The organism is Paenibacillus tritici (assembly GCF_013204885.1).
GTDB lineage: Bacteria > Bacillota > Bacilli > Paenibacillales > Paenibacillaceae > Paenibacillus_AQ > Paenibacillus_AQ tritici.
In genome coordinates this window covers 1-57671 of record NZ_JABMKX010000009.1, presented here as the reverse complement: position 1 = coordinate 57671, position 57671 = coordinate 1, and the positions used below count along the sequence as shown (strand labels likewise).

Below are 57671 nucleotides of genomic sequence, written 5' to 3'. Positions count from 1 at the left end.
CTGACATCTCAGACCACTCCTCCGCTGATTTCTGCCTGGGCCGGGCGGGGAGCTTCGGCCTCGAAGCGCTTGCGGTGCAGGTATTTGCCCTTGCCTGCGGCACCGACGAACACCTTGTCGCGGATGACAAATTCACCCCGGCTCAGTACAGAGACCGGTTCCCCCTTGACCTCCATTCCCTCGAACGCATTATAATCCACTTTCATATGATGGGTCTCTGCGGACAGGATTCTCACTGCGGCCGGGTCGAAGATCACGAGATCGGCGTCGCTGCCTATAGCGATGGTGCCTTTCTGCGGGAACAGGCCGAACAGCCTGGCGCTTGCGGTTGCGATAATATCCACGAACTTGTTCAGCGTAATACGGCCCTTCTCCACCCCCTCAGAATAGAGGATACTGAACCGGTCCTCGATGGTGGGCCCGCCGTTCGGAATCTTCGAGAAATCGCCCAGTCCCAGCTCCTTCTGCCCCTTGAAGTTGAACGAGCACTGGTCGGAGCCGATGGTCTGCAGCGTGCCGCTCCAGAGGGCATCCCACAGTACCTCCTGGTTCCACTGCTCGCGCAGCGGAGGAGACCAGACATACTTGGCGCCTTCGAAGTCCGGCTTCTCAAGCGCCGACTGGTCCAGCGCCAGATACTGCGGGCAGGTCTCGCCGTAGACGCGCAGCCCTTTCTTGCGGGCTTCGGCAATCTTCCAGGCCGCTTCGGCGCAGGTTACGTGTACCACATAGAGCTGAGAATCCGTCAGCCCGGTCAAATACGCTGCCCGGCCGGTAGCCTCCCCCTCCAGCTCAGGCGGACGGGTCAGGGCGTGATAGACCGGGTCGGTATGCCCTGCGGCCAGCGCCTGGTCCACCAGATATTCGATCACATCGCCATTCTCGGCATGTACCATTACAAGCGCCCCTTCGCGCTTCGCCGCCTGCAGTGTCTTGTACAGCACGCCGTCATCGGCCTGGAACGTGTTCTTGTAGGCCATGAACACCTTCAGGGAGGTGATGCCCTCCTGCTCAATAATCTGCGGCAGCTCTTCTAGCACCTTGTCATTCAGTTCTGATACCATCAGGTGGAAGCTGTAGTCGATGACCGCCCGGTCCTGCGATTTATGATGCCAGGTATCCACGGCCTGCTGGAGCGGCTGGCCCTTGGCCGTCAGGCAGAAATCAATCACCGTTGTGGTTCCGCCATAAGCGGCGGCAATCGTGCCGCTCTCGAAGTCGTCGGCGGTGACCGTACCGCCAAAAGGCATATCCAGATGGGTATGCGGGTCAATGCCGCCCGGAAAGACATAACAGCCGGAAGCGTCAATGATCTCCGCTCCCGGCGCTTCCAGCTTCAGGCCGATTCCGCTGATGATTCCGTCTTCAATCAGGATATCCCCGGTATACGTGTCCGCCGCTGTGACGATAGTTCCGTTCTTGATGATCTTCTTCATCCTACACCACCTCCGCTTCCGAATAAGAACCGTTGACTCCGCTAATGATCCGGCTGCGCTGATTCCAGCTCATCGGGGCCAGCCCGCTGTCCAGGGCAACCATATCAATGGCACCATCTGCCGGGCAGACAATCGAACACAGATTGCAGCCTACACAATCCTCCTCGCGTACTTGCAGAATGGCCTTGCCCTCCGCATTCGTCAGCATGTCGATACATTGATGCGAGGCGTCCTCACAGGCAATATGGCACTTATTGCAGTTGATGCAGTTCTCCTCGTTGATCCGTGCAACCACCTTATAGTTGAGGTCAAGATCGCCCCAGTTAGAATACCTGGGCACCGATTGGCCGATCAGCTCTGTGACCGAAGCCAGCCCCTTCCCGTCCAGGTAATGGTTCAGCCCGTCGATCATCTCTTCCACAATTCTGAAGCCATGATGCATAACGGCTGTACAGACCTGAATCCCTGTCGAGCCCATCAGCATGAATTCTACGACATCCTGCCAGGTGGAGATGCCGCCAATGCCGGAGATCGGCACACCGACTTCACGGTCACGGGCACATTCGGCCACCATGCTGAGGGCAATCGGCTTGACCGCCGGGCCACAATAGCCGCCGTGCGCCCCCTGGCCGCCGACATTCGGAATCGTGTTCCAGCTATGGATATCCACTCCGGCCAGGCTGTTGATCGTGTTGATCAGGCTGATCGCATCCGCGCCGCCCTTGACGGCATGACGGGCCACGACGGTAATGTCGGTGATATTCGGCGTGAGCTTCACGATGACCGGCGTGGTGGCCACTTCCTTCACCCAGGCTGTCTGCGCCAGCACCAGATCAGGCTGCTGGCCGGAAGCCGCGCCCATTCCGCGCTCGGCCATGCCGTGCGGACAGCCGAAGTTCAGCTCCAGGCCGTCTACGCCGATAGCCTCGACACGCTTGACAATCTCATGCCACTTCTCCCGCTTCGGCTCCACCATCAGGGAGGCGATAATCGTGTGGTCCGGGAATCTTCGCTTCGTCTCATAGATCTCCTTCAGGTTGACCTCCAGCGGACGGTCGGTAATCAGCTCGATATTGTTGAACCCCGCTACACGCTGTCCGCCGAAATGAACGGCGGCAAACCGCGCAGAGGTATTGATGACCGGCTCGCCCAGCGTCTTCCACACCGCGCCTCCCCAGCCTGCTTCGAACGCACGCTGCACCTGATAACCGGTATTGGTAGGCGGCGCAGAGGCCAGCCAGAACGGATTCGGTGACTTGATGCCTGCAAAATCAATACTGAGATCTGCCATGGATATTCCCTCCCTGTCCTATGAAATCCGCTCTATACAGCTGAGCCAACCACGCTGTCCGGATAGCCGGACCACTTCTTCATAATCGCCCGGGCGACATCCTTGCCCTGTCGGGCTGCGGACACCACCATAGCCTCCCCGCCCGAGCCTGCGCCGAAGACAATATCCCCGGCGGCATAGATCTGCGGATCAGAGGTGCGGCCGGTCTGCGCATCAATCTTCACCACACCCCGGTCATGCTCAAGTCCCAGCGCTTCAATGAGTCCCACCCGCCGCTTCTGTCCGATGGCCACTACTACAGCGTCCACCGGCAGCAGGAATTCCGAGCCCTCTACCGGCATTGGAGCAAGGCGCCCATCCGGCCCGGTCTCGCCGGTAAGCTTCATCTGCACACATTCCAGGGCCGTGACATTCCCCAGCTCATCGCCGATGATCCGCTTCGGCAAGGTCAGCCAGTTGAATTCTACGCCCTCCTGCTTGGCGAATTCATATTCAAAATCATACGCCGTCATCTCCCCGCGGGTACGGCGGTACACCATCTTCACATTCGCAGCGCCGAGCCGTACCGAGCAGGTAGCGGCATCAATCGCCGTATTGCCTGCCCCGATGACAGCCACACGCCGGCCCATCAGCTCCAGGGCAGGAATCCCGGTCTTCGTGGTCTCCACCAGCTCGATCGCATCATAGACACCGGACAGCCTCTCGCCTTCGATGCCCAGCGGAGGGACATAACCCATTCCGGCGGCCAGCACAATGGCATCATACCCGGCCTTCAGCTCCTCCACCGAGACATCCACACCCACCTTCATTCCCGTGCGGATCTCTACGCCCAGCTTCTCCACCTGCTCCACTTCCCAGAGGGAGATGGCCTGCGGCAGCCGGAAGGATACGATTCCGTGGGTATCAAGGCCGCCAGCCAGCGGCTTCGCTTCATAGATCACCACCCGGAAGCCTTCCCGTGCCAGCTCTCTGGCAGCAGACAGACCTGCCGGTCCGCCGCCGATTACGGCAACGCTCACACCGTTAGGCTCCCCCGCCCGGAAGAGCTGAACCCCGCTGTGCATCGCCCAGTCCGTGGCATAGCGCTGGAGCAGGCCAATCTGAATCGGCTCCGATACATCATTCAGCACGCAGGCCCCCTCGCACAGCTCCTCCGTCGGACAGACCCGGGCGCAGCTCGCACCGACAGGATTGGAGTCCATGATCGTCTGGGCCGAACCTCTCAGATTGTCCGTAGCGATTCTTCGGATGAAGGAAGGGATGTTGATGCTGGTGGGGCAGGCCTTGATACATGGCGCATCATAACAATACAGACAGCGGTTGGATTCCTCGATTGCCCCCTTGCGGGTAAGCCCCGGCTCTGCCTCGGCAAAGTTACGCATGAACATGTCAGGAGTGAATGTCGTTAACGGTGAAGTACGCTCCATCGGGTATCCCTCCTTTTGTATGAGTAGCTTCCACTTTCGAACCAACTTTGTGTTATATAATATAACATTATTACGATGATCGCCTTAATATTTTACTTACTTGTCAGGATTATTGTAGTAAAATGAACTTCAGTCCAATAAAATCTTAATCACACTCCATTTAAAGTCATGTTTACTGACACATCATATTCAAACTATAGTCAATTCGTTTTTTCGTTACACTAGACAGATTGTCTAATTTCAAAAGCCTATTTTTTACCTGTGAGAAGGGTCTGAGAACGGAGAGACTGGCAGAACACGCAGCTATAGAACTATGTTAACGAGGGGGAAGCTTATGGATTGGGAACTTGTATTTACGATCCGCGATGCGCTGAAGCGGCCGCTCTTCACAGATGCCGAGCTGATCGGGGGAAGCAACGGCCTGAACCGGACCGTCCGCTGGGTGCATGTGCTGGAGAGCGCTAGCCTGGAGAGCCTGATTCACGGGGAAGAGATGATTCTGACCACCGGAATGAGCGCAAGCACGGACCTGTCCGCCGCCTTGTCCTTCCTGCAGAATCTGATCAACAAGAATGCCGCCTGCCTGTGTATTGAGCTGGGAGAATGGTTCAGCGAAATTCCGCAGGAGATGATGGAGCTCGCCGACCTGCACGACTTTCCGCTGATCCAGTTCACCCGCACCGTACGTTTCGTAGACATTACGCTCGACCTGCATTCCCTCATCATCAACCGCCATCACCGTATGCTGCAGGAGCTGGAGAGCATCTCCCGGGAATTCCACCGGCTGACGCTGACCTCGCAAGGAACCGTTAAGGTCCTGCAATTATTATGCAAAAGCACCCGCACACAGCTCCTCTATATGCAGTTGCAGGGCAAACCGCTGTTCTTCCCGGCGCTGGCGCCCGAGGAGCAGCAGCCGCTGCTGGACTTCTTCGAGACCTTCCGGGAAGAGATGGAGGGCGCCCAGCCCGATGCCGCCCCTAAGCTCCGCGAATACGGCCAGAAGACCATTGCCGTGAAGCCGGTCGGGGCGCTGGACCAGACCTGGGCCTATATCCTGATGGTAAGCCAGCATAAGCCGCAGGAATTCGACTGTCTGCTGCTGGATTCCGCCTCCCTGTCCATCGCCCAGGAGCTGCTGCGCACGCGGTATATGGAGGAACGGAAGCTTTTCTCGGAGAATCTGTGGGTGGATGAGCTGGTCGGGGGACGTTACCCGGATGAGCACCGGCTGAAGGGACTGATCGGGCCCGACTTCAACCTGGTCAATGAGCTGCCCTACAGGGTGTGCCTGATCGAGATTGAGAATCCCCGTGACGTCAGATGGAACAGCTCGGAGAATGACTGGGAATCCATTACCTTTCACCTCTCGCTCGTTCTGCGCTCTATCTTCGAGAAGTATTCCCTCCGGCCGCTGATTACCCTGAAGAACAACCGGCTGACCGTCATTGCGCTGGATCTCCAGTCCAAGCTGCCCGGGAAGCTGCGCCTGCAGCAGGCACTGGATGCCCTGCAGCATATCCGTGCAGATGAGAAGCTGAAGGACCTGCAGCTCGTCACCGGAGTCAGCAAGTCCCACAGAGGTCTGAAGCATGCCCATGCCGGATACCAGGAAGCCGTACAAGCGCTGTCTCTCTATTCTTGTTACCAGAAGCCGGTCCTCATGTATGAGGAATTGGGCGTCTTCCAGCTGCTGCTGAGCCTGAACGACGGCAAGACGCTGGAGAGCTTCATCCGCAGCTATCTCGGCCCGCTGATTGATCACGACGAGGCGAAGGGCAGCGAGCTGCTGCTGACCCTGCGCGTCTATCTCGACCACGACGGCTCGAAGCAGATCGCCGCCCGCAGCCTGTTCATCGTACGGCAATCGCTCTACTACCGGCTGGACAAAATCACCGAGCTGCTCGGCGAGGACTTCATGCTCCCGGAGAACCGGATCTCCATTCAGGTTGCCCTGCGGGCTTACCAGTTCCTGTACCCGGAGAAGTTCACTCTGCCCAGCTCCCGTTCAGCACAGCTGTGAAGGTATTGATAATGAACTGTATATCTTCATCTGTCGAGGATAACGGAGGAGCGAAGGTGAGGACGTTGTTGAAGCCCGCCACCGTATCCCCGTTCTTGCCGATGATCAGCCCTTTGGATTTACATTCCGCGATAATCCCCTTGACGATGCCAAGGTCAGCGGGCTGCTTGGTGGCCTTATCCGCCACCAGCTCGATGCCGATCACCAGGCCGAAGCTGCGGATATCGCCTACCAGCCTGTGATCCCGCAGGCTGGCGAACTCATCTGTCAGCCTGCGGCCCAGAAGCTCCGCGCGTTCGACCAGCTTCTCCTGCTCCAGTATCTCCAGGTTGCGCAGCGCGAGCGCGCAGGCAGCCGGATTGCCGCCGAAGGTGTTCACATGACGGAAGTGTCCGTAATCATCGCTGTTGTCCTTGAAGGCCTCATAGATCTCCTTGCGCACAGCGGTGGCCGACAAGGGCAGATAGGCACTCGTCAGGCCCTTCGCCATCGTCACAATATCGGGCTTCATCCCGAAGTTGTGGTGTCCGAACCTGCGGCCGGACCGCCCGAAGCCGCAGATCACCTCGTCGATAATCAGCAGCACGCCGTGGGTACGGCAGATCTGCTGGACCCGGTCCATATAGACCTGATGCGGCACAATTACACCGCCTCCGGTAATCACCGGCTCCATAATGACCGCCGCCACAGACTCTGCACCTTCCCAGACGATCATATCTTCAATCGCCTGCGCACACTGGAGGTTGAACGCTTCTTCCGTCATCCCGTCCGGACGGCGGTAGCTGTCGGGGGGCGCCACATGCAGGAAGCCGCCGCTGAGCGGCTCATATTTGTATTTGCGCTGGGCCTGCCCGGTTGCCGCCAGGGAACCGAGCGAGCTTCCGTGATAACCCCGGTAGCGGGCAATGAATTTATGGCGGTGAGGCTGGCCGGTCTGCTGCTGGTACTGGCGGGCGATTTTGAAGGCTGCTTCATTGGCCTCCGAACCGCTGTTGGAGAAGAAGATGACATACTCCTCCCCCAGCCATTCATTCAGCTTCTCGGCTAAGGCAATCGCCGGCATATGGCTCTGGGTCAGCGGGAAATAAGGCAGGGCCAGCAGCTGGTTGTACGCCGCCTCCGCCAGCTCCTTGCGCCCGTACCCCACATTTACGCACCACAGCCCGGACATCCCGTCCAGATAAGAATTGCCGTCAATATCGGTAACCCAGGAGCCGCTGGCGGAGGCCGCAATCATCGGCGGATTCTGTTCACTGTAAGGGGTCATGCTATGCCACAAATACTGCTGATCCTTCTTAACCGCCTGCCCGCTGTCCTTGCCCAGACTCTGCACGGCACTCACTCCTCTCGGCATTCCTATCCTTTAGTAACGTGCGGTGACCATTTTCTTGCGGGTATAGAATTCAACGCCGTCACGGCCGCCCACATGCAGATCCCCATAGAATGACTTCTTGTACCCCGAGAAGGGGAAGAACGCCATCGGCGCAGGCACGCCCAGATTAACGCCCAGCATTCCGGCATCGGTCTCTTCACGGAACTCACGGACCGCCTTGGCGCTGTCGGTATAGATGCAGGCTCCATTGGCAAAAGAGGACTCATTCGTCACCGCTATCGCCTCCGCCAGGTCCTTCACGCGCACCACCGCCAGCAGCGGTGCGAAAATCTCGTCACGCCAGATCGCCATGCCCGGCTGCACATGGTCGAAGATCGTCGGGCCGAGGAAGTAGCCGCTGCCGGAGGCTGCAGCATCCTTCCGTCCGTCCCGGACCAATTCCGCCTGCTCGGCCAGCCCCGTCTCAATGTAGGCCATGGTGCGGTCTTTATTCGATTGCCGGATGACCGGCCCCAGGAACACACCGTCTTCCTTGCCGTCCCCAATCTTCAGCCCGTCGGCTGCGGCAACAATCCGGCTCACCAGCTCATCGGCTATCTCCTCCTGCACAACAACCACGGAACAGGCCATGCAACGTTCACCCGCCGAGCCGAAGGCTGCGGAGATGATGTTCTTCACCGCATGGTCCAGATCGGCATCCGGCAGCACAATCGAATGATTCTTGGCTCCGGCCAGCGCCTGAACCCGTTTGCCATGCGCCGTCCCTTCCTTATATACATACTCGGCCACCGGCTGCGAGCCGACGAAGGTAATTGCCTTCACCGCTTCATGCGCAAGCAGGCCATTCACCACCTCATGCGCCCCATGCACCACATTCAGCACCCCCGGCGGGAAGCCCGCCTCGGCGAACAGCTCCGCCAGCCGGTTCACCAGCAGCGGCGTCCGCTCAGAGGGCTTAAGTACAAAAGTATTGCCGCAGGCCACCGCCAGCGGGAACATCCAGCAGGGCACCATCATCGGGAAGTTGAACGGCGCGATGCCGCCCACAACTCCCAGGGGATAACGGAACATGCCGGACTCTACGCCTGTCGCGATATCCGGGAGCTGACTGCCCATCATCAGCGTAGGAATGCCGGCGGCGAATTCCACGCATTCAATGCCGCGCTGCACCTCACCCAGCGCTTCCTCCAGGCTTTTGCCGTTCTCCAGTGTAATCAGCTCTGCCAGCTCCCTCCAGTGCTGCACCAGCAGCTGCTGGTACTGGAAGAAGTAGCGGGCCCGGCGCGGGACGGCCACTCTTTTCCATGAGCTATAGGCTTCGGAAGCCGCCTGCACTGCTGCATCCAGCTCCTCGCGGCTGGAGATCGGCACATAGGCGATCACTTCACCCGTTGCCGGATTGAACACTTCTTCCTGCTGCCCGGACGAGGACTCCACCCAAGCCCCGTTGACATAGTTCTTCACTGTACCGGCCTGCCCGATAAGCAGAGACATGGTCTGCACCTCTTTCCCTGTTTATTTGGCCGCCATTTCCACAATTTCGTTCGTATATGCCGTATTCATATCGGCCGCTGTCTTGATGACACCGAATTTAAGCGCAATATCGGCGGTCTGCTGGAACGCGGCCGCATCTGTATAACCCAGCTTGGAAGCATCGAAGCCCTCCGGCTGGATCAGCTTGGCAACCTCCGTCATCATTGTGAGCTGATGCTCCCTGGTCGTACTGCCCTCCTCCGCAAGCTTCATCACACTATCCACCGCCGCTTCCGGGTCCGCTATCGCATCCGCCCAGCCCTTCAGGGAGGCACGGACGAACTTGGCGGCCGTCTCCTTGTTGGCTTCCAGCCATTCCTTATTGGCGAACAGATTATCTTCAAGCATCGCCACACCCTCATCATTCATGTCGATCACGCTTAGCACCTCGGCCTTGATGCCCGACTCCAGCACCACCTGGTATTCGTTATAAGTCATAGCCGAAGCAGCATCAAGCTCACCGCCGAGGAACTGGTCCATCGTGAAGCCCTGCTTGGTGAAGTTCAGATCCTTGCCCGAATCCAGCTTATATTTATCAAAAAGCGCCAGGATCTCAAACTCATTCCCGCCCATCCAGTTGCCAACCTTCTTGCCCTTCAGGTCAGCTGGTGTAGTAATGCCCGCTTCCTTCTTGGATACCAGCACCAGCCCGCTCTTCTGGAAGATCTGGGCGATCTGCACCAGTGGCATCTCCTGCTCCTGGCTGGTCAGCAGGCTCGCTACCCAGTCCACACCGATGTCGGCTGAACCGCCGGCCACCTGCTGCTCAGGCACGATATCCGGACCGCCCGGCAGAATCTCAACCTTCAGTCCCTCTGCGGCATAATAACCTTTGTCCTGCGCCAGGAAGTAGCCTGCGAACTGGGCCTGCGGCACCCATTTGAGCTGAAGCTTCACGGTTACCGGCTCCGCTCCCGGTTCTGCGGATGCTGCCGGTTCCGGCGCGCTTGCCGCATTCCCTCCCGTGGCTTCCGCCGCCGGAGTATTGGCGGCATTATTGCCGCCGCAGCCCGCAAGTAACGCCATCAGCATGAGGAACGATGCCACCCATAACCCGCCACGTAATTTGCCCTGTTGACCTCTCATCATAGCAACTCCCCCACCAATCAAGTTTTGGTATTCCTGCCTAACACAGCACGGTTACACTCTTGTTGCTCTATACACACGCTCATGCGGTGACGGCTTCTCTCTATTCCGTCAGTGCACAAGCTGGATGTAACAGGTACACGGTTACCGGCATTACGCACGCCGGGAGGGGTGCCACTTGATGAATACTCTCTCCAGCCGTTCAACCACCAGGTAAAAGATAACTCCCGCTATGGCCGCAAGCACGATGCAGGACCAGCCCAGCGGCATCTTCGCCACCTTGATCGAGTTCGAGAGCAGATAACCCAGCCCCCGCGAGGAGAAGAAGAACTCCCCCACAATCGCTCCAATCATACTGGCCGTGGTATTGATCTTCAGAGCAGTGAACACATATGGCAGACTGTTCTGAATCCGCAGATGGCGGAATACCGCAGGTTTGCCTGCCGCATAGGAATGCATCAGATCCAGCGCCAGCGGGTCAACAGCGGCCATGCCCTTGTAGGCATTGATCGCCATCGCCGCCATCGTGGTCGCGGTAACAATCGCAGCCCTTGAGCCGATGCCGTCTCCGAACCACAGGTTCATGATGGGCGCGAGCGCCACAATCGGCACGGCATTCAGCGCAGCTACCATGCTCAGGCTGCCTCCGCCCCAGCGGGGCCAGGCCGTTGCCGCCAGGGCAATCAGAAAGCCGCAGCCCGAGCCGATCAGCATACCAAGGACAGCTTCAGCGAGGGTATATCCGGTGTAGGAGAGCAGCAGACTGAGATTGTCCCGCATCGCTTCAGCAATGGCGGAAGGCAGCGGCAGCTGATACTTCTTCAGATCGAAGAGGCGGTGGAACACCTGAACCTCCCACAGCACCAGGAATATCACCCCGGCCAGGAGGGGAAGAAGGATTCCGGGATTCAGTAGCTGCAAGGGACGGCGGGGATTCTTTTGTCTCCCCGGTTCCGATGAAATCCGGTTGTTAGATGCAGGGTTTGGAGCAGCATCCGCTTCAGTGCCGGCAGAAGTAATGAATGGGATATCCCGTACAGAATTGCTTGCCATCAGCGGCTCCCTCCTTGGGGACGGAACTCCGGCTGCCAGGGGGCTACCAGACGTTCTACCAGACTCATCAGCCCGTAGCTTGCCATGCCGAGCAGGGCGCCGACCAGGACCGTGGACCAGAACATGTAGGTATGGGAGGGGCCGTAGTAGAGATTACGGAGCATAAGGACGCCGATTCCGTGCTGCGCACCCATCAGCTCAACGAGAATAGCACCCGTTACAGCCAGCGGCGCAGCAATCTTCAGCCCGCTGAACAATCCGGGCAGCGCGGCCGGGAACCGCAGCTTCCAGTAGACAGCCCATGGCTTGGCGGCATAGGAATGCATCAGCTCCAGTGCAGAGAGGTCCACACTCCGCAGGCCGCGCAGCATGTTAAGCGCCACCGGGAAGAAGGTGATATAGCCGGAGATGAGAATCCGCGATACCTGTTCATCCCGCACAATGCCGTAAATAATCGGCGCAAGGCCCAGAATAGGAATCATCTGGGAAGCAACTGCATAGGGGAAGGCCAGCTGCTCTATCGTCCGGGACAGGCTCATCAGCACGGCCAGCAGCACTCCTGAGAGCGCTCCGATCAGGAAGCCCACCCCGGCGTTGCCGAAGGTGGCTCCCCCTTCCCGGAGAAGTGTAACACTGTACTTCCACAAGGCGGACGCCACCTCATGGACATAAGGCAGCTTGGACTGGGCCAGCGGCGTCTTCGCTATACTCAGCAGCCACCAGGAGACCGCCTCCCACAGAACCAGCAGGCCGGAGATCCAGACGAACAGCGGCAGCACACGCCCCCGCATAAATGCACGGTTCAGCTTCATGCCTACACCCCTTCGAAGCTGCCGCGGATACGCGCGATCAGTTCAAAGAATTCCGGGGCGTTCCTCATCTCCGCCGTACGCGGACGCGGCAGCGGAATGTCTACAACCGCCGAGAGTCTTCCCGGATGCGGAGATAACACGAATACTCTGTCCGACAGGAAAATGGATTCGGGAATGCTATGGGTCACGAAGACGATGGTGCTCTGTACCTTGCTCCAGACGGCGAGCAGCTCTTCATTCAGCCGCTCCCGCGTGAATTCATCCAGCGCCGAGAAGGGTTCATCCATGAGCAGAATTTCCGGCTCCATCGACAGTGCCCTGGCTATGGCTACGCGCTGCTGCATCCCCCCGCTGAGCTGCCAGGGATACTTGTCTGCGAATCCCTGCAGGCCGACGAGATCAAGCAGCTCCAGCGCTTTATCCTCACGGACGGATTTCTTGACCCCAAGCAGCTCCAGCGGCAGCGTGATATTGTGCCTGACCTTCCGCCAGTCATACAGCACGGGACTTTGAAAGACAATCCCGTATTTCTGGGCCAGCCTGGCCTCTCTGGCACTTTTACCGGCTACTCGAATCCGGCCCGCCGTTGGTGTTATAAGATCTGCCATCAGCCTCAGCAGGGTAGTCTTTCCGCAGCCCGAGGGACCCAGCAGGGAGACGAATTCCCCTTTGGCAATATCGAGACTCACCTGATGCAAGGCCAGCACATCCGCCGTATCCGTCCGGTAACGCATTTCAACATGATCCAGCTGGATCTCAGGAATTTCTGTTGCTATTAATGACATCTCCCGTTCCCCCTCCACGCCTGAATCTATTTAATGTCAAATAACCTATCTCAACAACCTTATTCATCGTGTATTTCCCTGATTCATGTAGGATTAATTAACATGTTACACTTTGCGCTCCATTCCCACATTAGACAAAGCGTAACATTGAGGCTGTGAAATTCCGTCACTTTGTCTAGGGGCCGCTGGCAGTGTAAATAATAGAGCATTGTGCCGATAAAAATAGTAACCATTTACCACCCGTAAACACCCGGCGCACCCCGCTGTTCCAGACCGGCCATCCCATGTCATCTATGCGGATGTGTGATATCATTTAACTGCATCTATAGTACTGTATCTAATCCTTTGTTCAGGAGACCATCACAATGTCCAATGCTCATCCCAACACATGGAGGCGCGCCCCATGGAATCCATGATTTCCAATTACATCATCATCGTCTCCATCTCCGGTGTGCTGAGCGCATTGCTCGCCCTGTTTGCTTTTTACAGGAAGACCGATTTCACGGGACTTAACGCCTTCATCATCAGCTCCGCTGCTTCGGCGGTATATACCTTCGCCTTCGCTCTTGAACTCTCTGGAAGCTCGATGGAAGAAATTAAGTTCTGGATCAAGCTGGAGTATCTCGGAATGCCCTATATCGCCCCTTCCAGCCTGCTGATGATTATGCACTTCGTAGGTCTGGAGCGGCTAGTCTCCAAAAAACTGCTGGTCCTCCTATACTCGGTCCCCCTGGTCTCCAGCGTGCTTGTCTGGACCAACGACGCCCATCACCTGTTCTATCAGTCCATCTATTTCCGGGAAGGCGCGCCTACGCCGCTGGTGGACATAGTAATGGGCCCCTGGTATATCGTGCAAGGCAGTCTGACCTTCGGGTGTATGCTCGCCGGGATGTGTCTGATTCTCTGGCGCTGGGGCCGGATGAGACGGGCTTATCTGCGGCAGATGCTGATCATTTTCGTCGGGCAGTTCCTTCCCGCCCTCGGAGCTTTCCTCTACCTGATGGACCTGACCCCGTATGGAATGGACCCTGTGCCAGTGGTGATGAGCGTAACCTCGGCTCTCTATATATGGGCCATTCTCTCCCGGGGGATGCTGACCGCCGCACCGATTGCCCGCGAGAATCTGTTCGAGAGCATGCGTGACGGCGTACTGGTCACCGACCTCTCCGACAAGCTTGTAGACTATAACCGGGCGGCTGCCGAGATGCTGCAGGATCTGGATGCCTCGGCCATCGGCCGCCCGCTGGCCCAGCTGTTCCTGCCTGCGGGCAAGGAGGCTGTCGATTATGTGATGAATTCCAATCCGCAGGACAGTGACGAGCAGGAGATTGTCTGGCATATCGGCACAGAGATCCGTTACTATCAGATCCGTTCCTCTCCGGTGCAGAAGCAAGGCGGGCATCTGGCCGGGCGGATGATCATGCTGATTGATGTGACAGAACGCACCTTACTCCAGGAAAAGCTGCTGCAGCTGGCCACCATCGACAGCCTGACCGGCATCTACAACCGGACTCACTTCATGGAGCTGAGCCGGCAGCGGCTGAAGGAAGCCGCCGAAGCGGCCGCCCCCTTCTCGATCATCCTGCTGGATATTGACTTCTTCAAGAGCATTAATGACCGCTATGGGCATCAGATTGGAGATATGGCATTGCAGCATGTAGTAGGGGTATGCCGCCTTCATGTGCGGGAGGAGGATGTCTTCGGACGGTATGGAGGCGAGGAATTCGTCTTGAGCCTGCCGGGAACGGCCTTGAAGCAAGCCGCCCTGATCTCCGAGCAGATGCGCAGGGATATCGAACAGAGCACCTTCTCCACGCTGACCGGAGCGATCCGTGTCACGGCAAGCTTCGGTGTGGCCGAGGCCTTCCGCCACCCTATATCGCTCGAAGAGCTGCTCTCCGAAGCCGACCACGCGCTCTACTCCTCCAAGGGGAACGGCCGCAATACCGTCCACCTGTCCAGCGGCTCCTCCATCACCAGGTTCAAGCCTATGTGATGGAGGCTGCTTCTGAACCTGGCGTCCCCTGGGCACCTCCCTCCCCATTTCTGCATAAGGTAACAGAATAAAAGACATTCCGCCGGGTATATCTGCCTGCTCTTTTGGTGATAACAGCACCCATAGCAGCCTTTTTACTCACGGCACTGGTATCCAATCCTTTCCTTATGCCACTCTAATATCCGCCGTGCAGCTCTTGCGATTGTTTGCCTTGTGGGGTTTTCAGTTTAATAAGAGTTAGCCGATCCGCTCGGCCGAAATTCAGGCATATGTGAAACGGAGGGGGTACTATGATTAAGATTGGGCTAACCGGCTTCGGAGACCACGAGGAGCTGTACGGCAAAATCAAACCTGCCGACCGCCTGCCCGCCTACAGCGCCTATTTTCCCATCGTAGAAATTGACAGCTCCTTCTATGCGGTTCAACCGGTCAAAAATTACGAAAAGTGGGTCAATCAGACGCCAGATACATTCAAATTCATTGTGAAGGCCTATCAGGGTATGACCGGACATCTCCGGGGCAAAAAAAATTACTATGATACACCGGAGGAGATGTACCAGGCTTTCCATACCTCCATCGCCCCGGTCCGTTCCGCGGGGAAGCTGGCTATGGCCCTGTTTCAATTCCCGCCCTGGTTCGACTGCACCAAGGACAATGTGGATTTCCTGCGTGAAGCGAAGGAGCGGCTGCTGGATGTGCCCGCCGCCATCGAATTCCGCAATGATTCCTGGTACAGCCCTGACATGCGCGCCAGAACACTCCAATTCCTGGAGCAGGAGGGCTGGGTTCATACGATAGCCGATGAACCGCAGGCCGGTTCAGGCTCGATCCCGATTGTGCCTGTTGCCACCCGGCCGGATCTAACCTATGTAAGACTGCACGGCCGCAACACTTCAGGCTGGAACCAGAGCAGCCACCCGGATTGGCGTAAGCTGCGCTATCTGTACCGCTACAGCACCGCAGAGCTGACGGAATGGCGTGACCGGCTGCTGGAGCTGGAGCAGACCTGTAAGGATATTTATGTGGTTTTCAATAATAATTCTGCCGGGGATGCCACTCCCAATGCCCTGGAGCTGCAATCGCTGCTCGGCATCGACGGCGGATTGGCTCCGCGCCAGCTGGACTTGTTCACCTGATGTACAGAGGTCTACATATATCTCTCATACTCCTTGCTGAGGTTCCAGAACTGCCGGATCAGATCACTGTCAGAGTCGTCTTATAATTGTAAAGGAGGCCTACCCGTATGAAGAGAAATCATACAATGATGCAATTTTTTGAATGGCATGTTGCCGCGGACGGAGAACACTGGAAGCGCCTTGCCCAGATGGCCCCGGAACTGAAGGCGGCGGGAATTGATTCTGTATGGGTTCCCCCGGTTACCAAAGCGGTCTCCCCCGAAGATACCGGTTATGGGGTCTACGATCTCTATGACCTCGGTGAATTCGATCAAAAAGGCGGGGTACGTACCAAATACGGGACTAAGCAGGAGCTGATCGACGCCATTGCCGAGTGCCTGAAGAACGGTATCGCGGTCTACGTAGATCTGGTCATGAACCATAAAGCCGGAGCGGATGAGACAGAGGTCTTCGAGGTTATTGAGGTGGACCCCAACGACCGCACTAAGGATATCTCCCAGCCGTTCGAGATCGAAGGCTGGACCAAATTTGATTTCCCGGGGCGCGGGGATGAATACTCCAGCTTCAAATGGAACCATACCCACTTCAACGGTACCGATTTCGATGCCAAGGCGAACCGGAACGGCGTGTTCCGGATTGACGGGCTGAATAGAAGCTGGAATCAGAATGTGGATGACGAATTCGGCAACTACGACTATCTGATGTTCGCCAACATTGACTATAGCAATGACGATGTGCGGAAAGAGATGCTGAACTGGGGCAAGTGGCTGGTCGATACGCTGCAATGCAGCGGGTACCGCCTGGATGCGATCAAGCATATCAACCACGAGTTCATCAAGGAATTCGCCATGGAGATGAAAAAGAAACGCGGCGAGGACTTCTACATCGTCGGCGAATTCTGGAACTCCAATCTGGAGGCCTGCCGCGAATTCCTGAACACCGTCGATTACCAGATCGACCTGTTCGATGTTTCGCTTCATTACAAGCTCTACTCTGCTGCGCTGGCAGGAAGAGATTTCGATCTGCGGCATATTTTCGATGATACGCTGGTCCAGACGCATCCCGCCAACGCCGTCACCTTCGTTGACAACCACGATTCCCAGCCGCATGAAGCCCTGGAATCCTGGGTTGGCGACTGGTTCAAGCCCAGCGCCTACGCCCTGATTCTGCTGCGGCGCGACGGATATCCCGTGGTCTTCTACGGGGATTATTACGGCATCGGCGGACCTGCTCCGATGGATGGCAAGAAGGATGCCATTGATCCTCTGCTCTGTGCCCGCTATACCAAGGCTTACGGCGAGCAGGATGATTACTTCGATCATCCTAACACCATCGGCTGGGTGCGGCGCGGGGTCGAGGAGATCGAAGGCTCCGGCTGTGCCGTAGTTATCTCGAACGGGGACAACGGAGAGAAGCGGATGTTCGTCGGCGAAGCGCGCAGCGGAGAAGTCTGGGAGGATTTCACCCATAACCGCGAGGAGTCCATCACCATCGGCGAAGACGGCTGGGCGGTATTCCCGGTGAACGGCGGCAGCGTCTCCGTCTGGGCGCTGCCTGAGCCGAAGCCCGCAGATTCCTGTGCTGAGGAATAAGGTAGCGGGCTGCGGGCAATGTAACTTCTACAAACAAACGATGCCGTCCCTTGTGTTATGGGGACGGCATTGTTTATCTACATTTGCTGAAATCAGGTGCACTTGTGCTCTTCATTGCCACACTTTAAATTCTCTATTTTCCTGGCGATTTCAGTTCTCCGAGCACCATCCCTCCCATTTTATCCACAAATTATCCACATAAGTAAATATTACTATTCATTGAGTGGGGATAAGCCCATTTTACAGTTAATTCGAGACACAACTCACGCAACTCGGCAACCTCAACCGCATCTGGCCAACTTTTGGCTCAATCAGTGGGATTTATCCCTCTCATCTCAGCATCTAGCCAACCTTTGGCCCGATCAGTGGGATTTATCCCTCTGATTTCCGCATCCCGCCTACTTTTGGCCCAATCAGTAGGATTTATCCCTCTCATCTCAGCATCCCGCCAACCTTTAGCCTGATCAGTGGGATTTATACCTCTGATTTCCGCATCCCGCCTACCTTTGGCCCGATCAGTGGGATTTATCCCTCTGATCTCAGCATCCCGCCTACCTTTGACCCAATTAGTGGTATTTATCCCTCTCATCTCAGCACCCGGCCTACTGTCAGCGTATGCGCGCAGTCTCGGTGTAGAAACAAATTAGTCTTTCGTAGGATTCAGCTCCAAAGCTACTTATCCACAACTTTATCCACATTTTGTGCACAACGGACTGAATATCAGATGAGGAGCTGTCTAGTAAACTGTTAAACAACGCAAAATAGGCGATTCCAAGCCGCAGTGGCTAGGGAATCGCCTATTCGAGCAGAGCAGGTGTGCCTTACAGTGAGCTCCTCACGGGTAACACCTTACGTTCAGCACCTTAAAGTTAGCGACCTACAGTTAACATCTTACGTTCAGCGCCTTAACGTTAGCGGCTAACGGTCGGGTTCTCCCCGTCTGCCCAGGCACCGGTGTCACGGTTCAGAATACGTTCAATCGGATATACCTTCCATACAGCGGTTACTACCGCCGAACAGAGAACTGATTTGAGCAGGTCACCGGGGATAAACGGCCACATGCCTGCTGTTAATGCCTTGGCGAGCGAATCTATCCCTGTTGAATAGGCCAGCCAGCCCACGCCGCCCGGGTAGACCAGCAGCGCGCCGAAGATAAAGTTGGCTGCAAGCAGCTTCACGAACGTATATTTGTCCTGCTTGATCCGCTCGGCGAAGAAGCCGATCAGCCAGGCTACGAACGGCCAGGAGAAGATATACCCTGCTGTTGGTCCAACCAGCACTGCGAGTCCGCCGCTTCCGCCCATTACCTGGAATCCGGCAGCGGTAAGTCCGATCACAATCAGCACCGCGAGCGCCCCGTAGCGGGAACCGAGGATAGAACCGGCCAGCATTACAGCCAAGGTCTGCGTGGTAATCGGCACCGTGGAGAAGGGCAGCGAGATTTTCAAATAACTCAGGGCTATCATAACTGCAGCGAATAAGGCACTGAATATCAGGCCGCGGGTTGTCCATTTTTTCATGGCCGGGAGTAGCCCCCTTTTTTTAGGATCACTATAACACCCGCCTCCAGATACATCAATCCCATAATCTTTGTTATAATGGGTAGCAATTGTTGACAAGAGCATTATGGAAAGCAGGCATGAGGATGATCAGGGCGCATAATTTAACCTTGTCTGTACGGGAAGGGCAGCACAGCCGTTCGGTACTGCAAGGGATTGATTTTCATATAGAGCGGGGGGAGTGGGTGGCGCTCACGGGGGCCAACGGCTGCGGCAAAACCTCGCTAATCCGCTGCTTCAACGGATTGAATACCCCGTCAGCAGGCAGTCTGACGGTAGCCGGACTGGACATGCGTCCGGCTCACAACCGCGCAGCGGTGAAGCAGCGGGTCCAGCTCGTATTTCAGAATCCCGAAGCGCAGACGGTAGGCTCCACACCTTTTGAGGATATCGCCTTCGGACTGGAAAACAGAGGCCTTGCACGGGACCTTATGATTGCGCGAATCGGTGAGATTCTACAGCAGGTGGGGCTGGCCCACAAGACAGAAGCAGAGGTGTCCACGCTGTCCGGCGGGGAACGCCAGCGACTGGCTGTGGGCTGCTGCCTGGCACTGGACGCCGATATGATTATTTTCGATGAAGCCACCTCGATGCTGGACCCTGAGGGAAGGCTGGATATCCTGGAGCTGGCCCAAGGGTTATGGCAGGCGGGTACCACGATTCTCTGGGTGACACAGCGAATGGAGGAGCTGGCAGTTAGCCCGCGCATCGCCGTTCTGGGCGGGGGGCAATTACTCTATGACGGCAGCCCGCGCAGCCTGTTCTATGCCTCCGCGCTGCCGGATGCACTCGGCTGGACTCCCTCTCCGGCCGTCCGTGTCGGCAAGCTGCTCCAGAGGCAGGGCTGGCCGGTTCACCTGCTGCCGCTGACCGGGCAGGAACTGGAGGAGATTCTATGAGAATTCAGGCAGAGCAGCTCTCCTTCCGGTACGAAGACGGCAGACAGGCCATTCAGGATATCTCCCTGGATATCCCTTCAGGTACGCTGACCGTCCTCTGCGGGGTGAACGGGAGCGGCAAGTCTACGCTGCTTCGCCTGCTCGCGGGGCTTGCGCAGCCAACGTCCGGGCGGATTCTCCACGGAGACGGGAAGAAGGCGGATCACCGGGCCGCAGAAGCGGTATCCATGGTTTTTCAGCAGCCGGAGACCCAGCTGTTCGCGGGCACGGTGCACAAGGACATCGAGTATGGCCTGACGCAGCGCGGTGTACCACAGGCTGAGCGGACGGAGATCATCGCCAGCGCACTAAGGAAGACCGGGCTGGCTTACGATGAATTCGCCGGGCGCTCGCCCTTCCTGCTTAGCGGCGGCGAGAAACGCCGGGTATGTATTGCCGGTGCCCTGGCCGCTCAGCCCGGACTCCTGATTCTGGATGAGCCGACGGCCGGGCTGGACCCGCAGGCGGCGCAGTCGCTGCTCGGGCTGGTGCAGGAGCTGCGCCGGAGCGGCTTGACCCTGATCATCGGCACACATGATCTGGACAGCTTCCTGCCGCTTGCCGACAAGGTGATCGTGATGAAGCAGGGCGCTGTTCATTATGATGGTCCCGCTCCGGCGTTGACCGCCGATCCCGTACTGCTTGCGGACGCCGGTCTTACAGCTCCGGCCTATGCTTCCATAGGCCGGAGAGCGGTACAGCTTGGCCTGCTCGAAGGAGTGCCGGGCAGTCTGGAGGAGCTGCTCGCGGAACTGGAGAAGCACCCGCTGCCTGTACCGGAGGCGGCTAGCCTTCCGGCAGGCTCTTGTGCCCCTGCGCGTGTCATATCACCCGATGGCCAGAGCGGCCTTCCCAGGGAACACAGCGCCAACTACAGCGATGACGGCATCCAAAGCCAAGCGGTCCACGCTTCAGCCGTTGCCACTTCAACCGTTGCCGCTTCAACCGCTGTCCCTTCAGCCGCTGTCCCTTCAGCCGTTGCCGCTTCAACCGCTGTCCCTTCAGCCGCTCCACCTTCAGCCGAAGCGGAAACCGCCCACGCAGCGACCACGCCCGGCGCCCCGCAGCCAGGACCGCCCGCCCGCCGGTCTGGCTGGCAGCAGCTTGACCCCAGGGTCAAATGGCTGGGGATGATCCTCGGCTCGCTGGTCCTGTTAGGGATGGATGCCCTTCTTCCGCTGCTGCTTACCGCAGGCCTGCTTGCCGGACTCGCAGCTTCGGCACGGATCTCCTGGCGCAGAGCACTCCGATTCTTCCGGCCTTTCCTCCTGATGTTCCTGTTCCTCTGGCTGCTGTCCGGGCTAAGCTGGAGTTCTCCCGACTTCGCCATCGGGCCGCTCAGCTTCAGCTATGCAGGAATGCTGCGCGGGGGGATCAGCGTGCTGCGCTTCCTGCTGCTGATTGCCCTGGGCTTCCTGTTCACCGAGACTACAACCGGCGCCCCCTTGCGGGAGGGGCTGGAGTGGGGCATCGCTCCGCTGCGGAGACTGGGCATCCGGACCCGCAACTGGTCGCTTGCCGTATCGGTGACCCTGCAGTTTGTGCCGTGGATTCTCGGCAAGCTGGCACAGCTGCAGCTCGCGCTGGGCTCACGCGGAAGACGCGCCCGCGGGCTGGCGCGCTGGTCCCCGCGGCAGATCGCCCTGCTCATCGTCCCTCTGCTGATCCTGGTCCTCGGCATGGGCGACGAGCTGGCGACAGCGGTAGAATCACGGGGGTATGATCCCGCCAAGCAGCGGACCCCCGTCTATCAGCTGCGCTGGAGCAAGCGGGATACACTGGCCGCCCTGGGTATCCTGACGGTTGCGGCATTGCTGTGGTGGACAGCCCGGATTAGCTAAGCGTGTAACTGAGCATATATTCTGTATGCTGACTATCCGCCGCTATTCCCGGGTCCTCTATGCCCCAGGTTCCGGCAATGCCCAGCTCCCGGCAGGTCAGCCCGAAGTTGCAGGCGGCAATCCCGATATCAATCCGCTGCATCTGGAACCCAAGCTTGTTGCCGCTATAGTTGGGGGTATGCTGAAGATAGAAGTGCATCTTCTTCCGGTCCGGGGACAGGACCAGCCTCCAGGGCTGTTTGTTGGAGGCCGACGGGCCGATCCGCACCATCTCGACAGGCACAGCCAGCCTCCCGGCCGCTTCCGGGGTTAAGCGGCTGCCAAATGAACCGTCGTAGAAAAGCTCCGCCCACGGCTTCTTATTGTCGGCCTTGACCACATAACGCATCGTGGCATCCAGCAGCCGCTGCTTCTCCCGTGCATATCCAAGCGGAGTAATGCAGGGAATAATCTCCCCTTCCGCAAGCTCAAGCTCGCGGGCAAACGACTTGCGGTTGAACGTTCCGCCAATCCAGCACGTGCCCAGACCCAGTCCGGTAGCGAACAGAATCAGCTTCTGGAACGTATAGCCGAACTCCAGCAGAGCCAGCTTGTCATTGCGCACGGAGCCTGCCAGATAAGCCTGCGGATTCACAATGATCCCGTAAGCCCCCAGCTTCATGCCCTTGCCTTCACTGCCTCCGCCTTTGACCCATATCCATTCTACCCCGGTTCTCCCGCCGAAGGGCCCGCGCAGATTCTCTTCCTCAGCCAGATACTCCATGATGGCAGCATGAGCCGCCGCATCAATCGGTGTAGTCTCATAGGTGCGTACAGATTTCCGTTTCTCCATCATTTCCATTACTGCTTTTCCCATCCCGATCTTCCCCCTTGTCATGTGAAAAAGGAGGACTCCGCAACAAACAGGAGCCCTCCTAAATAATATGGATCTACAGACGCCCCTTCCGGGGCCGGCAACTGGTAAAAATAGTATCTCCCATTTCCGCAGAAACGTCCAGCGCCTATTCCTGCTCCTCCGGATGGCGGGAGACCAGCCTCACCAGATCCAGCGTCAGAAGCGGGATAGTCACAGATGCGGGGTAGGAGAGGTATCTCGGCTCCCACGCCGGGCCGAACTTCTCCTTGTACATCCGCAGACCGGTGAAGCCGTAACCGTGGCCTCCGCGTTCAAAGACCAGGCGGGCCAGCTTCTCCTCCTGCAGCGCCCCGGAATGGCAGGAGGCACTGAACAGCGGGGCATAGCCGAGATTGAAGCTTCCGTAGCCCCGCAATTTCGCCCACTCCATCAGACACAGGAACAGGTAATCCATAGCCCCGTCCGGCGTATCCTTACGATGGCGCACCAGGTCAACAGACACCGTCTTCTTCCTGTCATAACCCGGGGCTATGGAGGCGAAGGCCAGCAGAATGCCGCCCGGTCCGCGCAGCAGCGCCAGCGGGGATTGCTGGAGATACCGCTCGCTGAACCAGCCCAGCGCATAGCCTTTCTCCATACGCCCGGCCAGCCATTCCTCCGACAGCAGGCGAAGCTCGCGCAGCAGCTCCGCAGAGTGCAGTGCTTCCGTGATCTCAAAGACATAACCCTCACGTTCAAACCGGCTTCTCACACTACGCAGACTGGCGTTCCGGAGCCCGCCAGCATCGAAGTCCGCCAGCGGCACGAGAGCCTCTTCCCCCAGTTTGAGGAACCGGTAGCCTTGGCTCTGATACGCCGGGAGATAGGCCGGAGTCGCCAGATAGAACACCACCGATAGCCCGTACAAGTCCGCAGCCTGCCTGAACTCACTGATCCCGTTACGCAGCAGGCTCATGGGTCCCAGCGGGTCGCCCAGCACCACCAGCTTATCCCGGACTCTGGCAAAAGCGAACAGCACTCTGCCCTCCTGGGCCCAGAAGAAGCTTTTGTCGCCAAGAAACAGCTTATGGCTTAAGGCATTGCCCCAGCCCTCTGCCAGAAAACGCTCCAGCCGCAACATATCCTTATCCGCGGCAAGCGTATCCGCCTTGCGCTGCGGCCGGAGGGCCGCAAGCAGGATCAGCAGCAGCCAGGAGAAGATCAATCCGCCAATAGCTGTAACGGCCACATTGCTATGCTGCCGCAGCCATTCCGGCCGGATTCCGGGCGGGAGATGCTTCAGGAAGCCGTGATGGGTATAGCTCCCCAGCCAATAATAGCCGAGCGCCACAGCCGAAGTCAGGAGCAGCCACCCTAAGATGCTTTTGCTGCTCAGGGGCACACTGATCCGGTAGAACCGGGTCCGGGAGATCCAGAGGATCAGCGCTACCAGCAGCAGGAACAGCGCCTCCTCATAATCGAATCCCTTCGTCACGGCAAAGACCGCTCCGCCGCACAGCAGCAGACTTGTCCAGATATACGCCCGATGGACACGCAGGGAGATTCCCCGCGACAGCAGGATCAGCATAAAGCCGATCAGCACGGACAGATGGTGGGAGATCCGCATAACAGGCAGCGACAACAGCTCCTCCGTCACCTTCAGCCGGTAGACCAGCTCAGGCGTAGCAGCAGACAACAGCAGAAGCAGACCGCTTGCCAGTACCAGCTTGCCGAGCGCCCATACACCAAGGTCACCAAGGAAGGTATATTGACCGGGCGAGCCCCATATTTTCTGCCATAGCGTCAGGGGCGCTTCAACCTTGTCCCCGCTGCGTTCAGCGCCTTTTTTGCCCGGCAGCCCGAACTCCAGCGCGGCCAGCACCAGTCCGATCAGCCAGGGGATAATGTAATAGAATAATCTGTAGATGACCAGGACGGCCAGCGCATGATCGCTTTTGAAACCCAGTTGGGTCAGTCCAAGCAGCGCAATCAGGTCGAAGGCGCCGATGCCGCCGGGAGCCATGCTTAGAATCCCCGCAATGGCGGCAACCACATATATACTGAAGATTGTAACTGGCGGCACGCTTCCGAGCAGCTCACCGGCAATGAACCAGAAGGTCAGCCCGGCGAACACCCACTCCAGAAGGGAAGCACCTACCGAAGCGCCCACGGTAAGCCAGGCGGTTCTCCCCTCCCCCCGGTTAATCCATTTGGCGAAGAGGGAGGAGCGTTGAAGCAGCACAAACAACGGCAAATACAGCGCCATTCCCCAGACCGCAAATACCAGCCAGTGATGCGCCTGCATCAGCCTGTCCGCCGGAAGAAGTCCGCTAATCGTACCCCAGCCGAGCAGCGATAGCCCCGTAATCATCAGCGGCGACAGAAACACAATGGCCGGTGCCAGCACAGACGTAGGCACATTGCTCCTTTTATACAGCAGCGTTCTAAGACCCGCGCCGGCCAGACCGGCGAATCCGATCATATTATTGAACGTATTGGCAATCCAGGCGTAGCGGAAAGTCCGAAACCAGCCAAGCTGCAGACGAAAATGCCTGCGGATCAGATAATCATAAGTACTCATGACCGCCACCGACAGCAGCGAAATCCCCAGCATCAGCAGAATGGAAGACACGGGAACGGATTTCAGATCATGTATAATTTTGCCCAAATGAATCTGCTTCAGCTCATGCTGCCCCTCCAGATAGACCAGCCCGATGATCAGCAGCGGAACAAGCGCCCGTACCGCCTTCATCCGGTAGATGGAGATCAGCAGCCGCACGAATCTGAAGCGTTCCAATTTTTTTTTGATTACCGTATGCATCATAACTTCACCTGACCTTACTGCCGAACACTCTTGTTGCCTGAGCAATATTCAGCTCTCCATGCGACCTATTATAACAAGCTCATCCGTAGAAGACCCGTATAATGGTCACATGTGCACAAGAGTTAGACGGCGGGCGAAGGCTTAGTCCCTGCAAAAGCCTCTGTACTCATCGGGTGATCGCCCGAAACTCAGTCTTCCTGAATATCCGCCGCTTCCGGCTTACGGACCCTCCGGTTCACCAGCATGACGCTCAGCAGAATAATGACCAGTCCGGCAATGGTGTTGGCATAGACCTGCTCCTGCAGGAAAATCACACCCCAGATCAGGCCGAATACAGGCACGAGGAACGTGACGCTGACGGTCTTGACCGGACCGATACTGGCAATCAGCCGGAAATACAGCAGATAAGCCACCGAGGTACAGATCAGCGACAGGCCCAGCACAGAGTATACAGCAGCGGCGGAGGGCAGATGATCCGGGGCAAAAATAACCGCCAGCGGCAGCAGCACTACGCTTGCTCCGAGCTGTTGTCCGGCAGCCAGCGCCAGCGGAGAGAGCCCGGCCCCCACCCGTGACGCGTATAAACCTCCCAGCGCATAGCAGAGCGCTGCGCCAAGCGAATAGCCTACGGACACAAGAACCGTGCCTGTGAGCGGAAGCGGGCTCCAGCCGACCAGAACGCCCACACCCGCAAGGCCCATAATCAGCCCGGCAGATTTGGCTGCGCCCGGCTTCTCCTGCCGGGTGCCCCAGGCCGCCAGTGCCGCGAACATCGGGGTCGTCGCATTGAGAATCGCCGCCAGAGAAGCGCTGAGATGCAGCTCAGCCATACAGATCAGGGTGAACGGAAGGGCCGCATTGACCGCACCCAGCAGCAGGAACGCTCTCCAGTGCTTCAGGATACCCAGCTTGCGCCGGGTGAGCAGGGCATAGAGCAGCAGAGCGGCTCCGGCAAGGGTAACACGCAGTTCTGTCGTGAAGACCGGACCCAGTTCAGGAGAAGCGATCCGCATGAACAGGAACGAAGCTCCCCAGGTAAAAGCAAGCAGCAGCAGAATAGAGAAGTCCTTGCGGCTCATGACCGGACCTCCCTTCTGCAGAGCAGGACATAGGACAGAATAGACAGGAGGCCTGCTCCTGCGATGACCAGCGCCATCGGCACAGCCGAGCCGCTGCCGCCAAGTCCGACGAGCGGTGCCGCGCAGCTGCCCAGCAGCAGGGGAAGCAGACCCAGAAGCGCAGAAGCGCTGCCTGCGGTCTCTCCCTGATCCTGCATCGCGAGCGAGAAGCTGGTTGTACTCACAAGTCCTACACTTGCGACCACGGCGAACAAGCAGACCAGAATCGGCAGCAGCCCGCCTCCGGCGAGAAGGGTCAACAGCAGCAGAACACCGCCGGAGGTACTAAGCAGCAAGCCGCAGATGAGCAGCTTGCGCTCGCCCACTCTTGCCGCCGTCCGCCCGGCAATCTGTCCGGTCAGAATAATGCCGAAGCCGTTCACGGCGAAGATCAGGCTGTACATCTGGGGGGATACTCCATAAATCATCTGCAATACAAAGGATGATCCTGAAATATAAGCGAACATGCCTGCGGTAACAAAGCCCTGGGAGAGGGCGTAGCCCATGAACCTGGCATTGCCGAGCAGGATACGGAAGGTGAGCAGGGTTCCCTTCAGCCCGCTTTGTATACGCCGTTCCTTGGGCAGAGTCTCCGGCAGCCGCAGCAAAATGACCGCTGCAAAGAGCAGTCCGCATACAAACAAGACCACAAACACGCCCTGCCAGGTCGTCACTCTCAGCAGTTGCCCCCCGATGACGGGAGCTGCGATCGGGCCCAGCCCGTTGACAATCATCAGCAGTGAGAAGAACCGCGTTAATTCAGAGCCGCTATACATATCGCGGACTGCCGCCCGGGAGATAACCACGCCCACAGATCCGGCCAAGCCCTGGATGAAGCGCAGCAGGATCAGCAGTCCAACCGACGGGCTGAACGCGCACAGCAGCGAGGATACCGCGTAGATGACCATCCCGATCAAGAGCGGGGTGCGGCGTCCGTACACATCACTGAGCGGTCCGGCCACGAGCTGGCCTGAGGCCAGTCCCAGCAGGAAGAAGGTCAGAGTAAGCTGAATCATGGCCGGGCTGGTACCGAAATGGATACCCAGCGCAGGTAAGGCCGGCAGATACATATCAATCGACAGAGGGCCAATCGTAGCGATCGCCCCCAGAATGACCGCAAGCTGCAGCCGCTGTCTCCGGGACGGCCCGCCCTCTGCAAGGCTTGTTATCGGGTTATGTTTAATCATATGTAGTTATGCAACCTTTCTCTTGGCACCTCTTTAAAAGACAGCAACTCCGTTATTGCCCAGGTCCGTTTTTTTATTCTTCATACTACCTGATTACGAGCGGATTGTTCAATGCTTTTATGGCCGCTTGTGGATTGCCCTGTACACAAATAACCGCCTGCGGCCGGCCGGTCATTCTCTGATCAGCAGCCCCTGCAGGCGGTTCCCTGTATAGTTATATCATTCTCCTGAAGCTGTAAGTCCGGCCAGCCAAGCTCTCGCCGCTTCAGCTTCGGCGGCGCTCAGGCGGTGTCCCTGATTGCCCCAATGCGAGGTAACCTCAGCTCCTGCACCGCTTAGAAGAGCCTCCAGCTCACGGGTCTCCTCGGAACGGATGATCGGATCATTGGTCCCTGCCCCGATGAAGACCGGAACCCCCTGCAAGGAAGGTATGGCAAGGCCGCGCAGCGGAACCATCGGATGCAGCAGCACGGCTGCGCGGAAGATGTCTCCGTAATGGAAGAGCAGACTGCCTGCGATGTTCGCACCGTTGGAGTAGCCGACGGCTACCAGATTACCGGCATCGAAGCCATACTTCGCTGCCGCTTCCTCCAGGAACTGCTTCACCTCACGGGTGCGGAAGATCAGGTCCTCCTCATCGAAAATCCCCTCAGCCAGCCGCCGGAAGAAGCGCGGCATCCCATTCTCCAGTACGTTGCCGCGGATACCGAGCACCGAGGCTCCGGGAGCCAGCAGCTCAGCCAGCGGCAGCAGATCACGCTCATTGCCGCCTGTGCCGTGGAACAAGACCAGTGTAGGCTGTGTTACGTCCGTACCTTGCTCGAATACATGAATCATACTCATACCTGCTTCACCTCGATTTCACGGATTTCAAACACACTCAGATTCTCTTCAATCGCTGCACGCTGCGGCTCAAACCACGCCGGAAGCATCAGCTTCTGCCCCAGTGCATCCGCTGGCTCATCACGGGCAAAGCCGGGAGGATCGGTTGCAATCTCGAACAGGATTCCGCCTTCTTCACGGAAGTAGATGGCATTGAAGTACTGGCGGTCCTGCACCGGAGTCGGCTGGTAGCCGTGGCTCTGTACCCGGCGGCCCCATTCCAGGTGCTCCGCATCATCTGCGGCGCGCCAGGCGATGTGGTGGACCGTTCCTGTACCTCCGCCTCCCTGCGGAACCGGGGCAGCCTTCAGATCAATAATGTTGCCGATCTCGCCGGAGGCTCTGTACCGGATGTAGCCGTCACCTTCAGCGATACGCTCCATTCCCAAGGTACGGGAGAGGGTATCTGCTGTCCGGTCCGGGGCAGTGCTGTAGAGCACGGCACCTCCGAAGCCTTTGACTGCATGTTCTACAGGTACTCCGCCGAAGGACCAGGTGCTGGGTGCACCATCTTCGCGTTCCACCAGCTCAATCCGCAGTCCGTCAAAATCCGCGAAGGAGAGATACGACTCGCCGATCCGGGTTACCCGGTTCACGGGAATCTGGTAAGCGGCAAGCCGCTGCTCCCAGAATCCGAAGGAGCCTGCCGGTACCGCGTACGTGGTCACTCCCACCTGGCCGCCGCCGATTCTGCCTTTGCGGCCATGGGCCCAAGGGAAGAAGGTGATGATCGTACCCGGAGCGCCCTGCTCGTTGCCGAAGTAGAGGTGATAGACCTCCGGGGCATCGAAGTTAATAGTCTTTTTAACCAGCCGCAGTCCAAGAATTCCGGCATAGAAATCAGCGTTGCGCTGAGCGTCCCCTACAAAAGCGGTGATATGGTGAATTCCTGCAGTTTGCATAGTCATAATAATTACCTCCTGAAATTGGGTGTGTTGTACCATCTGTTTTTTTGTAAAATAGAATGCTATCTTAACGTCCGCCCTGGGCAGCCGCCCGCTGTCTGTGGAGCAGGCTGCCTGGCGTACCGGCTATTATTTAAAGAAAAGTGCATCAAGTGAAATCGAACCCGGACCCGCCAGCGCTACACCTACGGCAACCACCAGCACCGTCAAAGGAAACTCAATCCCGTTCGCCGTAGACCAGAATCCGTTAGGAGCATGGACTTTGACAATCGCGCCAAGCATGGTTGCGGCAATCAGCACAGCAGCTACCGGGGTCAACAGACCAAGTGTGAACAACAGCCCTCCGACCAGCTCCATCAGACCTGCCAGCACCGCCATCCGTACGCCGGGCTTAATGCCGATCGACTCCATCCAGCCGCCTGTTCCTTTGGGGCCGTAGCCGCCGAACCAGCCGAACAGCTTCTGTGCACCATGCCCGATGAACGCTACACCAATTACCAATCTCATCAATAATAATCCTACACTAACCATTTTAAACACGCTCCATTCTCTCGGTTTTAAGTATCTTAACGTTAAGATATTGATTAAAAAAAATTTGGTCTAACTATGGCTATTTATATAAGGCTATTTATATAAGACACACTTAAGATTTGAACTTAGGTCGTCATTGCAGATATTTGGAATTCCGGCCGCTGGCCGAGTTCTATGAACTAATCCGCTGTTCGCGTGACTATTGAGGCTGCCGAAGTGAGCTTGTCATACGGGAAACTATCAGGCGGGAAGCCTTCTGGCGATTGCTGCCGCTCCTATACGCCCTTGCCCAGCTTCTTCAGCAGCAGTGTGGCCTGCGCCTTCTCTTCGCTGTCCAGCCCGCCCATCAGATTGTGTATAGAATGGACATGCTGCGGAAAAATATCATCGAACAGCTCACGCCCCGCCTCAGTAATCTCGGCATACGTAACGCGGCGGTCGTCCTCGCATGGAACGCGCTTCAGCAGTCCCCGCTTCTCCAGCTTGTCGATATTGTAAGTGATGCTGCCGCTGGTGACCAGAATCTTCCCGCCAATCTGCTGTAGCGGAATCCGGTTTCTATGATACAGAACCTCCAGCACCATGAACTCGGCCGATGCCAGTCCGTGGCTCTTCATATCCTTCACCGCCTGATCCATCAGGCTCTTGTAAGCCTTGGACAGAACGACGAACAATTTCAGCGATGCCGCCTGCTCCTGCTCCGTCTGACGGTCAGCTGCTGCGCCTGTTGTTGTGTCATTATTGCTGCTCATGGGATGCACCTCCTGTCAGTTTTGCGTTTGCCTTTAAGTTAATTATCTTTAAGTTAAGATAAATATATATGATCCTGAGCGTCCTGTCAACTGTCTTATAGAGATTGAATTAATAAACCTGCGAGAGAGTGGCTGGAGCGTAGCTTAACCCTCATATATTTCTTATATAATGGAGTAACGTATGCACTGGACAGCTCCGGTTGGCAGATACCGCAAACAATAGGGGAAAACCGAAGACTCCCCCACTCCTTGCAACAAGCAAGTGGAATAACGTAGCTTAATTTACTGATTTCCGGGACTTTTACGGAAGCAGGTGGATAATCTACAACTATTGGGAGCCTTATTCACTGCTTTGAGTGAACTATGCTTATTTAAGTGCTGTTTATCCAATTGCTGTCTTGGAAGGGTTCATTTGTTCATCAGCAAGTGGATTATTTCCAACTCCCCTCCGCTCCCCATCAGCAGATTTGACCTGTTCTCCAAAACGGCGTAGACTTTCAAAAGGTGAGTAAATACCAGGGGAATTGTCCCCTTAAGCAGGCCTGATTACAAAAGGAGGCTGATTATGGAAGCAAAGGTTGAGTTGAATTCGCAGAGCGCCGCGGGCACAGAAGCGGCGGACGGGACCCGGGCGCAGCGCGTCCTGATCGTGACGGCAGTCGCGGCCGAGCGCGAAGCGGTCCTGCGCGGCCTGCGCGGCAGCAGCAGGTTCGACGTCATCGCTGCGGGCGCCGGCCCCGCAGCGGCAGCGGCGGGCACCGCCGCCGCTCTGGCAGCCGGCTCCTACGGCTGCGTCGTCAGCGCCGGGATCGGCGGCGGCTTCCCGGGCCGGGCTCCCGTAGGCTCGCTGGTCGTCGCCAGCGAGATGCTGGAAGCGGCCCTCGGCGCAGAGACGCCGGAGGGCTTCCGCAGCGCTGCCGAGCTTGGCTTCGGCAGCGTGTCCGTGCCTGCGCCGGGCGGCACGGTCCAGGCCCTTGCGGCCGCGCTGGCAGCGGCCGGCCTCACGGTAAGCACGGGCCCCGTGCTTACCGTGTCCACCGCGACCGGCACCGCCGGGACGGCCGCGGCCCTTGCCGCGCGCCACCCGGAGGCGGCGGCGGAAGCGATGGAAGGCCACGGGGTTGCCGTGGCCGCCCATGCCCTGGGGATCGCGGCGCTGGAGCTGCGCGCGATCTCGAACGCGGTCGGCCCGCGTGACCGGGCCGCGTGGAAGATCAATGAAGCCCTGGACGCCCTCACGGCGGCTGCGGCTATTTTACTGGAGGTGTTGTAATGACCACCGAGCTTCACATTGCCTATTCCCCTTGTCCCAATGATACCTTTGTCTTTCATGCCTGGGCGCACGGCCTGATTCCCGGCGCACCCAAGCTGGATGTGACTTTTGCCGATATTGATATCACTAACGGACTTGCAGCAGACGGTACCGGGCCTGAAGTGCTCAAGATTTCCTACGCCGCCCTTCCCTGGGTACTGGACAAGTACAAGCTGCTGCCTTGCGGCGGTGCATTGGGCAGGGGCTGCGGTCCGCTAGTGCTGACACGCAAAGGCGCAGGCGCCATCAAACATCCGCGTGAGTTGTCCGGCCGCCGGATTGCCGTGCCGAGCGAACGTTCCACCGCTTACCTGCTCTTCCGGCTGTGGGCAGCGCAGCAGGTGCCGGACGGTCCGGCTGAGATCGTCGTTATGCCTTTCGATGAGATCATGCCTGCCGTGCAGAAGGGGGAGATTGATGCCGGACTCGTCATCCATGAAGCCCGCTTCACTTATCCGTCCTACAACCTCAATCTGCTGACCGACCTCGGAAGCTGGTGGGAGAGCGACACCGGCCTGCCGATTCCGCTGGGTGCGATTATTGCCCGCCGTGATCTGGACCATGAGGCCATTACCGGCTACGTGCGCAGCTCCCTTCAGTATGCCTGGGACCATCCCCTGGACTGCCAGGAATATGTACTGAGCCATGCCCAGGAGCTCTCACCAGAAGTGGCAAAATCGCATATTGACCTCTACGTCAACGAATTCACAATGAATCTGGGCGAGGACGGCTACGCGGCAATCTCTGCCCTGCTGACCCGCGCCGCTGCGGAGGGTCTCGTTCCTGCTATTGATCCGTCACTTCTGCGCTAGCAGGAGGCCGCGTCCCTTAACAACCCGGCTCGTACTCGTTCCTGCTATTAATCCGTCACTTTTGCGCTAGTAAGCGAACCGGCTGCGGGCTTTTTCCAGGCACATGCCTACAGGCAAGAAAATCATCTATTCATAAGGAGGCCGTTCTTATGATTCCTTCAGGCAACAGCAAAGCGAACATTGACCGGTTCCTGGGATACCAGGACGAATACGACCGTTACCGGCCCGAAGCCCCGCCGCTGGTAATTGAACTGCTGAGTAATTACCTGGGCCGCCGCCCCTCCCTGGTCGCTGATATTGGCTGCGGCACCGGCCTGTCCACGTTCCTGTGGAAGGACGCCGCTGAAGCGGTAACCGGAGTAGAGCCTAATCTGGATATGCTTAGCAAGGCCCAGGAAAAGCTGCGCCTTTTGGATGCCGGAGCGGAGGTTGTGTCTTTTGTGCAGGGGTACTCCAACCAGCTTCCCTTCGAGACAGAGAGTGTGGACATCATCACCTGCTCGCAGTCGTTCCACTGGATGGATCCAGGCAGCACCCTTCAGGAGATTGCGCGTTGCCTGCGGCCCGGCGGAGTATTCGCCGCCTATGACTGTGACTGGCCGCTGGTGCTGTGGCCTGCCATCGAAGCCCGTTACAACCGGCTGATCGCGACTTCGGATGCCCTGCTTGCGGAGCTTCAGCCCGGTGCCGATCAGGCCAGGAAATGGGACAAAGAAGGACATCTGGGCCGGATCAAAGCCAGCGGATTATTTAGCTTTGCCAGAGAGGTTGTTTTTCACAACACCGAATCATGTGATGCACAGCGCTATATCGGACTGGCCCTCAGCCAGGGCGGAATCCAATCCCTTTTGAAGCTCAGCCCGGCCTCTCTGGAGCAGGACATTGCCGAGTTCTCGGCAGAGGTTAAGAATTATTTCCGGGGACGGACACTGCAGGTGCTCATAAGCTACCGGATGCGGATCGGCGTGAAGTGAAATTTTTACCCGCTCTCTTTCTAGCCATAATTAAGCTTTTAACCTATACTTAATAACAGCGAGACGAAGAACGTCCCGGTTGCCCTCAAGCGAGGGTGCCGGGGCGTTTTCTATTTTCCGGGGAGGCTTGAGAATGATGACATTTGAAGAAGCACATCTGCAATTTATTAACGGGCATCTGGGCAGCAGAGCTGAGGGAGAACGCCGGGCAAGATTGGAACGGGGGCATCGCCATGCTGAGATTCTGTTCCTGAAGAACATCTGGTGGCCTCTGCGGGGCCAGTTTGACAATCTTCATCCGGAATATGAGGTGATGGACTGGCGGGGAAGATCCTATTTTGCAGACTTCGCCTGGTTACCGGGGTACGTGAAGCTGCTGATCGAGATCAAAGGCTATGCCTCGCATGTACGCGATATGGACCGGACCAAATACTGCGGCGAGCTAAACCGCGAAACGTTCCTGTACGCTATGGGTTATCATGTAGTTTCGTTCGCGTATGATGATGTCGAGCAGAGGCCTGAGCTATGCATGACTTTACTCCGGCTATTGCTGGGCAGATACCAGCCCGCCGAAGCGCCAGTCTCACGTGTGCAGCTAATGGAGCAGGAGGTGATCCGGCTGAGCATCCATCTGGCCCGGCCCATTCGCCCACAGGATGTGAAGGAGCATTTCTCTGTTGATTACAGAACCGCAGTCCGGACGTTACACAGTCTGTCTGACAAAGGCTGGCTCCTTCCGGTCCCCACCACCCATCAGGAACGAACCGCCCGCTATGAGCTGAAGCGCAGTGCGCTTGAATATTTCAATTAGTCTGCAACAGGAGCAATACATTTGCCGTTCCGCAGCAGATCCATATGATGCGGTCAGTTCCGAGATGCAGGTAGTTGCGGGCCATTGACTGTAGGTAGATGAACAGCTACAGCGTCTGCGGAACACCACCACAATACTTCGTCTGATCGACGTTTGCCCAGTAACATTATCTGTATAGGAAAAGTTCCGTCCAGCTTCAGCAGAACCGTCGGCGGCTTGCAGATGCTTCTGCGGGCTGCTGGTTGCTCTGGTTGTTGGTTGTTGGTTGTTGGTTGTTGGTTGTTGGTTGTTGGTTGTTGGTTGTTGGCTATCGTCTGGCGGTTGCTGACTGCTGGTTGCTGTCTAGTCTCTGCTAGCTACCGTCTGCCAGCTGTCTGCTACTGGCTGCCGGCTACTGTCTGCTGGCTATCGCACTGGGAACCAGAGATTCCTGCAAGCAAATGGAAAAATGTATCTTAATTTCTCGATTAAGGCGGATTATAGGCAAGCAAGTGGAAAAACAGCATCTACTACCGGAGGTTCCAGCTACTTTGGGTGAAATGAGCTAATTTAAGTGCTGTTTATCCATCTGCTGTTGCGGCAGTGGCCATTCGCTCATAAGCAAGTGGATAAAATCCAACTGCTGTTGCCAGGCTGGTCCTGTTCTTGGTCCTGCCCTTGGTACTGTCCCTGGTCCCGCCCCGTCACCATACCAGTCTCCATAGCATCCGAACTGTTGTCTGCTGCTACCGTATGTCTGCTACTGGTTGCTGGCTATCGCGCTGGGAACGGAGTGGTTCCTGCAAGCAAATGGAAAAGTGTATCTTAATTTCTCGATTCCGGCGGATTATAGGCAAGCAAGTGGAAAAACAGCATCTACTACCGGAGGTCCAGCTACTTTGGGTGAAATGAGCTAATTTAAGTGCTGTTTATCCACCTGCTGTTGCAGCAGTGGTCATTCGACCATCAGCAAGTGGATAAAATCCAACTGCTGTCCCCGGTCTGGTCCTCGTCCTATCCCCATCCAAGTCCCCGTCCCGATCCTCGTCCTCATCCCTGCCCTTACCCCTCATCCCTGTCCCTCGTCCTCTGTCCCCGTCCCTGCCCCATCCCTACCCCATCCCTACCCCTCGTTCCCGTCCCCGATCCTCTGTCCCCGATCCCCACCCCACTCCCCACAGCATCCGAGCGGCCTCCCCACGGCAGACAAAAATACCCGCACGCGAAACCACGCGTGCGGGCACTTCAAAACCCGATGCCTACTTCTTATTCATCTTGAACTTCAGGAACAGCTCATTATAGTGGGCGAGCATCCGCTTGCCGAGGTTGTCGTAGACCTCCAGCCGGTCTGTGATCCCGGCGGGCGGGTAGAAGCGCTCGTCGCCGGAGATGTCCTCCGGCAGCAGCTCAAGGGCAGGAACATTCGGCGTGGAATAGCCGACGTATTCCGTATTCTGGGCCGCCACATCCGGGCGGAGCATGAAGTTGATGAACTTATGCGCCCCTTCGATATTGGCGGCTCCGCGCGGAATCACCATGTTGTCGAACCATATGTTCGAGCCTTCCTCCGGCACCACATAATCCAGCTTGTCGTTCTCATCCATAATCTCGGAAGCATCGCCGGACCAGACGATTCCGACAGCCGCCTCTTCGTTCGCCAGCAGCATCTTGATCTCGTCGCCAACGATCGCCTTCACATTCGGTGACAGCTTGTTCAGCTTGGTCAGCGCCTCCTGCAGATGTTCTTCGTCCCTGTCATTGACGGAATAATGCAGACTGTTCAGCGCCATGCCCATCACCTCGCGGGCTCCGTCCACCAGGAAGATATCATTATTCAGCCTCTTGTCCCACAACGAATTCCAGCTGCTGAAGTCGATGCCCTTGGTCATATCGGGGTTGAAGATAATCCCTACAGTTCCCCAGAAGTAAGGCACCGAATACAGGTTGCCGGGATCAAAGGACAGATCCATGAATTTGGAACCGATGTTGGCCAGATTCGGAAGCTTGCTGTGATCCAGCGGCAACAGCAGCTTCTCCTCCCGCATTTTGGCAATGGCATAGTCGGAAGGCACCACGACATCGAAGACCGTGCCGCCCTGTTCGACCTTGGTCAACATCGCTTCGTTGGAATCAAAGGTCTGGTAGATAACCGTAATGCCGGTCTCCTCCTGGAATTGCTTCAGCAAGTCGGGATCAATATAGTCGCCCCAGTTGTAGATCGTCAGCGTATTGCCGCCGCTATAGCCTTGGGCCGAGTTCAGCCGGGACGCCAGGAACATCAGGCCGAACGCGACGATCAGAATCGCCAGGAACGTATTCACAAGCTGCTTCATCTTGGCACCCCCGCTTCGGCAACCGGCTCTGCAATATGGACAGGCTGACGGCTCTTCCGCTGGTTAAGGTAGTAGTAACCTATTACAAGCAGAATAGTGAATAAGAAAATCAGCGTCGACAGCGCGTTAATCGACAGCGAGACCCCTTGCCGGGCCCGGGAGTAAATCTCTACCGACAGGGTCGAATATCCGTTGCCTGTGACGAAGAAGGTAACTGCGAAATCATCCAGGGAATAGGTCAGGGCCATGAAGAATCCGCTGAAGATTCCCGGCTTGATGATCGGCAGAATCACCTTCGTCAGCACATCGCGGCGCGTGGCCCCGAGATCCCGGGCGGCGTCAGTCAGTGTCGGGCTCATCTCCTGCAGATGCGGCAGGATCATGATGACAGCAATAGGGATGCTGAACGCCACATGCGAGAGCAGCACGGAGGTGAAGCCCAGCTTGATCCCGACAATCGTGAACAGGATCAGGAAGGAGGCTCCGATAATGACATCCGGGCTGACGATCAGCACATTATTCAGCGAGAGCAGTGTATTCTTGGCCCGGCGGCTGCGGACATGCTGGATGGCCAGCGCTCCGATGACCGCAATCACGGTCGCAATCGCCGACGACAAGAGGGCAATGACCAGTGTGTTAATTACAATAATCATCAGCCGGGTGTCAGCAAGCACTTCACGGTAATAATCCAGCGTGAAGCCCTCGAATTCATGCATCGTCCCGCCGCTGTTGAACGAATAGTACATCAGATAGAAGATCGGCGCGTACAGAACCAGGAAGACCAGCACCAGGTAGATATTCGCAATGCCGTTTTTGTTTTTGATTTTGCGTTTGTTCTTCAACCGCCGCGCACCCCTTTCCGCGAGCTGCCCGTAAGAATCATGAACAGCGCCATAATGGCGATCAGGAATACCGCAACCGTGGAGCCCATGCCCCAATCCTGTGTGACCAGGAAATGCTGCTCAATCGCGGTGCCGAGTGTAATCACCCGGTTGCCGGCAATCAGCCGCGTAATCATGAACAGCGACAGCGCCGGAATGAACACTGCCATGCAGCCGGAGCGCACGCCTGAGATCGTCAGCGGGAAGACCACCCGCCGGAACGTCGTCCAGCCGGATGCCCCCAGATCGCGCGCAGCATCCACCAGTGACAGATTCATCTCATCCAGTGCACTGAAGATCGGCAGAATCATGAATGGAATGAAAATATACACCGATACAAACACAAAGCTGAAGCCCGTGAACAGGATCTGCTGCTCGCCCAGCCCGAGAAGATCAAAGAAGTTATTGACCGGGCCAAAGGTGCCGAAGATCCCGATGAAGGCATATGTTTTGAGCAGCAGATTGATCCAGGTCGGCAGAATAATCAGCAGCAGCCATAGCTGCTTGTGCTTGGTTCGCGTCAGCAGATAAGCAGCCGGATAGGCCACCAGGAGCGAGAACAGCGTGATTAGAAAAGCATACCAGAAAGAATTCAGCATCATCCTCATATAGACCGGCGTGAAGAAATTGACGTAGTTATTCAGCGTCAGCTTCCCGTCCAGATCGAACAGGGAATAGTAAACCACCAGCAGCACCGGTGCGATGACAAACAGCGCGATCCACAGGTAGTACGGGATGAGGTAATACGACTTGCCCTTACTGTTCATGGCTCTCCACCTCGCCGTACGCCTCCAGACGCTTGTCGAACTCTTCCTCCGTTTCACCGAACCGCATCACATGGATCGCTTCCGGATCAAAATACAGGCCGATCTCGGAGCCAACCTCTGCCTTGCGGGTAGAATGGACCAGCCATTCATGGCCTGAGCCGTCATAGCAGCTGATCTCGTAGTGAACTCCGCGGAACAGCTGGGAATCCACACGTACCTTCAGCTTACCGGCTTCCACGGCGGCAATCTCCAGATCCTCCGGGCGGATGACAACCTCCACCGCTTCATTCGGCTTCAGACCGGCATCGACACATTCGAACCGGTGGCCATTGAATTCAACCACATAGTCCTCAATCATCACACCGGGCACAATGTTCGATTCGCCGATGAAGTCGGCCACGAAGCGGTTAATCGGCTCATCGTAGATATCGTTGGGCGTCCCGCTCTGTTCGATCCTGCCGCCGTTCATGACGAAGATCCAGTCCGACATCGCCAGCGCCTCTTCCTGGTCATGGGTAACGAAGATGAAGGTGATGCCCAGCCGCTGCTGCATCTCCCGCAGAATATACTGCATCTCTGTGCGCAGCTTCAGGTCCAGCGCCGACAAAGGCTCGTCCAGCAGCAGCACCTGCGGCTCGTTGACAATGGCCCGCGCAATAGCGACACGCTGCCTCTGTCCCCCGGACATTTCATTAATCGCCCGCTGGTCATAGCCCACCAGATTAACGAAGCGCAGCGCCTCCTGCACCTTTTGCTGAATGACATCCTTCTTAAGCTTCTTGATCCGCAGTCCGAAAGCCACATTCTCAAATACGTTCAGGTGCGGAAACAGCGCATAGTCCTGAAATACCGTATTGACCTGCCGCTCGTTGGCGGGAATGTGGTTGATAATTTTGCCGTTCAGATAAATAGAACCTTCAGTCGGCTCCGCGAAGCCGGCGATCAGACGCAGAATGGTCGTTTTCCCGCAGCCCGAGGGACCCAGCAGAGTATAGAATTTACCGCGCTCAATTTCAAAGCTCACGCCTTTGAGTACAGCCTCTTCGTCGTCATATTGCTTAATTACCTGGTCAAAAGAAATAATAGTGCCTTCCGGGGTAGCTATAGCTAACAACCTCCTTACCTTATGTAGTACAACCTATTTTACCCGCTTCTTGTTAGGGACAATCCGCCAAGATATATATTCAGCGATGATTAGCGACAAATCCTCCCCTTGTTCGACAGGCCCAATATATAGCATATAGGAATCATTCGATATATGCGATAGCTTACATTGTGAAAACCTGCACAAAAACTTAACAAGTTCGTAAAAACTTGGCCGCGTCCGGCCTGTTTTGAGGTGTTATAATGAAAACGGCTGAAAATTCATAAAATTTTACTTATTTTCACGAAAGAAGATGACAACATGGACGAGGGGTTACAGGACCGCCTTGAGAAATTTGGATTATCCCTATATATGATACGGATTACGCTTGCTGCTTCACTCTCCTGGCTGGCGGTACACAGCATTTATGGAGACGGATATCTGTACTTCGCGCCGCTTGCGGCGATTCTGATCACCCAGAGCAGTGTCAAAGCCTCTCTCGAAAAAGGGGTCTACCGCCTGCTCGGCATTGTCCTCGGCGGAATCGTCAGCCTGGTTGTGGGCCAGTTCTTCGATGTAGGCGCGCTCTCCATCCTGCTGATGCTGCTGATCGGCATAGGAGTGGCCACGGCCTGCCGGATTAATATTCAGGCGGTCTCACAGGTCGGCGTAACTTCGGTTCTCGCTCTCACCTTCTATCATGACCAATATATCGTCTGGAGAGTCGCAGAGACGCTGATCGGTGTGCTGATTGCCCTGATCATCAATATGATTATCGTTCCGCCCAAGGGGTTCGTCAAGGTCAAGAGCTTGGCGCTGAAGGGCAGCCTGACCTTGTCCGATGCCTTAACCGGCCTCGCCGCAGGCGGCCGGGAGGCCGCGCAGGCATTGGCCGCGCTGAAGTCTTCCGGCGAACTGCTGAAGAAGAGCGACCGGCTGCAGAAGGAGATGCACTACACTGTGTCACACTACCAGTGCCGCAAGGAGCTTGGCACGCTGTCACAGGCTACCTCTCATCTCCTTAAGGTGCATGTCTACGTGAAGGGCATTGCCGAAGAGATCTCCCTGCTGCCGGCCCATTATGCGGCTTCCGACTGGATGCTGGAGGTTGTAACGGCGACGGCAGACTGCATTGCCCTCTACGGCACCCGGACGTTATCGGATGCCGACTGCGGCGGGCGTTCACTCCCCGAGAGTCTGCGCCGCGCCCGCGATGTGCAGCTGGCCTGGTTCTCAGAGCTGCAGGGTCAATGCCCGCTCGCCGCATTCCGTGATCTCGGAGCGGTGTTCTCTCATCTGAACCGGATTCTCGAAGAGATTGAACGTGCCGATTACGCGGCCCTTTCAACTGCACCGCAGCAAGCAAAGGCACAGCCTGCGCGCGCCATCCAATTCATACAAAAGGGACTCTTCCACAAGCTATAAGCTTGGGAGGGTCCCTTTTTTTGGTGCAGGTTGGTGCAGATCAGTGATAGTTGTAAAATGTACAATTAAAAACAGCAAAAAGGCCGGCTTGCCTCTGATAACTGTAGTCCGTACAACTAAATCTGCCTGTAAGTGTTGAAGAATCAGCCGATTCAGTTGTACAAAGTGCAATTAAGCATACCGAATATACCGAAATACAAGCGGAAACGGCTTTGGCGTCTTGCAAAGGACGGCATTGGTTTCAGCGGGCATGAACAGCTTGAATCCACACCGCTTTACATGCACATCAAATCGCCCCGCAAGCCATACTCCTGCTTGCGGGGCGTTCGCACGCTCCCACAGGAGCCGCCATTCAATGCACGGGCAAATATCTCCAGCCCCCGTACGCCGTAATATTCTCGGCTCCGGCCGCGGCATACCCTTCACAGATGAAGCCAGTCACTTCCCGGCCGTCCGCAAGTGTCACCCGCCCCAGGCCCAGCGGGGCAGGAATGAGCGACGCGAACGATCCCAGCGATGCCACCGGCATCTGCCACAGCTCCAGCTCGACACTGCCTCCCCCTGCCGCTTGTCTGAGCAGGCCGGGCTTGGGCGGCACGGTCTGGAGCTTGACCAGTTCATAGCAAGGGGCTGTCCTTGCCTCCTGCCAGAACCGGGCACCATGCTCCAGCATCTGCTTCTCCAGCGGGAAGCCGCGCATATGAAGCCCGCAGACAGCCAGGGTGATCATGCCGGGAGGTACAGCATCATCAGCAGCATTATCCGCAGCCCCTTCCGCCGAGCCGCTCTCTGCCAGCAACTGAGCACCTGCTCCGGCAAGCAGATGCTCACTGTCCGCCAGAGCGAACAGCGTAATGCCGAAGGGCAGCCCTTCGGCCGCCTCCCCGGCAGGAAGCGCCACGGCTGACAGATCGAGCAGATTGCAGTGATTGGTATAACGCCCCATATCGGAGTTGGCTCCTACCGGATTGACGGCTACCTGCTCACGCTTCCAGGTTCCGCCGCAGGTCGGCAGCACCAGCACGGCATCCCTCAGCAGCACCTCCGCTTCCCGCTTATAGCGCTGCAGCCGGTGCATCGCCTGGAACAGGCCCGCTGCGGTATGACGTTCCGCTGCCCCGGACGACAGGATAGACTCCGTTACCGGCAGCACAGCTTCCCGGTGCTTCGTTACGAATTCACCCAGTCCGGCCCAGCGCTCGGCTACCCATGGGCCATCGTACAGAATTGACGCCGCTTCGGAGAACAGCGTACAGTCCACCCGTTCAACGGGCAGCCCCAATGCCTGTACTGCGGCTTCAGCCCGTTCCCAGGCCTGACGGTAGTCGTCCGCATGGGGACCATAGAAGTCAGGCGGCGCTTCCGGCAGCAGCAGCTTCGCCGGCAGACCGGCAGGCTGGAGCTTAACGGAACGCGACCAGGGATCGGCTTCATCGAAGCCGCGCGCCGCACGGTCCACCGCGAGCGCATCCTCCAGATTGTGCGCAAACACCGTGACACAATCCAGACTGGCACAGGCCGGGACTACGCCGCGCACCGGCCAGGCGCCCAGGCTGGGCTTATAGCCGACCAGCCCGTTCAGCGCGGCAGGCACACGGCCCGAGCCGGCGGTATCGGTGCCCAGGCTGAACACAGCCTGGCCCCGGGCAACGGCAACGGCTGAACCGGCACTGGAGCCGCCGCTGATGTATTCCGGGCGCAGGGCGTTATGCGTCTCGCCGTAAGGGCTGCGCACCCCGACCAGCCCGGTGGCGAACTGGTCGAGATTGCTTTTGCCGACAGGGATCGCTCCTGCAGCCACTAATCTTGCCACAACCGCCGCGTCCTGATCCGGCAGATAAGCGAACTCGGGACATGCCGCCGTTGTGGGCAGGCCCTTAACATCAATGTTATCCTTCACCGCGAACGGAATTCCCCACAGCGGGTACTCCTGCGGATTCATCGCGCTGAGTGCCTCAAGATACGGACGGATCTGCGCATCGGCAGGCGACTCAATCCAGATGTTCATTGCCTTATCGCGTGCAGCGCGGCGGATGATCTCGCGGATCACCTGCTCCGGGTCCAGCGCGCCGCTCAAATACCGTCTGCGCAGCCAACCGGCGGTCAGCTTCGCAGGCCATTCTGTTGTCGCCATCATTAGGCTTCATCTCCTTCTCTGCGCATCGGCACGCAACCTGCGGCCTTTGCCCATCTCATGCAGCTTAAGCGCAAGCTGCAGCTCCAGCATATCGTCACCGTCATCCTGGCTTAGCCCCAGCAGCTCACAGGCCCGGTCTATCCGGTAAGTAACCGTATTATAATGAGTGAACAATTCGGCTGACGTCCGTTTGATATTGCGATTGCATTTGAAATAGAGCTGGAGGGTCAGCAGCAGAGAAGCATTATGCTTGCTGTCATACTCCAGCAGCGGAGCTACATACTGGTCTCTGTACTCGCTGATCTCCGCCAGCTCCGGCAGATGGTACAGCAGCCGGAAGACACCCAGCTTCCGGTAGTCCACATAAGCTCCGCTGTAGCCGCTGATCTGGCGGATGCGGGCGATTTTGCGCGAGGACTCATAGCTGAACCGCACCTGGTCGGGACCTTCCGCAGGGTCGCCGATACAGAAGGCACAGGTCTCGCTTACGAATACCCGGTTCATCTCAGCCAGCAGGCGTCCCAGCGTCTCTTCGAGCGGAAGCTCCGGCTGATCGGGCACCGTCAGGACCAGCTCCCCTTCCAGGATGGTCAGCTTCACATGCTGGAGGTCCGCCCGGGCGCGCACCCGCTTCACCACCTGCTGCAGCTGCTTAAGCTCCGGCTGAGCCTCCAGCCAGCCGACGGTAACGGCGCGCAGGGGGCGCTCAGGAAGCGGGCAGCCGCACGCTTCGCCCCGCAGCTTCAGATCCTCGGCTGCGGCGATCCGGCCGCTGATCCAGTCCTGCAGGAACTGGTCGACATATTTCAGTTCAACCTCCCGGCGGGCACCGGCATTAATCATCTCCAGCCCGACCAGCACGCCGACCCGGTCAATGGTTAACTGGTCCACTACCGACAGCTCGCGGTTCCACTCCAGCAGCACCAGCAGGCATTGATCCGCACCCTTGTCATTGACTGCCGAGACGTAGGCGCGTATGCGCCGCTCCCCGACCGTCAGGAAGGTAATGCCGAGGCTGCCTTCCTGGCGCAGCTGCATCCATGCCGGGAGCTGCTCTGCCAGCTCCAGCGCCTCTGCCTGCGGAGAACAGAAGACCTGATCGGTATCATCCAGCAGGAAGACCGGATTATGCAGCATACCGTCCAGCGTCAACAGGAAATCCTCAATGCCATCGCCATGGAGAAGCTGCTTGGACAGCTTTTGGAAGCGGCTCTGCAGTTGGGACAGCTCCCTGGCCTCCTGCACCAGCACCCGTTCCATAATGTCGCGCACTACATCGGAGAACGAGGTAGCGGCCGGCAGCTCGAAGATCGGGAAGTCCAGCTGATCCGCCAGCTCCAGTGCCCGTGCCGGAACCTCGGCAATATAACGTTTCGTCTTGATCCCCAGCGCCGATACGCCCTTCTGGTTCAACTGGGGAATTATCTCGGCGAGCAGCTCGGGCTGGTCATGAAAAGGGAAACCGCTGGTAATCAGAAATTCCCCCGGCCGCACCCAGTCAATCACATCGGGAACCTCCATCACGTTGACCCGGTTAATATAACGCCCGAGACCGCCCGCCCCGGCCAGCAGGACCGCCTCTTTCAGATCGGGAATCAGCAGGATATCGCTGCAGGTCAAACCGGTGATTACATTGCTGCCCATGGCTCCGCCGCCTTTGCTATAGCTTGGAAGAATAGATATCCTCGATCAGAGTGGTGCCAAAAAAGCAGTTCGCCGGCACATCCGTCTCCGCCGGTACAAAAATACTGATCTGCTCGGACGGCGAATCGCCTGTATTCCTTACCGAATGGACTACGCCCGCAGGCACGTGGAAGGTATCCCCGGCCCGGTAGCTGTACCATTCCTCCCCGCAGAGCAGCTTGACCTCGCCCACGGTAATATGGATGATCTCCACTACATCATGATAGTGCGGCAACACCTGGCCGCCGATACCCAGCTTCTCCCACAGAATCGAGCTCATCCGGATACCCAGGCGGTCCGCCTGCTCTGCCGAGACAATCTCCCGGTGATACAGCTCGATGTGATTCGGCATTAACTCCCAGGTCATGTCCGCAGCACTCAGCACTTCCGTTTCCTGTGTATGCATAGTTCATTCCTCCATGATGTATAAGTTATATATTTGTAAAAAGCCTGCTATCTGCGGCGGAAGACAGCCGCTACCGGCCCTCCGCCCTTCGGTCCCTGATGCTCGCCCCCGCCGGATACGTAGATCATCGGATCGCCGCCGACATAAGCAAGCACACCGCCGACCACGGCCCGCGCATGGCGGGTATGATTAATGTCGGAGTCATCCAGCATGATATGGCGCCGTCCGCGGATCACTCCGTCCGGGTCTGCTTCAGCCTTGGCAAGCACCTGCACCAGCTCTTCACCGGGATACCGGTCCAGCAGCCCTTGCAGTGCCGCGCCGTCGATAGCATCCTGCATGACCGCATGGTCGATGTGATACTGGCCTTCCGCAGACTGCGAGTTGCCGAACACAATCACTTCACAACAAGCGAGCTCACTGCCCGCCGAGGTGGACGCCACCCGGCTGAATTTATCCCAGTTCACGCCGATCTCTTCTTCCCTTAAGGCCGAACGCTCCACTTCACCCAGCGCGGCGGCAGCCCCCAGTGCAGAGGCCCCTCTGGAATACCCCATGGATTTGTAGGTATCCTCTGTCACGAGCGATACCTGACGGCTGTGCGCGTCATAGATCTGCTCTGCGGTAAGCAGCGGACACTTGATTTGCACAAAATGCACATCCTGAAGCGAAGTAATTCCGGCATCCCGGACCGCCCGGGCCACCGCCTCCGCCACGGCGTCTACTTGACTGAGCCGTCCCAGCTCCTCCGGCAGGAAGTCCCGGGTTCTGGCGACGCCGATGGCAAGTGATTTCGGACCACCGGTAATTAGGCCCTGCTCCTGATCCTGCGACTGATCCTGATCCCGTTCCCGCTCCGATGCCAGTCCCGCCTGTCCGCTGCGGCTGATGACCGTGAAGTGCGGACTGAGTACGCCTTCCGTTCCGCCTGACATCACATAAGAGATGTCCGCAGCCCCTCCCTTTACCGCTCCGGCAAAGAAGTCCTTCAGGGCCATAACGGCATACCCCCTCGTGAAATCATTGACGCAGCCGTTACCCTCGGTCTTCCCCAGCACAGCTACGACTTCTTCCGGGCGGAACAGCCCCTCTTCGGCCGATGCCTTCAGGCCGGACATGTCATGCGGTGCACCTGCGGGAATTTTGATCACTGAGCACTTCATCATAGATCCTCACTCCTTGTCCAGAAAATAACCTTCTTCTCCAGCAGTCCGATACACCAGAACAGCAGCAGACCGCACAGCGCCGAAGCAATAATGGCCGAGAACATCACCGGAGTGTCCATATGATAAGAGGAGACAAGCACTACATAACCCAGTCCCTTATTGGCTCCGACAAATTCGCCGACAATCGCTCCGACAATGGCCAGCGAGGTGGAGATTTTCAGTGCGGAGAAGATATAAGGCAGGCTGGTGGGCAGGCGCAGCTTCCAGAAGATTTCGCTCTTCGTCCCTTTATAGGTGGAGAACAGCTCCCAGGCTTCGTATTCAATGGCCTTAAGACCTTTGACACTGTTCACCAGAATCGGGAAAAAGCAGATCAGCATCGAGGCAATCACCTTCGAGGTATATCCGGTCCCCATCCACACTACCAGCAGCGGCGCCAGCGCCACCAGCGGGGTAGTCTTAAGGGCGATAGCGAGCGGGAACATCCCCTTCTCGATCGGCTTGGAATGGACAAAAATAACCGCAGTCGCAAGACCAAGTATGTTCGCAAGGATGAATCCGGTCAGGGATTCGCCCAGCGTAACCAGCGTATGCGACCATAACGAGCCGTCGATGGCCGATACGACCTGGGTGGGAGCAGGCAGCAGATACATTGGAACCGAGAGGAGCCGTACCGCCAGCTCCCACAGCAGCAGGAAGCCGAGCGCGAACGTGACCGGGTACAGGCTGTCTTTGATTCTCGCCGTCATAGCCGTCATAAGTGCTTCACCCGCTTTCTCAATTCCTTGACCGTCCGGTGGAATTCCGGCAGCTCTTCCATACCCGCTTCACGCGGCGATGGCAGCGCCACCGGAATAATATCGGTCACACCGGCGGGCCGGGGGGACATCATGACCACCCGGTCTGACAGCAGCGCGGATTCATGAATCGAATGGGTCACCATGACAATGCTGCTAAGACTGGTCTCCGGGCTCTCCCACAGCCGCAGCAGCTCGAAGTTCAGCTTCTCGCGGGTCAGCTCATCCAGCGCACCGAACGGCTCATCCATCAGCAGCACGGTCGGATCGGCAGCCAAGGCCCGGGCAATCGCCGCCCGCTGCTGCATACCTCCGCTGAGCTGATGCGGGAAGTGATTCAGGTAATCCTGCAAGCCGACGAGACGCAGGGCGCTTTCCGCTTTGTCCCGCGCCTCCCCTTTGCTGAATTTCTTCTCGCCCAGCTCAAGGGGCAGCATGACATTCTGGAGTGCACTGAGCCACGGCATCAGGACAGGCTTTTGGAAGACCATGCCGAGGGACAGATCCGGGGAGGAATACGCAACCTCCCCGCCTGCTTCCGGGCTTAACAGCCGCAGCATCAGCCGCAGTGTCGTTGATTTCCCGCAGCCGCTCGGTCCGAGAATGGAAATGAATTCATTGCGGTAGACATCAAGACTGACCTTATCAAGTACAGGCACATTGCCGAAGGACAGGGAGCAATTGCGTAAGGAGAGCATCGTTTCCCTGGTACCGGGATTCTGCACAGAAGCCGAATCCATCTGTTCTTTCATCGCTGTCGTCATACGGGTTCCTCCTTATTTCAAGTACTCGTTGGTGAACAATGAGCCCAGATCCTGGCCCTTTTTCACAAAGCCCAGGTCAATCAGATTCTGCTGCAATGTCTCCCAGGCTGTCTCTTCCATCGAGCCCAGCGGAAGCTTCTCCGGCAGAAGCAGCGGGATACTGGCCTTCATCATGCTGACCTCATGCTTCAGATCAAGCTTTTCTCCGTATTTCAGGCCGAATTCCGCCGCTTCCTCAGGGTGATCCAGCGCATAATCCCAGCCCTTCATGGAGGCCTGCACGAAGCTGCGGACCATGTCCGGGTCTTTTTTGATCACAGACTCGGTGGTGAAGAGGGTGTCAGCATAGAAATTGATGCCATAGTCGTTCGGGTCAATAATATTGACCTCCTTGCCCTGCTCCTGCACAGCCAGCACTTCATTAATTACATATCCGGGCCAGGCTTTGACTTGACCGGTCAACAGCGGACTGAGGTCATATTTGATCGGCATCTCTTCAATTTGCGAAGTGTCGATGCCCGCGCTTTTCTCCATGGCACGGAAGGTCAGCTCTTCGTTGCCGCCCAGCTTGATGCCTACCTTCTGGCCGACCAGATCCTCCATCGTCTTAATGCCCGATTCTTTAAGCGCGAACATGACGAACGGGGTTTTGCGGTATATCGCGGACAACGCTTGGACCGGGACGCCCTTCTCTCTGGCGATGACAATCTGGTCGGCACCGGTTACCCCGAATTCCTCACTGCCCGAAGCCACCATCTGCACCGCAGGGAAATCCGCGCCCCCCGGCCGAATCTCCACATCCAGCCCCGCTTCCTTATAGAAGCCTTTTTCAACTGCGGTATAGAATCCGGCGAACTGTGCCTGGTGAATCCACTTCAGCCTGAGTACAACCTTCTTCAGCTCACCGGAGCTGCCTGCTCCCTGTCCCTCAGCCTTGCCGGTCTCTGAATGATTGCCGCAGGCTGTGATGAGCAGCATCAGTGAAGTAAGCAGGATGAGCGCTTTAGATCTGGACTTGTTCCACATGGTGATTCCCCCGTTTATGATGTTATTTGGACTATTAATATTGCTCCAGCGCCTTCAGCACCGCTTGTGAATCACTCACACTTCCGAAGACACCGCCCTGCATTTGGACCATACTCAGCGCCGCCAGGTGATTGGCCTCATCCGTAGCCCCCGTGCAATCCTCCAGGATCAGACACTCGTACCCGCGGTCATTGGCTTCCCGCATCGTTGTGTGTACACAGACATCCGTCGTGATTCCGGTCAGAATCAGGTGGGTAATCCCTTTATTCTTCAATATCAGATCCAGGTCTGTAGCATAAAAACTGCCTTTGCCCGGCTTATCGACAATGTACTCTCCCGGTACAGGTGCCAGTTCATCAATGATCTGCCAGCCGCGCTCACCCCGGACAAGGATCCGTCCCGCCGGTCCTTCTGAACCGATCTCGGCACCGATTTGCTTGCTGCGCCAACGTTTATTGGCCGGCAGATCGGACAAATCCGGCTTATGCCCCTCCCGGGTATGGATCACAGTGAACCCTGGAATCTCCCGGATGCGGGCCAGCAGCCGCGAGATGGGCTGAATTGCTCTTGCAGTTAAAGAGAGGTCATAGCCCATTCTTTCCACGTACCCGCCTGTGCCGCAAAAATCCGTCTGCATGTCGATAATCATCAGTGCCGTCTTCGCCGGGTCCATAGCGCCGTCATAGGGCCAAATGTATGGTGATGCTGAAATCTGCATGGTTCATGCTCCCCTCCCGAGTTTTCTGCTTTGATTAATGTTATGTTTGTTGACATAATGATCATCCGTCTTGCTATGTGTTAGATTATATTACAACATTTTTATCGTGTCTTCGTTTTTATTACGAATTATTATACGTTTTGTTTGTGTTTTTTCACATATATAACATGCACATCACACGATGGCTTCTGATTAGACCTGCCTCCACCCTTGAATACCATTTAGCCCCACGCCAAAAAAGGCCGCCCAAGACAACAGCCTCAGACGCCCTACGCAAATCACGCTATTCAAGATTTAATTATTCACGAATTTCTCCCATAAGCTGTAAACGCTGGGAAACCAGTTTTCTTGAAATATAATCTATTTCCACTTGTCGAAATAGGGCTGCACATTTTAAGATTTTTGATAAATAGGCATAATATAGTTGAAAAATAGCTCTTTAAGTACTAGAATTAAGCTTGTTTGCAGAAGTTAATGCAACACAGGAACTAGTGATGACTCTTTTTGTCGATTACAGTCGACCAAGCAGAAGGGACTTCAACTATAATATATAGAAGAAACAAATCGCCTCATACAGAGTGTATATCATTGATCTATTTCTAAAGGCAAACTTCCCGAAAGGGCAGGACGCAAAGCCATGGGCCTAAGAACGCCAAGAGTCGCGTTTAGGGTCGCCAGGCTGCCAATAGAGACCACTTAAGCCAGCTCTCACCGGGAAGCCCTCCCAGGCTTTATGATGTTCTTTTTCTGTACGAATGCCATTGATTATACGAAAAAAAGTGAGGTAACGACCATGCCGCAACAGTTTATCGAACCAAACCGATATGAATTTGTGGAGTCCTTAATGCTTGAACGTAACGGTCTCCTGGATTCATTCTCTGTAGAGGGCCGAGCTTCTGACGGGGCAAATGGAGATAAGAATGGAATCATCCTCGTGCAGAACAACCAGATATTCATCACTCCCCCGCTGCCCGGCGGCGCTCCCGCCCGGATCTCTGCTATTCACCCTGTTATACTGAAGATTAACTGGAAGACCGTTACAGAACCGACCGAAGTGACCAAGGCAGATTATATTACCTGGGAGATTTGCGAGAAGCCCCAGTATCAGATTACAGTTTCACCCGACAAGCTGAAGGTCTACTTCACTTTATACCGTGCTGAGAAGTACGCCTGGAATCTGGTCAACTGCCCTGCTGCCTTCGAGGCGGTAGTCCGTGCCCAGCCCAACCCGGCGGTGCTGCTGTCCACGCTTACCATAGAACAGATTATCGCCTCACTGGATAACCGCTTCATTCTGCGCAACTTGAATATTCCGGCCCTGTACGCGGAACTGGAGAACCCCACCTATCTTCCTGTCTGCATTGCTGAAGGACGGGCCCCGCAGCCCGGCAAGGCATCCCGGCTGGAATTATTGCTGCCGGAGCATACGCTGCAGGGCAACGGGATGCTCCAGGGATGCTCTGCCAAGGAGCCTCGGGATACCCTGGAGTACCTCCGGTTTCCGGGGGCTCCTTTTGCCTTGGAGGGGGAGGTGTTCGCCCGCAAATTGCCGCCCGAAGAAGGAATCCCCGGCTTCGACACTGATGGAAGAGTGCTGCCTCCACCGCCGCCGCAGGATATTTACGTCGCCGCCGGAGATCACGCCCGGCTTCTTCCATGCGGCGATATTGTGGCTATGCACACCGGAAGACCCCGCATCTGCGGAGGCACCGGCAGTGTCAGAAGATGTGACTTCCCGGCAGTCCGTGTGCTGACCAGGGAGATGGCGGGCGCTGCCGGTGAACTATTGTTCGCCGGTGACCTCATTGTAACAGAGGATATCGAAGGCCCGCTGCGGATTGAGGCACTGGGTAATGTGTATGTCTACGGCAGCGTATGCCAATCTACGATTGTAGCAACCGGAAGTATCTATATCAGCGGGCAAGCCACAGGGTGCTGCCTGTACGCCGGTCACCCCGGGGTACAGCAGCACCGCTTGCACTGCCTCTCCAGCCTGCTGCTGACCGAGACGGACGGACTGCGCGAGGCAGCGCGGCAGTTAGCCAAGAATGTAGAATCCCGCCAGCAATCGGTGAAATACGGTCTGGTGGTCATGCTGCTAATAGAAGATAAGTACAGCCATATCGCAGGTCTGATCAGCGATCTGCAAGCTGCGCTTAGCAGTATGAACGGCGAGTTCGGGCCCGGTACGGACCAGCTCCTCCATCTGCTGGAGGTGTTCGTCCATCCAGGATCATTCACCGAGATGATTACGGACAGTGTCCTGGGCAGCTTCTCCAGGCTGCTGCGCAAGCTGGGCGAGGATATTGAACTGCTGCAGGAGGAGCATGTTATTATTAACCTAGCCCGCTCGCAGGGCAGCCTCCTGGAGTCCGGCGGGGAGCTGCTCCTGCGGGAATCTTGCCAGGGCAATAGCTGAAGGAGGGATTATCATGCGATATAACCGTCTGGGGAATAGCGGCCTGCAGGTATCTGCTCTGGGCCTTGGAACCAATTCGTTCGGCAAACGGGCGGATCAGGAGACCTCGGTCCGCATTATTCACGCCGCTATGGATCAGGGAATCAACTTCATTGATACAGCCAATATCTATGCCGGCTCCGAATCGGAGCGGATCATCGGCCTCGCGCTTGAAGGCAGCCGCCATGAGGCAGTGCTGGCGACGAAGGCCGGATTGCCGAAGCATGAAGGGCCCGGCGGCAGCGGCTCTTCGCGCCATCATCTGATGCAGGAGCTGGAGGGCAGCCTGCGCCGCCTGAAGACAGACTATGTGGATCTGTATCAGATCCACACCTTCGATCCCTACACACCGCTGGAAGAAACCCTGCGTACGCTGGATGATATGATCTCAGCAGGCAAGGTCCGCTATATCGGCGCTTCCAATTATGCGGCCTGGGAGCTGATGAAGGCGCTGGGGATCAGCGAAGCCCGCCACTGGGCCAAATATATCTCCATCCAGTGCAGCTATTCACTTGCTGACCGCACCCCCGAAGCGGAGCTGCTTCCGCTGTGTCTCGATCAGGGCCTTGGAATCATCCCTTACTTCCCCTTGGCCGGCGGTATCCTCACCGGCAAATATGCCGGTAGCGGCAATGCCCCTGCCGGTTCCAGAGCGGAGACCGATCCGAACTTCCGCCGCTTCCTTACCCCGGAGCGCATCTCGCTCGGCGGGCAGGTTAGCGCACTGGCGGACGAGCTCGGCACTTCACCTGCGGCGCTGTCTCTGGCCTGGCTGATGAACCGGCCCGCCGTCTCAACGGTGATCGTCGGCGCCACCGGAGTAGAGCAGGTGCAGCATAATCTGCGCAGCCTCTCCATCCTGCCGGATGCGGAAATTCTGGATCAGCTCGATCAGGCCAGCGCCGCCTTCCGCAGCGGCGAACCGTTTGCGGTCTACCGGCTGCCGTAAGCGCTGACGGTGATGGTGACGTTCATATCCATATACAAACAAAGCGAGCCCCCGTATACGGAGACTCGCTTTGTTTGTATTTTGGCTAATGATGAATTTGTATTATACCGCAGCGATGAACCGTTCCATATCTTCCTGTACGGTAGTAATGCCGCCGATACCGAAGGTATCTACCAGGACCTTAGCTACATTAGGCGACAGGAAGGCCGGAAGTGTAGGGCCCAGGTGAATGTTCTTCACGCCCAGATGCAGCAGCGCCAGCAGTACAATCACCGCTTTTTGCTCATACCAGGCAATGTTATAGGAGATCGGAAGATCGTTGATATCCGTAAGACCGAAGACTTCCTTCAGCTTCAGCGCTATGACCACCAGCGAGTAGGAATCATTACACTGGCCGGCATCGAGTACGCGGGGAATGCCGCCGATATCGCCAAGCGCCAGCTTATTATATTTGTATTTGGCACAGCCTGCGGTAAGAATTACAGTATCTCCCGGCAGCTCTGCCGCGAAGTCTGTGTAGTAATTCCGGCTCTTCATCCGTCCGTCACAGCCGGCCATCACGAAGAATTGCTTGATTGCGCCGCTCTTCACAGCTCCGACCACCTGATCCGCAACATTCATCACGGCCGCATGTGCGAAGCCGCCAATAATCTCGCCTGTCTCGATCTCTACCGGAGCGCTGCAGCTCTTGGCCTGCTCAACCAGCACCGAGAAATCCTTCGCGCCATCAGGGCCAGCCGCAATATGCTGAACTCCAGGATAACCCGTGTTGCCTGTGGTGTAGAGCCGGTTCTTGTAGCTCTCTTTCGGCGGCACGATGCAGTTCGTGGTCATCAGAATCGGACCATTGAAGCTATCGAACTCTTCATTCTGCTTCCACCAGGCATTACCGTAGTTGCCCACGAAGTGGCTGTACTTCTTGAACGCCGGATAATAGTGGGCCGGCAGCATCTCACTGTGCGTATACACATCCACTCCGGTACCCTCAGTCTGCTTCAGCAACGCCTCCATATCCTTGAGATCATGTCCGCTGATCAGAATGCCGGGATTCTTGCCCACACCGATATTGACCTTGGTAATCTCCGGGTTGCCGTAAGCCGCCGTGTTCGCACGGTCAAGCAGCGCCATCACATCCACACCGAACTTGCCGCATTCCAGAACCAGTGCCGTCAGCTCGCCGCCGCTCAGATGGTCATCGAGCGCAGCCGTAAGGCCTTTCTCCATAAAAGCATGTGCGCCCGCTTCGTAGAACCCGAGTACAGCGGCATGTTCCATATAGGCTGCCATTCCCTTCAGGCCATACGTCAGCAGCTCGCGCAAGGAACGGATATCCTCATGCTCCGTGGCAAGCACACCCACAGTTGCCGCCTTATCCATCAGTTCTTCATCTGTAACTGCACTCCAGTTCGCTGCGTCATGCTCTGACAAATACGCGACTACTCCGGCATCAGCCACTCTGCTGCGCCAGGTATCCCGCAGGACAAGTCCTTCCCGGACCTTGGCGGTGAAGTGTTCCGGAACAAAGTTGGCATTGGTAATTGTAGCGAACAAGCTCTCTATAATAAATTTCTCTGTCACCGGATCGGTAATCCCCAGCTCACGGCCACTGCGTGCGAAGATGGCAATACCCTTGAGGGTATACACCAGAAGATCCTGCAGCTTGGCTACCTCACTGGTCTTGCCGCATACGCCCTGAATCGTACAACCCGTACCCTTGGCTGCCTCTTGACACTGAAAACAAAACATATCACTCATTACTTCACTCACTCCTTATCATTAATGGGATAGCTGAACGGGACTGCTCTGTGCCTCGCCTTTACAGTTACCAATAATTGTAGTAGACTTTCGTCTATCAATCGGTAACGAATGTTACCGTTTACTATTCATTTGGAGGAAAAGTATGAGACCTGAGCCTGCAACGCTGCAATCCTGCCTGCTCTTTCGCGGAAAGTCCGCAGATGAAATCGAACGGCTGCTGCATACGCTCGCTTACTCCGTCAGTACTTACCGCAAGAACGCTATCATTCTCGCGGAAGGCGATCCGGCGGACCGGCTGGGGATTCTGCTCTCCGGCCGTGTTGAGGTGCAGAAGACGCATCCCACCGGCAGCAGCGTAACCATCGCCCATCTCAAGGAAGGGCAGACTATCGGAGAAGCGGTGTTATTCCGCAGGAATAATGCCGTGCCCGCCACGGTAACGGCCACGGGTCCCTGCAAGATGATGTTCATCGGTAAGCAGGAGCTGCTGAGATTATTCACTGCGGATACCGATATCCTCACCCGCTTCATCGAGAACCTGTCCGAGCGGCTGGTCCTTGTGAACCGGAAGATCGAGAATCTGTCAGCCGGACCGCTGCGCCGCCGCATCGTAGACTTCCTGCTGGAACAGGGAGAGCAGCAGAACTCAGATACGCTGAAGCTTCCCTTCAGCCGCAAAGAATGGGCCGAGCATATGAATACCGCCCGTCCTTCGTTGTCCCGGGAGCTTGGATTCCTGCGTGATCAGGGCTGGATCACGTTCAAGGGCAATGAGATCACTCTGCTGAACCGGAGCCGGATGGAAGATTACATCCAGAGCCTGCCTTCCTCGGCAGGCAACCTCTAGGTCCATTGCCGTAGCACATCCCATTACGATTTCCTATAGATTTAGATAAGGAGGCTATCATCATGCTGCCGTTCACCGCACAACAGATTGACCAGCTTCTGGCTGAGCATAGACAATGGTTCGCCAGCGGAATCACGAGAACTGCAGGCTTCCGGCTGGAGCAGCTTCAGAAGCTGAAGGACGCCATCAAACGCAGCGAAGCGCGGATTATAGCCGCGCTGAACCAGGATCTGCATAAGAGTGAGTTCGAGGCTTACGCCACAGAGATTGGATTCACGCTGGACAGTATCGGCTATATGATGAAGCATCTAAGACGCTGGATGAAGCCGGTCAGGGTAGGTTCCCCGCTGCATCTGTTCCCGGCCAGGAGCAGAATCATCGCTGAGCCTTATGGGACGGCACTCATTATCGGCCCTTTCAACTATCCCTTCCAGCTCTTGATTGAACCGCTGATCGGGGCCATTGCGGCCGGCAACTGCGCGGTCCTGAAGCCCTCCGAGAGTACACCGGCTACCTCCGCTGTTATTGAGGACATGATCCGGGAGACCTTTGATCCCGCTTATATCCGGGTGGTGCAGGGGGAGAAAGAGACGACGAATCTGCTGATTCATGCGGTATTCGATTATATTTTTTTCACCGGAAGTGTGCCTGTGGGCAGAATTGTCATGGAGGCGGCTGCGAAGAACCTAGTGCCCGTCACCCTTGAACTGGGCGGCAAAAGTCCCGTAATCGTAGACCGGAGCGCCGACCTGGAGTCCGCCGCGAAACGGATTGTCTGGGGGAAGCTGATCAATGTGGGGCAGACCTGTATTGCGCCTGATTATCTGCTGGTCCACAGCGGGGTGGCAGCGGAGCTGATCGAGCGGATGAAGCGCTGCGTCACCGATTTCTATGGCACCGACATCCGGCATAACACAGACTACGGACGGATCGTGAATAAACGCCAGCTGCGGCGGATCGGGGCTATGCTGGAGCGGGACCGCGAGAAGCTGATTCTCGGCGGGACTGTAATCCCGGAGGAGCTGTATATCGAGCCGTCCCTGATCTATCCGGCGGCCTGGAGCGACGCTTCGATGGAGGATGAAATCTTCGGCCCGGTACTGCCGATTATGGAGTACAACCGGCTTGAGGAGGCCATTCAGAGTATCAATGCCCGTCCCAAGCCGCTCGCCCTATATCTGTTCACCGGAGATAAGCAGGTCGAGCAGCAGGTGATGAGCCAGGTGTCCTTCGGCGGCGGCTGCATTAACGATACCATCTCTCATGTAGCCAGCACCCGGCTGCCGTTCGGCGGTGTGGGGAACTCCGGGATCGGCGGGTATCACGGCAAGTATAGCTTCGACCTGTTCTCCCATCACAAAAGCATTGTTAAGCGAAGCACCCGACTCGATTTCGGGATTGTCTACCCGCCTTACGGCAGCAAGGTCAAGCTGGCGCGGAAGCTGCTGAAGTAGCGCGGAGTGAGACGAATAGCGCCATTGTCACGTGAATTTGCCTCATGAACACATGGCATCTCGGGCTTCAAGTTGCAACAATTACAACACTTTCACTGATGCAGCGTGTATTTAACCAATTAGAATTGGCTGGGGCTGTCCCAAAAGCCATGAAATGGCTGCTTGGGACGGCCCTTTGTTTTGGAGTAAGATCAACGTGGGCACTTGGGTGGACGCTGCGCGAACGGACCGTTATTCCAATCGCTGTGCTCTCCA

The 57671-nt window shown here is 56.9% G+C and carries 48 protein-coding genes and 1 riboswitch (1 of these 49 running past the window's edge); of the genes, 16 read left to right on the top strand and 32 right to left on the bottom strand.

The window, feature by feature from the left end; all coding sequences use genetic code 11:
- The 4 genes in view from HQN87_RS17105 to HQN87_RS17090 are tightly spaced (at most 32 nt apart) and all read right to left on the bottom strand, a layout consistent with a single transcriptional unit that may run on beyond the window.
- Nucleotides 1-7: the start of a hypothetical protein gene (locus HQN87_RS17105; protein ID WP_173135918.1), read on the bottom strand. 233 nt of this gene lie to the left of the window's left edge; 7 of the gene's 240 nt are visible here — the first part of the coding sequence; it begins with the start codon at nt 5-7; its stop codon lies off the left edge, out of view.
- Nucleotide 8: 1 nt separating this feature from the next.
- Complete coding sequence (gene hydA / locus HQN87_RS17100) at nt 9-1436, bottom strand: dihydropyrimidinase (protein ID WP_173135916.1); 1428 nt, start codon at nt 1434-1436, stop codon at nt 9-11.
- Nucleotide 1437: 1 nt separating this feature from the next.
- The gene (gene preA / locus HQN87_RS17095; RefSeq protein ID WP_173135914.1) at nt 1438-2727 is read right to left on the bottom strand and encodes an NAD-dependent dihydropyrimidine dehydrogenase subunit PreA; all 1290 of its coding nucleotides are present in this window, start codon (nt 2725-2727) and stop codon (nt 1438-1440) included.
- 32 nt (nt 2728-2759) lie between these two features.
- Nucleotides 2760-4154 carry an NAD(P)-dependent oxidoreductase gene (locus HQN87_RS17090; RefSeq protein ID WP_173135913.1) on the bottom strand — a complete coding sequence of 465 codons (1395 nt, stop codon included), beginning with the start codon at nt 4152-4154 and terminating at the stop codon, nt 2760-2762.
- Between the two features lie 334 nt (nt 4155-4488).
- Between HQN87_RS17090 and HQN87_RS17085 the strand changes: the two genes are divergently transcribed.
- Complete coding sequence (locus HQN87_RS17085; RefSeq protein ID WP_173135911.1) at nt 4489-6177, top strand: PucR family transcriptional regulator; 1689 nt, start codon at nt 4489-4491, stop codon at nt 6175-6177.
- On the opposite strand, the gene HQN87_RS17080 is transcribed toward HQN87_RS17085, so the two are convergent.
- The 6 genes from HQN87_RS17080 to HQN87_RS17055 all read right to left on the bottom strand — a co-directional run bounded on the left by HQN87_RS17080 (nt 6143) and on the right by HQN87_RS17055 (nt 12779).
- A complete protein-coding gene (locus HQN87_RS17080) occupies nt 6143-7531 on the bottom strand; it encodes an aspartate aminotransferase family protein (RefSeq protein WP_173135909.1) in 1389 nt (462 codons plus the stop codon). The two genes, HQN87_RS17085 and HQN87_RS17080, sit on opposite strands and share 35 nt — an antisense overlap.
- Nucleotides 7532-7540: 9 nt before the next feature.
- Nucleotides 7541-9004: a CoA-acylating methylmalonate-semialdehyde dehydrogenase gene (locus tag HQN87_RS17075; protein WP_173135907.1), complete on the bottom strand. Its 1464-nt coding sequence runs from the start codon at nt 9002-9004 to the stop codon at nt 7541-7543.
- Nucleotides 9005-9025: 21 nt separating this feature from the next.
- Nucleotides 9026-10132, bottom strand: a complete 1107-nt coding sequence (locus HQN87_RS17070; protein WP_367272739.1) for an ABC transporter substrate-binding protein — start codon at nt 10130-10132, stop codon at nt 9026-9028.
- A gap of 150 nt (nt 10133-10282) precedes the next feature.
- Nucleotides 10283-11182: an ABC transporter permease gene (locus HQN87_RS17065; protein ID WP_173135905.1), complete on the bottom strand. Its 900-nt coding sequence runs from the start codon at nt 11180-11182 to the stop codon at nt 10283-10285.
- Nucleotides 11182-11994 (bottom strand): ABC transporter permease, encoded by an 813-nt coding sequence (locus tag HQN87_RS17060; protein WP_173135903.1) that lies wholly within the window; start codon nt 11992-11994, stop codon nt 11182-11184. Before HQN87_RS17060 ends, HQN87_RS17065 begins: the two co-directional genes overlap by 1 nt.
- Nucleotides 11995-11996: 2 nt before the next feature.
- The gene (locus tag HQN87_RS17055) at nt 11997-12779 is read right to left on the bottom strand and encodes an ABC transporter ATP-binding protein (protein WP_173135901.1); all 783 of its coding nucleotides are present in this window, start codon (nt 12777-12779) and stop codon (nt 11997-11999) included.
- Nucleotides 12780-13182: 403 nt separating this feature from the next.
- Here HQN87_RS17055 and HQN87_RS17050 point away from each other — a divergent pair, with 403 nt between their 5' ends.
- The 3 genes from HQN87_RS17050 to HQN87_RS17040 all read left to right on the top strand — a co-directional run bounded on the left by HQN87_RS17050 (nt 13183) and on the right by HQN87_RS17040 (nt 17503).
- Nucleotides 13183-14775, top strand: coding sequence for a histidine kinase N-terminal 7TM domain-containing diguanylate cyclase (locus HQN87_RS17050; protein WP_173135899.1), 1593 nt, complete (start codon nt 13183-13185; stop codon nt 14773-14775).
- A 290-nt stretch (nt 14776-15065) separates the two neighbouring features.
- On the top strand, nt 15066-15911 hold the full coding sequence (locus tag HQN87_RS17045; RefSeq protein ID WP_173135897.1) for a DUF72 domain-containing protein: 846 nt from the start codon (nt 15066-15068) through the stop codon (nt 15909-15911).
- Nucleotides 15912-16018: 107 nt separating this feature from the next.
- Nucleotides 16019-17503 (top strand): alpha-amylase, encoded by a 1485-nt coding sequence (locus HQN87_RS17040; protein ID WP_173135895.1) that lies wholly within the window; start codon nt 16019-16021, stop codon nt 17501-17503.
- A 911-nt stretch (nt 17504-18414) separates the two neighbouring features.
- On the opposite strand, the gene HQN87_RS17035 is transcribed toward HQN87_RS17040, so the two are convergent.
- Nucleotides 18415-19023, bottom strand: coding sequence for a biotin transporter BioY (locus tag HQN87_RS17035; RefSeq protein ID WP_173135893.1), 609 nt, complete (start codon nt 19021-19023; stop codon nt 18415-18417).
- A 125-nt stretch (nt 19024-19148) separates the two neighbouring features.
- Between HQN87_RS17035 and HQN87_RS17030 the strand changes: the two genes are divergently transcribed.
- Nucleotides 19149-19961, top strand: a complete 813-nt coding sequence (locus tag HQN87_RS17030; RefSeq protein ID WP_173135890.1) for an energy-coupling factor ABC transporter ATP-binding protein — start codon at nt 19149-19151, stop codon at nt 19959-19961.
- Nucleotides 19958-21841 (top strand): ATP-binding cassette domain-containing protein, encoded by a 1884-nt coding sequence (locus tag HQN87_RS33210; protein WP_173135889.1) that lies wholly within the window; start codon nt 19958-19960, stop codon nt 21839-21841. The genes HQN87_RS17030 and HQN87_RS33210 overlap by 4 nt, the downstream gene beginning before the upstream one ends.
- On the opposite strand, the gene HQN87_RS17020 is transcribed toward HQN87_RS33210, so the two are convergent.
- The 8 genes from HQN87_RS17020 to HQN87_RS16985 all read right to left on the bottom strand — a co-directional run bounded on the left by HQN87_RS17020 (nt 21834) and on the right by HQN87_RS16985 (nt 30875).
- Entirely contained in the window at nt 21834-22697 is an 864-nt protein-coding gene (locus HQN87_RS17020) for a nitroreductase family protein (protein ID WP_173135886.1), read from the bottom strand. The genes HQN87_RS33210 and HQN87_RS17020 overlap by 8 nt on opposite strands.
- Before the next feature lie 145 nt (nt 22698-22842).
- Nucleotides 22843-25500 (bottom strand): bifunctional lysylphosphatidylglycerol flippase/synthetase MprF, encoded by a 2658-nt coding sequence (gene mprF / locus HQN87_RS17015; protein ID WP_436836474.1) that lies wholly within the window; start codon nt 25498-25500, stop codon nt 22843-22845.
- Between the two features lie 188 nt (nt 25501-25688).
- Entirely contained in the window at nt 25689-26579 is an 891-nt protein-coding gene (locus HQN87_RS17010; RefSeq protein ID WP_173135884.1) for a DMT family transporter, read from the bottom strand.
- Complete coding sequence (locus tag HQN87_RS17005) at nt 26576-27805, bottom strand: multidrug effflux MFS transporter (protein ID WP_173135882.1); 1230 nt, start codon at nt 27803-27805, stop codon at nt 26576-26578. The genes HQN87_RS17010 and HQN87_RS17005 overlap by 4 nt, the downstream gene beginning before the upstream one ends.
- A 219-nt stretch (nt 27806-28024) precedes the next feature.
- Nucleotides 28025-28642, bottom strand: a complete 618-nt coding sequence (locus HQN87_RS17000; RefSeq protein ID WP_173136350.1) for an alpha/beta hydrolase — start codon at nt 28640-28642, stop codon at nt 28025-28027.
- A gap of 2 nt (nt 28643-28644) precedes the next feature.
- Nucleotides 28645-29595 carry a ring-cleaving dioxygenase gene (locus tag HQN87_RS16995; protein ID WP_173135880.1) on the bottom strand — a complete coding sequence of 317 codons (951 nt, stop codon included), beginning with the start codon at nt 29593-29595 and terminating at the stop codon, nt 28645-28647.
- A 126-nt stretch (nt 29596-29721) separates the two neighbouring features.
- On the bottom strand, nt 29722-30123 hold the full coding sequence (locus HQN87_RS16990; RefSeq protein WP_039308226.1) for a DoxX family protein: 402 nt from the start codon (nt 30121-30123) through the stop codon (nt 29722-29724).
- Nucleotides 30124-30398: 275 nt separating this feature from the next.
- Entirely contained in the window at nt 30399-30875 is a 477-nt protein-coding gene (locus tag HQN87_RS16985) for a MarR family winged helix-turn-helix transcriptional regulator (protein ID WP_173135877.1), read from the bottom strand.
- A gap of 565 nt (nt 30876-31440) precedes the next feature.
- Here HQN87_RS16985 and HQN87_RS16980 point away from each other — a divergent pair.
- From HQN87_RS16980 to HQN87_RS16965, 4 genes are all read left to right on the top strand, one after another.
- A complete protein-coding gene (locus HQN87_RS16980; RefSeq protein WP_254075533.1) occupies nt 31441-32148 on the top strand; it encodes a futalosine hydrolase in 708 nt (235 codons plus the stop codon).
- Entirely contained in the window at nt 32148-32999 is an 852-nt protein-coding gene (locus HQN87_RS16975) for a 1,4-dihydroxy-6-naphtoate synthase (RefSeq protein ID WP_173135875.1), read from the top strand. Before HQN87_RS16980 ends, HQN87_RS16975 begins: the two co-directional genes overlap by 1 nt.
- 149 nt (nt 33000-33148) lie before the next feature.
- The gene (locus tag HQN87_RS16970; protein WP_173135873.1) at nt 33149-33973 is read left to right on the top strand and encodes a class I SAM-dependent methyltransferase; all 825 of its coding nucleotides are present in this window, start codon (nt 33149-33151) and stop codon (nt 33971-33973) included.
- A 133-nt stretch (nt 33974-34106) separates the two neighbouring features.
- On the top strand, nt 34107-34784 hold the full coding sequence (locus HQN87_RS16965) for a hypothetical protein (RefSeq protein ID WP_367272738.1): 678 nt from the start codon (nt 34107-34109) through the stop codon (nt 34782-34784).
- Nucleotides 34785-36022: 1238 nt separating this feature from the next.
- Here the strand turns inward: HQN87_RS16965 and HQN87_RS16960 are convergent.
- Genes HQN87_RS16960 through HQN87_RS16945 form a run of 4 tightly spaced genes read right to left on the bottom strand, consistent with a single transcriptional unit; the run spans nt 36023 to nt 39858 of the window.
- A complete protein-coding gene (locus tag HQN87_RS16960) occupies nt 36023-37096 on the bottom strand; it encodes an ABC transporter substrate-binding protein (RefSeq protein ID WP_173135871.1) in 1074 nt (357 codons plus the stop codon).
- On the bottom strand, nt 37093-37920 hold the full coding sequence (locus HQN87_RS16955) for an ABC transporter permease (protein ID WP_173136344.1): 828 nt from the start codon (nt 37918-37920) through the stop codon (nt 37093-37095). The genes HQN87_RS16960 and HQN87_RS16955 overlap by 4 nt, the downstream gene beginning before the upstream one ends.
- Nucleotides 37921-37934: 14 nt before the next feature.
- Complete coding sequence (locus HQN87_RS16950; RefSeq protein WP_173135869.1) at nt 37935-38744, bottom strand: ABC transporter permease; 810 nt, start codon at nt 38742-38744, stop codon at nt 37935-37937.
- Nucleotides 38734-39858, bottom strand: coding sequence for an ABC transporter ATP-binding protein (locus HQN87_RS16945; RefSeq protein ID WP_173135867.1), 1125 nt, complete (start codon nt 39856-39858; stop codon nt 38734-38736). Before HQN87_RS16945 ends, HQN87_RS16950 begins: the two co-directional genes overlap by 11 nt.
- Nucleotides 39859-40149: 291 nt before the next feature.
- Between HQN87_RS16945 and HQN87_RS16940 the strand changes: the two genes are divergently transcribed.
- Nucleotides 40150-41253: an FUSC family protein gene (locus HQN87_RS16940; RefSeq protein WP_173135865.1), complete on the top strand. Its 1104-nt coding sequence runs from the start codon at nt 40150-40152 to the stop codon at nt 41251-41253.
- A gap of 352 nt (nt 41254-41605) precedes the next feature.
- On the opposite strand, the gene atzF is transcribed toward HQN87_RS16940, so the two are convergent.
- From atzF to biuH, 8 genes are read right to left on the bottom strand one after another with little or no spacing between them, the layout of a single operon-like run.
- Nucleotides 41606-43387, bottom strand: a complete 1782-nt coding sequence (gene atzF, locus HQN87_RS16935; protein WP_173136342.1) for an allophanate hydrolase — start codon at nt 43385-43387, stop codon at nt 41606-41608.
- A 9-nt stretch (nt 43388-43396) separates the two neighbouring features.
- Complete coding sequence (locus HQN87_RS16930) at nt 43397-45034, bottom strand: PucR family transcriptional regulator (RefSeq protein WP_173135863.1); 1638 nt, start codon at nt 45032-45034, stop codon at nt 43397-43399.
- 16 nt (nt 45035-45050) lie between these two features.
- The gene (locus HQN87_RS16925) at nt 45051-45479 is read right to left on the bottom strand and encodes a cupin domain-containing protein (RefSeq protein ID WP_173135861.1); all 429 of its coding nucleotides are present in this window, start codon (nt 45477-45479) and stop codon (nt 45051-45053) included.
- 47 nt (nt 45480-45526) lie between these two features.
- The gene (gene atzD / locus HQN87_RS16920; RefSeq protein ID WP_216857339.1) at nt 45527-46645 is read right to left on the bottom strand and encodes a cyanuric acid amidohydrolase; all 1119 of its coding nucleotides are present in this window, start codon (nt 46643-46645) and stop codon (nt 45527-45529) included.
- Nucleotides 46642-47403: an ABC transporter permease gene (locus tag HQN87_RS16915; RefSeq protein ID WP_246553148.1), complete on the bottom strand. Its 762-nt coding sequence runs from the start codon at nt 47401-47403 to the stop codon at nt 46642-46644. The genes atzD and HQN87_RS16915 overlap by 4 nt, the downstream gene beginning before the upstream one ends.
- Nucleotides 47400-48206, bottom strand: a complete 807-nt coding sequence (locus HQN87_RS16910; protein WP_173135859.1) for an ABC transporter ATP-binding protein — start codon at nt 48204-48206, stop codon at nt 47400-47402. The genes HQN87_RS16915 and HQN87_RS16910 overlap by 4 nt, the downstream gene beginning before the upstream one ends.
- Nucleotides 48207-48218: 12 nt before the next feature.
- A complete protein-coding gene (locus HQN87_RS16905) occupies nt 48219-49232 on the bottom strand; it encodes an ABC transporter substrate-binding protein (protein WP_173135857.1) in 1014 nt (337 codons plus the stop codon).
- Nucleotides 49233-49266: 34 nt separating this feature from the next.
- A complete protein-coding gene (gene biuH, locus HQN87_RS16900) occupies nt 49267-49950 on the bottom strand; it encodes a biuret amidohydrolase (protein ID WP_173135855.1) in 684 nt (227 codons plus the stop codon).
- Nucleotides 49951-50544: 594 nt separating this feature from the next.
- Nucleotides 50545-50637, top strand: a riboswitch (cyclic di-GMP riboswitch).
- Between the two features lie 106 nt (nt 50638-50743).
- Here biuH and HQN87_RS16895 point away from each other — a divergent pair.
- Complete coding sequence (locus tag HQN87_RS16895; RefSeq protein WP_173135853.1) at nt 50744-52369, top strand: flagellar assembly protein A; 1626 nt, start codon at nt 50744-50746, stop codon at nt 52367-52369.
- A gap of 13 nt (nt 52370-52382) precedes the next feature.
- Entirely contained in the window at nt 52383-53357 is a 975-nt protein-coding gene (locus HQN87_RS16890; RefSeq protein ID WP_173135851.1) for an aldo/keto reductase, read from the top strand.
- 102 nt (nt 53358-53459) lie between these two features.
- Here HQN87_RS16890 and hcp read toward each other — a convergent pair whose 3' ends face one another.
- Nucleotides 53460-55112 (bottom strand): hydroxylamine reductase, encoded by a 1653-nt coding sequence (gene hcp, locus HQN87_RS16885; RefSeq protein ID WP_216857338.1) that lies wholly within the window; start codon nt 55110-55112, stop codon nt 53460-53462.
- Between the two features lie 145 nt (nt 55113-55257).
- Here hcp and HQN87_RS16880 point away from each other — a divergent pair, with 145 nt between their 5' ends.
- The 3 genes from HQN87_RS16880 to HQN87_RS32080 all read left to right on the top strand — a co-directional run.
- Nucleotides 55258-55962: a Crp/Fnr family transcriptional regulator gene (locus HQN87_RS16880; RefSeq protein ID WP_173135849.1), complete on the top strand. Its 705-nt coding sequence runs from the start codon at nt 55258-55260 to the stop codon at nt 55960-55962.
- A gap of 62 nt (nt 55963-56024) precedes the next feature.
- A complete protein-coding gene (locus HQN87_RS16875; protein WP_173135847.1) occupies nt 56025-57416 on the top strand; it encodes an aldehyde dehydrogenase in 1392 nt (463 codons plus the stop codon).
- Nucleotides 57417-57460: 44 nt separating this feature from the next.
- On the top strand, nt 57461-57671 hold a 211-nt coding region (locus HQN87_RS32080; protein WP_216857337.1), incomplete at its 3' end, for a hypothetical protein.

Excerpts from the sequence above, each read along its gene's own strand:
- HQN87_RS16915 (WP_246553148.1), bottom strand. The coding sequence starts at position 47,403 with ATGACGGCTATGACGGCGAGAATCAAAGACAGCCTGTACCCGGTCACG.
- HQN87_RS16890 (WP_173135851.1), top strand. The coding sequence starts at position 52,383 with ATGCGATATAACCGTCTGGGGAATAGCGGCCTGCAGGTATCTGCTCTG.
- HQN87_RS33210 (WP_173135889.1), top strand. The coding sequence starts at position 19,958 with ATGAGAATTCAGGCAGAGCAGCTCTCCTTCCGGTACGAAGACGGCAGA.
- preA (WP_173135914.1), bottom strand. The coding sequence starts at position 2,727 with ATGGCAGATCTCAGTATTGATTTTGCAGGCATCAAGTCACCGAATCCG.
- HQN87_RS17020 (WP_173135886.1), bottom strand. The coding sequence starts at position 22,697 with ATGGGAAAAGCAGTAATGGAAATGATGGAGAAACGGAAATCTGTACGC.
- HQN87_RS17075 (WP_173135907.1), bottom strand. The coding sequence starts at position 9,004 with ATGTCTCTGCTTATCGGGCAGGCCGGTACAGTGAAGAACTATGTCAAC.
- HQN87_RS17065 (WP_173135905.1), bottom strand. The coding sequence starts at position 11,182 with ATGGCAAGCAATTCTGTACGGGATATCCCATTCATTACTTCTGCCGGC.
- HQN87_RS16995 (WP_173135880.1), bottom strand. The coding sequence starts at position 29,595 with ATGACTATGCAAACTGCAGGAATTCACCATATCACCGCTTTTGTAGGG.
- HQN87_RS16940 (WP_173135865.1), top strand. The coding sequence starts at position 40,150 with ATGGACGAGGGGTTACAGGACCGCCTTGAGAAATTTGGATTATCCCTA.
- HQN87_RS17030 (WP_173135890.1), top strand. The coding sequence starts at position 19,149 with ATGATCAGGGCGCATAATTTAACCTTGTCTGTACGGGAAGGGCAGCAC.
- HQN87_RS16960 (WP_173135871.1), bottom strand. The coding sequence starts at position 37,096 with ATGAAGCAGCTTGTGAATACGTTCCTGGCGATTCTGATCGTCGCGTTC.
- HQN87_RS17060 (WP_173135903.1), bottom strand. The coding sequence starts at position 11,994 with ATGAAGCTGAACCGTGCATTTATGCGGGGGCGTGTGCTGCCGCTGTTC.
- HQN87_RS16905 (WP_173135857.1), bottom strand. The coding sequence starts at position 49,232 with ATGTGGAACAAGTCCAGATCTAAAGCGCTCATCCTGCTTACTTCACTG.
- HQN87_RS16985 (WP_173135877.1), bottom strand. The coding sequence starts at position 30,875 with ATGAGCAGCAATAATGACACAACAACAGGCGCAGCAGCTGACCGTCAG.
- HQN87_RS16875 (WP_173135847.1), top strand. The coding sequence starts at position 56,025 with ATGCTGCCGTTCACCGCACAACAGATTGACCAGCTTCTGGCTGAGCAT.
- mprF (WP_436836474.1), bottom strand. The coding sequence starts at position 25,500 with ATGATGCATACGGTAATCAAAAAAAAATTGGAACGCTTCAGATTCGTG.
- HQN87_RS16980 (WP_254075533.1), top strand. The coding sequence starts at position 31,441 with ATGGAAGCAAAGGTTGAGTTGAATTCGCAGAGCGCCGCGGGCACAGAA.
- hcp (WP_216857338.1), bottom strand. The coding sequence starts at position 55,112 with ATGAGTGATATGTTTTGTTTTCAGTGTCAAGAGGCAGCCAAGGGTACG.
- HQN87_RS17035 (WP_173135893.1), bottom strand. The coding sequence starts at position 19,023 with ATGAAAAAATGGACAACCCGCGGCCTGATATTCAGTGCCTTATTCGCT.
- HQN87_RS17085 (WP_173135911.1), top strand. The coding sequence starts at position 4,489 with ATGGATTGGGAACTTGTATTTACGATCCGCGATGCGCTGAAGCGGCCG.
- HQN87_RS16895 (WP_173135853.1), top strand. The coding sequence starts at position 50,744 with ATGCCGCAACAGTTTATCGAACCAAACCGATATGAATTTGTGGAGTCC.
- HQN87_RS16910 (WP_173135859.1), bottom strand. The coding sequence starts at position 48,206 with ATGACGACAGCGATGAAAGAACAGATGGATTCGGCTTCTGTGCAGAAT.
- HQN87_RS17055 (WP_173135901.1), bottom strand. The coding sequence starts at position 12,779 with ATGTCATTAATAGCAACAGAAATTCCTGAGATCCAGCTGGATCATGTT.
- HQN87_RS17040 (WP_173135895.1), top strand. The coding sequence starts at position 16,019 with ATGAAGAGAAATCATACAATGATGCAATTTTTTGAATGGCATGTTGCC.
- HQN87_RS16975 (WP_173135875.1), top strand. The coding sequence starts at position 32,148 with ATGACCACCGAGCTTCACATTGCCTATTCCCCTTGTCCCAATGATACC.
- biuH (WP_173135855.1), bottom strand. The coding sequence starts at position 49,950 with ATGCAGATTTCAGCATCACCATACATTTGGCCCTATGACGGCGCTATG.
- HQN87_RS17045 (WP_173135897.1), top strand. The coding sequence starts at position 15,066 with ATGATTAAGATTGGGCTAACCGGCTTCGGAGACCACGAGGAGCTGTAC.
- HQN87_RS16970 (WP_173135873.1), top strand. The coding sequence starts at position 33,149 with ATGATTCCTTCAGGCAACAGCAAAGCGAACATTGACCGGTTCCTGGGA.
- HQN87_RS16950 (WP_173135869.1), bottom strand. The coding sequence starts at position 38,744 with ATGAACAGTAAGGGCAAGTCGTATTACCTCATCCCGTACTACCTGTGG.
- HQN87_RS17070 (WP_367272739.1), bottom strand. The coding sequence starts at position 10,132 with ATGATGAGAGGTCAACAGGGCAAATTACGTGGCGGGTTATGGGTGGCA.
- HQN87_RS16990 (WP_039308226.1), bottom strand. The coding sequence starts at position 30,123 with ATGGTTAGTGTAGGATTATTATTGATGAGATTGGTAATTGGTGTAGCG.
- HQN87_RS17090 (WP_173135913.1), bottom strand. The coding sequence starts at position 4,154 with ATGGAGCGTACTTCACCGTTAACGACATTCACTCCTGACATGTTCATG.
- HQN87_RS17080 (WP_173135909.1), bottom strand. The coding sequence starts at position 7,531 with ATGCCGAGAGGAGTGAGTGCCGTGCAGAGTCTGGGCAAGGACAGCGGG.
- HQN87_RS17010 (WP_173135884.1), bottom strand. The coding sequence starts at position 26,579 with ATGAGCCGCAAGGACTTCTCTATTCTGCTGCTGCTTGCTTTTACCTGG.
- HQN87_RS16930 (WP_173135863.1), bottom strand. The coding sequence starts at position 45,034 with ATGGGCAGCAATGTAATCACCGGTTTGACCTGCAGCGATATCCTGCTG.
- HQN87_RS16925 (WP_173135861.1), bottom strand. The coding sequence starts at position 45,479 with ATGCATACACAGGAAACGGAAGTGCTGAGTGCTGCGGACATGACCTGG.
- atzD (WP_216857339.1), bottom strand. The coding sequence starts at position 46,645 with ATGATGAAGTGCTCAGTGATCAAAATTCCCGCAGGTGCACCGCATGAC.
- hydA (WP_173135916.1), bottom strand. The coding sequence starts at position 1,436 with ATGAAGAAGATCATCAAGAACGGAACTATCGTCACAGCGGCGGACACG.
- HQN87_RS17000 (WP_173136350.1), bottom strand. The coding sequence starts at position 28,642 with ATGATTCATGTATTCGAGCAAGGTACGGACGTAACACAGCCTACACTG.
- HQN87_RS17005 (WP_173135882.1), bottom strand. The coding sequence starts at position 27,805 with ATGATTAAACATAACCCGATAACAAGCCTTGCAGAGGGCGGGCCGTCC.
- HQN87_RS16880 (WP_173135849.1), top strand. The coding sequence starts at position 55,258 with ATGAGACCTGAGCCTGCAACGCTGCAATCCTGCCTGCTCTTTCGCGGA.
- HQN87_RS17050 (WP_173135899.1), top strand. The coding sequence starts at position 13,183 with ATGGAATCCATGATTTCCAATTACATCATCATCGTCTCCATCTCCGGT.
- atzF (WP_173136342.1), bottom strand. The coding sequence starts at position 43,387 with ATGGCGACAACAGAATGGCCTGCGAAGCTGACCGCCGGTTGGCTGCGC.
- HQN87_RS16965 (WP_367272738.1), top strand. The coding sequence starts at position 34,107 with ATGATGACATTTGAAGAAGCACATCTGCAATTTATTAACGGGCATCTG.